This window comes from Vibrio sp. VGrn 2, from assembly GCF_009361695.1.
GTDB classification, from domain to species: Bacteria; Pseudomonadota; Gammaproteobacteria; order Enterobacterales; family Vibrionaceae; genus Vibrio; species Vibrio diabolicus.
This window is the reverse complement of record NZ_RBWD01000022.1, coordinates 1-52,463: the sequence shown is the minus strand read 5'-3', so window position 1 is coordinate 52,463 and position 52,463 is coordinate 1. Positions and strand designations below refer to the sequence as shown.

General features: G+C 45.2%; 48 protein-coding genes and 1 rRNA gene. 12 read left to right on the top strand and 37 right to left on the bottom strand.

Features of this window, described 5'->3' with window-relative positions; all coding sequences use genetic code 11:
* From D8S93_RS22665 to dusA, 8 genes are all read right to left on the bottom strand, one after another.
* Positions 1–63 (bottom strand): 16S ribosomal RNA (locus tag D8S93_RS22665); the annotation flags it as partial.
* Between the two features lie 628 nt (positions 64–691).
* Complete coding sequence (locus D8S93_RS22655) at positions 692–1,471, bottom strand: phosphoadenylyl-sulfate reductase (RefSeq protein WP_006743230.1); 780 nt, start codon at positions 1,469–1,471, stop codon at positions 692–694.
* On the bottom strand, positions 1,464–3,200 hold the full coding sequence (cysI, locus tag D8S93_RS22650; protein ID WP_152815664.1) for an assimilatory sulfite reductase (NADPH) hemoprotein subunit: 1,737 nt from the start codon (positions 3,198–3,200) through the stop codon (positions 1,464–1,466). Before cysI ends, D8S93_RS22655 begins: the two co-directional genes overlap by 8 nt.
* Positions 3,200–5,071, bottom strand: a complete 1,872-nt coding sequence (locus tag D8S93_RS22645) for an assimilatory sulfite reductase (NADPH) flavoprotein subunit (RefSeq protein WP_152815661.1) — start codon at positions 5,069–5,071, stop codon at positions 3,200–3,202. Before D8S93_RS22645 ends, cysI begins: the two co-directional genes overlap by 1 nt.
* 117 nt (positions 5,072–5,188) lie before the next feature.
* Complete coding sequence (locus D8S93_RS22640) at positions 5,189–5,419, bottom strand: hypothetical protein (RefSeq protein ID WP_005455817.1); 231 nt, start codon at positions 5,417–5,419, stop codon at positions 5,189–5,191.
* A gap of 166 nt (positions 5,420–5,585) precedes the next feature.
* Positions 5,586–6,245 (bottom strand): TIGR04219 family outer membrane beta-barrel protein, encoded by a 660-nt coding sequence (locus tag D8S93_RS22635; protein WP_152815658.1) that lies wholly within the window; start codon positions 6,243–6,245, stop codon positions 5,586–5,588.
* Positions 6,246–6,343: 98 nt separating this feature from the next.
* Positions 6,344–6,559 carry an envelope stress response protein PspG gene (gene pspG / locus D8S93_RS22630; protein ID WP_005398086.1) on the bottom strand — a complete coding sequence of 72 codons (216 nt, stop codon included), beginning with the start codon at positions 6,557–6,559 and terminating at the stop codon, positions 6,344–6,346.
* Positions 6,560–6,722: 163 nt separating this feature from the next.
* A complete protein-coding gene (gene dusA, locus D8S93_RS22625) occupies positions 6,723–7,703 on the bottom strand; it encodes a tRNA dihydrouridine(20/20a) synthase DusA (RefSeq protein WP_046874642.1) in 981 nt (326 codons plus the stop codon).
* A gap of 321 nt (positions 7,704–8,024) precedes the next feature.
* Here dusA and zur point away from each other — a divergent pair, with 321 nt between their 5' ends.
* Positions 8,025–8,489 carry a zinc uptake transcriptional repressor Zur gene (gene zur / locus D8S93_RS22620; RefSeq protein WP_005381268.1) on the top strand — a complete coding sequence of 155 codons (465 nt, stop codon included), beginning with the start codon at positions 8,025–8,027 and terminating at the stop codon, positions 8,487–8,489.
* Positions 8,490–8,498: 9 nt separating this feature from the next.
* Positions 8,499–8,960 carry a chemotaxis protein CheX gene (locus D8S93_RS22615; protein WP_152815655.1) on the top strand — a complete coding sequence of 154 codons (462 nt, stop codon included), beginning with the start codon at positions 8,499–8,501 and terminating at the stop codon, positions 8,958–8,960.
* Positions 8,961–9,060: 100 nt separating this feature from the next.
* Here the strand turns inward: D8S93_RS22615 and pgi are convergent, their stop codons facing one another.
* Complete coding sequence (gene pgi / locus D8S93_RS22610) at positions 9,061–10,713, bottom strand: glucose-6-phosphate isomerase (RefSeq protein WP_152815652.1); 1,653 nt, start codon at positions 10,711–10,713, stop codon at positions 9,061–9,063.
* Positions 10,714–11,019: 306 nt separating this feature from the next.
* On the opposite strand from pgi, the gene D8S93_RS22605 reads away from it, so the two are divergent.
* A complete protein-coding gene (locus tag D8S93_RS22605; RefSeq protein WP_085344358.1) occupies positions 11,020–11,439 on the top strand; it encodes a secondary thiamine-phosphate synthase enzyme YjbQ in 420 nt (139 codons plus the stop codon).
* Between the two features lie 38 nt (positions 11,440–11,477).
* Here the strand turns inward: D8S93_RS22605 and alr are convergent, their stop codons facing one another.
* Positions 11,478–12,554, bottom strand: a complete 1,077-nt coding sequence (gene alr, locus D8S93_RS22600) for an alanine racemase (RefSeq protein WP_041853013.1) — start codon at positions 12,552–12,554, stop codon at positions 11,478–11,480.
* A 13-nt stretch (positions 12,555–12,567) separates the two neighbouring features.
* The gene (locus D8S93_RS22595; RefSeq protein WP_005395704.1) at positions 12,568–13,968 is read right to left on the bottom strand and encodes a replicative DNA helicase; all 1,401 of its coding nucleotides are present in this window, start codon (positions 13,966–13,968) and stop codon (positions 12,568–12,570) included.
* A gap of 221 nt (positions 13,969–14,189) precedes the next feature.
* Between D8S93_RS22595 and D8S93_RS22590 the strand changes: the two genes are divergently transcribed.
* A complete protein-coding gene (locus D8S93_RS22590; protein ID WP_006743223.1) occupies positions 14,190–14,954 on the top strand; it encodes a DUF481 domain-containing protein in 765 nt (254 codons plus the stop codon).
* Between the two features lie 79 nt (positions 14,955–15,033).
* Here the strand turns inward: D8S93_RS22590 and rplI are convergent, their stop codons facing one another.
* The 14 genes from rplI to pilM form a co-directional block, all read right to left on the bottom strand.
* Positions 15,034–15,486 carry a 50S ribosomal protein L9 gene (gene rplI / locus D8S93_RS22585; RefSeq protein WP_005381278.1) on the bottom strand — a complete coding sequence of 151 codons (453 nt, stop codon included), beginning with the start codon at positions 15,484–15,486 and terminating at the stop codon, positions 15,034–15,036.
* A gap of 33 nt (positions 15,487–15,519) precedes the next feature.
* A complete protein-coding gene (rpsR, locus tag D8S93_RS22580) occupies positions 15,520–15,747 on the bottom strand; it encodes a 30S ribosomal protein S18 (RefSeq protein ID WP_000090472.1) in 228 nt (75 codons plus the stop codon).
* A 16-nt stretch (positions 15,748–15,763) separates the two neighbouring features.
* Entirely contained in the window at positions 15,764–16,066 is a 303-nt protein-coding gene (gene priB / locus D8S93_RS22575; protein ID WP_005381298.1) for a primosomal replication protein N, read from the bottom strand.
* Between the two features lie 8 nt (positions 16,067–16,074).
* Positions 16,075–16,464: a 30S ribosomal protein S6 gene (gene rpsF / locus D8S93_RS22570; RefSeq protein ID WP_005381299.1), complete on the bottom strand. Its 390-nt coding sequence runs from the start codon at positions 16,462–16,464 to the stop codon at positions 16,075–16,077.
* Positions 16,465–16,706: 242 nt separating this feature from the next.
* The gene (gene rpe, locus D8S93_RS22565; protein ID WP_005395709.1) at positions 16,707–17,378 is read right to left on the bottom strand and encodes a ribulose-phosphate 3-epimerase; all 672 of its coding nucleotides are present in this window, start codon (positions 17,376–17,378) and stop codon (positions 16,707–16,709) included.
* Positions 17,379–17,470: 92 nt separating this feature from the next.
* Positions 17,471–18,310 (bottom strand): Dam family site-specific DNA-(adenine-N6)-methyltransferase, encoded by an 840-nt coding sequence (locus tag D8S93_RS22560; RefSeq protein ID WP_047009939.1) that lies wholly within the window; start codon positions 18,308–18,310, stop codon positions 17,471–17,473.
* 69 nt (positions 18,311–18,379) lie between these two features.
* Entirely contained in the window at positions 18,380–19,894 is a 1,515-nt protein-coding gene (locus D8S93_RS22555) for an AAA family ATPase (RefSeq protein ID WP_152815649.1), read from the bottom strand.
* 52 nt (positions 19,895–19,946) lie between these two features.
* Complete coding sequence (gene aroB, locus D8S93_RS22550) at positions 19,947–21,047, bottom strand: 3-dehydroquinate synthase (RefSeq protein WP_046874636.1); 1,101 nt, start codon at positions 21,045–21,047, stop codon at positions 19,947–19,949.
* 32 nt (positions 21,048–21,079) lie between these two features.
* Positions 21,080–21,598: a shikimate kinase AroK gene (gene aroK, locus D8S93_RS22545; RefSeq protein ID WP_005381319.1), complete on the bottom strand. Its 519-nt coding sequence runs from the start codon at positions 21,596–21,598 to the stop codon at positions 21,080–21,082.
* Positions 21,599–21,785: 187 nt separating this feature from the next.
* Entirely contained in the window at positions 21,786–23,534 is a 1,749-nt protein-coding gene (locus tag D8S93_RS22540; protein WP_193621662.1) for a type IV pilus secretin PilQ, read from the bottom strand.
* A 25-nt stretch (positions 23,535–23,559) separates the two neighbouring features.
* Positions 23,560–24,075, bottom strand: a complete 516-nt coding sequence (locus D8S93_RS22535; RefSeq protein WP_005395715.1) for a pilus assembly protein PilP — start codon at positions 24,073–24,075, stop codon at positions 23,560–23,562.
* Positions 24,065–24,658, bottom strand: coding sequence for a type 4a pilus biogenesis protein PilO (locus D8S93_RS22530; RefSeq protein ID WP_152815643.1), 594 nt, complete (start codon positions 24,656–24,658; stop codon positions 24,065–24,067). The genes D8S93_RS22535 and D8S93_RS22530 overlap by 11 nt, the downstream gene beginning before the upstream one ends.
* Positions 24,651–25,226 (bottom strand): PilN domain-containing protein, encoded by a 576-nt coding sequence (locus tag D8S93_RS22525; protein WP_005395717.1) that lies wholly within the window; start codon positions 25,224–25,226, stop codon positions 24,651–24,653. Before D8S93_RS22525 ends, D8S93_RS22530 begins: the two co-directional genes overlap by 8 nt.
* On the bottom strand, positions 25,210–26,226 hold the full coding sequence (gene pilM / locus D8S93_RS22520) for a type IV pilus biogenesis protein PilM (RefSeq protein WP_152815641.1): 1,017 nt from the start codon (positions 26,224–26,226) through the stop codon (positions 25,210–25,212). The genes D8S93_RS22525 and pilM overlap by 17 nt, the downstream gene beginning before the upstream one ends.
* Positions 26,227–26,369: 143 nt before the next feature.
* Here pilM and D8S93_RS22515 point away from each other — a divergent pair, with 143 nt between their 5' ends.
* Positions 26,370–28,931: a penicillin-binding protein 1A gene (locus tag D8S93_RS22515; RefSeq protein WP_048626702.1), complete on the top strand. Its 2,562-nt coding sequence runs from the start codon at positions 26,370–26,372 to the stop codon at positions 28,929–28,931.
* A gap of 51 nt (positions 28,932–28,982) precedes the next feature.
* On the opposite strand, the gene oxyR is transcribed toward D8S93_RS22515, so the two are convergent.
* On the bottom strand, positions 28,983–29,894 hold the full coding sequence (oxyR, locus tag D8S93_RS22510; protein WP_005395720.1) for a DNA-binding transcriptional regulator OxyR: 912 nt from the start codon (positions 29,892–29,894) through the stop codon (positions 28,983–28,985).
* Positions 29,895–30,064: 170 nt separating this feature from the next.
* Between oxyR and D8S93_RS22500 the strand changes: the two genes are divergently transcribed.
* The 3 genes from D8S93_RS22500 (at position 30,065) to D8S93_RS22485 (ending at position 33,118) form a co-directional block, all read left to right on the top strand.
* Entirely contained in the window at positions 30,065–30,793 is a 729-nt protein-coding gene (locus tag D8S93_RS22500; protein WP_005395721.1) for a redoxin family protein, read from the top strand.
* 192 nt (positions 30,794–30,985) lie between these two features.
* A complete protein-coding gene (locus D8S93_RS22495; RefSeq protein ID WP_152815638.1) occupies positions 30,986–32,458 on the top strand; it encodes a dihydrolipoyl dehydrogenase in 1,473 nt (490 codons plus the stop codon).
* Between the two features lie 390 nt (positions 32,459–32,848).
* Positions 32,849–33,118: a DUF3624 domain-containing protein gene (locus tag D8S93_RS22485; RefSeq protein WP_012841349.1), complete on the top strand. Its 270-nt coding sequence runs from the start codon at positions 32,849–32,851 to the stop codon at positions 33,116–33,118.
* A 206-nt stretch (positions 33,119–33,324) separates the two neighbouring features.
* Here D8S93_RS22485 and argH read toward each other — a convergent pair whose 3' ends face one another.
* The 4 genes from argH to argC all read right to left on the bottom strand — a co-directional run bounded on the left by argH (position 33,325) and on the right by argC (position 38,569).
* On the bottom strand, positions 33,325–35,199 hold the full coding sequence (gene argH, locus D8S93_RS22480) for an argininosuccinate lyase (protein WP_152815635.1): 1,875 nt from the start codon (positions 35,197–35,199) through the stop codon (positions 33,325–33,327).
* Between the two features lie 253 nt (positions 35,200–35,452).
* Entirely contained in the window at positions 35,453–36,667 is a 1,215-nt protein-coding gene (locus tag D8S93_RS22475) for an argininosuccinate synthase (RefSeq protein ID WP_017821738.1), read from the bottom strand.
* Positions 36,668–36,751: 84 nt separating this feature from the next.
* Positions 36,752–37,543: an acetylglutamate kinase gene (gene argB, locus D8S93_RS22470; protein WP_152815633.1), complete on the bottom strand. Its 792-nt coding sequence runs from the start codon at positions 37,541–37,543 to the stop codon at positions 36,752–36,754.
* Positions 37,544–37,564: 21 nt separating this feature from the next.
* The gene (gene argC / locus D8S93_RS22465; protein ID WP_152815630.1) at positions 37,565–38,569 is read right to left on the bottom strand and encodes an N-acetyl-gamma-glutamyl-phosphate reductase; all 1,005 of its coding nucleotides are present in this window, start codon (positions 38,567–38,569) and stop codon (positions 37,565–37,567) included.
* Positions 38,570–38,713: 144 nt separating this feature from the next.
* Between argC and argE the strand changes: the two genes are divergently transcribed.
* From argE to D8S93_RS22450, 3 genes are all read left to right on the top strand, one after another.
* The gene (gene argE / locus D8S93_RS22460) at positions 38,714–39,850 is read left to right on the top strand and encodes an acetylornithine deacetylase (RefSeq protein WP_053807711.1); all 1,137 of its coding nucleotides are present in this window, start codon (positions 38,714–38,716) and stop codon (positions 39,848–39,850) included.
* A 272-nt stretch (positions 39,851–40,122) separates the two neighbouring features.
* Complete coding sequence (gene ppc, locus D8S93_RS22455) at positions 40,123–42,756, top strand: phosphoenolpyruvate carboxylase (protein WP_152815627.1); 2,634 nt, start codon at positions 40,123–40,125, stop codon at positions 42,754–42,756.
* A 426-nt stretch (positions 42,757–43,182) separates the two neighbouring features.
* The gene (locus D8S93_RS22450) at positions 43,183–43,722 is read left to right on the top strand and encodes a PadR family transcriptional regulator (protein WP_005395734.1); all 540 of its coding nucleotides are present in this window, start codon (positions 43,183–43,185) and stop codon (positions 43,720–43,722) included.
* Positions 43,723–43,792: 70 nt separating this feature from the next.
* Here the strand turns inward: D8S93_RS22450 and metF are convergent, their stop codons facing one another.
* The 3 genes from metF to D8S93_RS22435 all read right to left on the bottom strand — a co-directional run bounded on the left by metF (position 43,793) and on the right by D8S93_RS22435 (position 48,541).
* Positions 43,793–44,695, bottom strand: a complete 903-nt coding sequence (gene metF / locus D8S93_RS22445) for a methylenetetrahydrofolate reductase (RefSeq protein ID WP_046874624.1) — start codon at positions 44,693–44,695, stop codon at positions 43,793–43,795.
* A 261-nt stretch (positions 44,696–44,956) separates the two neighbouring features.
* Complete coding sequence (locus D8S93_RS22440) at positions 44,957–47,365, bottom strand: bifunctional aspartate kinase/homoserine dehydrogenase II (protein ID WP_152815624.1); 2,409 nt, start codon at positions 47,363–47,365, stop codon at positions 44,957–44,959.
* A gap of 15 nt (positions 47,366–47,380) precedes the next feature.
* Positions 47,381–48,541 carry an O-succinylhomoserine (thiol)-lyase gene (locus D8S93_RS22435; protein ID WP_134648336.1) on the bottom strand — a complete coding sequence of 387 codons (1,161 nt, stop codon included), beginning with the start codon at positions 48,539–48,541 and terminating at the stop codon, positions 47,381–47,383.
* Between the two features lie 225 nt (positions 48,542–48,766).
* Between D8S93_RS22435 and metJ the strand changes: the two genes are divergently transcribed.
* Complete coding sequence (gene metJ, locus D8S93_RS22430) at positions 48,767–49,087, top strand: met regulon transcriptional regulator MetJ (RefSeq protein ID WP_005381353.1); 321 nt, start codon at positions 48,767–48,769, stop codon at positions 49,085–49,087.
* Between the two features lie 113 nt (positions 49,088–49,200).
* On the opposite strand, the gene D8S93_RS22425 is transcribed toward metJ, so the two are convergent.
* From D8S93_RS22425 to D8S93_RS22410, 4 genes are all read right to left on the bottom strand, one after another.
* On the bottom strand, positions 49,201–50,478 hold the full coding sequence (locus D8S93_RS22425; RefSeq protein ID WP_005395744.1) for a malic enzyme-like NAD(P)-binding protein: 1,278 nt from the start codon (positions 50,476–50,478) through the stop codon (positions 49,201–49,203).
* A gap of 203 nt (positions 50,479–50,681) precedes the next feature.
* Positions 50,682–51,158, bottom strand: coding sequence for a bacterioferritin (bfr, locus tag D8S93_RS22420; protein WP_005395745.1), 477 nt, complete (start codon positions 51,156–51,158; stop codon positions 50,682–50,684).
* Between the two features lie 101 nt (positions 51,159–51,259).
* Positions 51,260–51,448, bottom strand: a complete 189-nt coding sequence (locus D8S93_RS22415) for a (2Fe-2S)-binding protein (protein ID WP_031780493.1) — start codon at positions 51,446–51,448, stop codon at positions 51,260–51,262.
* Positions 51,449–51,779: 331 nt separating this feature from the next.
* Positions 51,780–52,463 (bottom strand): EF-Tu/IF-2/RF-3 family GTPase (locus D8S93_RS22410; protein ID WP_264674663.1); only part of this gene is annotated, 684 nt, incomplete at its 5' end.

The window sequence follows — 52,463 nt, the reverse complement described above, 5'->3', positions numbered from 1 at the left end:
GACTTGCATGTGTTAGGCCTGCCGCCAGCGTTCAATCTGAGCCATGATCAAACTCTTCAATTTAAGATTTTGTTCGGCTCAATGAATACTGAACATTACATAAAGTAATGTTTGAATTGACTGTGCTCTTATTGGTTTTCACTTTAGAAAAGTAAAACAAAACAGCTCAAGGCTGCTTCCCAATTCGAATGGCCACTTCGTTTCATTGAAACCTAATTTGATACCGAAGTATCGAATTGGATTATCATCAACGAGTGCCCACACAGATTGATAGGTCTATATTGTTAAAGAGCAACTCTTCTTTGTGATTGACATCACTTCGGAAGAGGCGGCCATTCTAGCGAGATAATTTATTGTGTCAAACACTTTCTTCAAATTATTTCGTTTTTCTTTTCAGCCTTATCAACTTCGCTTAAACCCTTGTGAGGCCTTGCCCTGTCGACGAGGAGGCATTATAGAGATCGCGCTCACATTGGCAAGTGTTATTTTTCAAAAATTGCAAAAATAATGGTTAAACGATGAGTTTTCGATCAAACCTTTATTTATTCAACTTTACCCCAAACTCTCACACAACTTATCCACAGAGTTGTTCTTTGAGACGTGTTTTTCAAGTACCATAAATAAAGAAAGCTGCTTTATTGCAGCTATCTTTATTAAACTTAACCTAAACTCTATTTAAAGAGCATTATGGCTATATGCCAGACCCATCTTGTTCAGAACCATCATCTTCGTGTAGGCCACATTCTCGCTTTAAGCCAAAGAATCGAGTTTCTTCCTCTGACATTCCCGGCTCCCATTTACGAGTGGTATGTGTATCACCAACTGAAAGGTAACCTTCATCCCACAATGGGTGGTATTTAAGGCCGTGTTGTTCTAAGTAGTAATGAACGTCTTTATTAGTCCAATCAATTACTGGTAGAAATTTAAACACACCGTTCTGAATTGATAGAATCGGTAAACCTGCACGAGATTTACTTTGCTCTCGACGCAGTCCAGAGAACCACGTTCCAACATTAAGCTCTTTTAGCGCTCGACGCATTGGCTCCACTTTATTGAGCTTGTTGTATTTTTCAATTCCCTCTACACCCTGCTCCCATAACTTTCCATATCGAGCCTCTTGCCAATTCGCACTTTCTTTCGCTCGATAAACTTTTAAGTTTAGGTTGAGAGCATCTGTCAGCTCATCAATGAATTGATAGGTTTCAGCAAACAGGTATCCTGTATCGGTTAGAATGACGGGGATATCCGCTTTGACTTGAGTCACTAAATGAAGCATAACCGCGGCTTGAATACCAAAACTAGAAGAAACCGCAAACTCGCCCTCTAGATTTTCTAAAGCCCACTTTACTCTATCTTGTGCCGAAAGCTTTTCGAGCTCGACATTAATTTGAGCAAGACGGAGGATTTGCTCCGTCTTTGTTAATGTCAATAACTCTGTAAGCTCAAGCCTGGATGCTACAGAATCAAGCATGAAAGTCCCTCTTTGATACGAGCACTTCTTGGATAATACCAGCACGAATTGTGAAATCGCCGAAGGCTTCGCCTTCTTCACGCTCTTTCGACCATCGAGCCACCAGCAGATCAATCTCTTCTAAGATTTGCTTATCCGTGATGTTCTCTTTATACATTTTTGGTACTCGAGTACCAGCACGGTTACCACCTAAATGTAGGTTGTAACGACCTGGCGCTTTACCAACTAAACCAATTTCAGCCAACATGGCGCGACCACAACCGTTTGGACATCCAGTTACACGCAAAATGATGTTGTCATTTTCTGGTAGGTTGTGCTTTTCCAAAATCCCCTCCACATCAGTAACAAACTGAGGAAGAAAACGCTCTGCCTCTGCCATTGCTAACGGACACGTTGGAAAGGCAACACACGCCATTGAATTTTTGCGCTGCTCACTGATATTGTCATCCATCAAGCCATGTTCACGAGCGATCTTTTCGATCTTCGCTTTTTCGCTTTTAGGTACCCCCGCAACAATTAAGTTCTGGTTGGCAGTCATACGGAAATCGCCTTTATGGATTTTGGCAATTTCAGCAACACCCGTCTTAAGTGGTTTACCTGGAAAGTCTAATAAGCGACCGTTTTCGATGAAAAGCGCTAAATGATATTTACCATCAATTCCTTCTACCCAACCAATACGGTCACCACGCTCAGTAAACTCGTACGGGCGGCTTGCTTCAAACTGAATGCCTGCTCGCTTTTCGACTTCGGCTTTAAAGACATCAGTACCTACACGGTCAAGTGTGTATTTGGTTTTGGCATTCTTACGGTTTGAGCGATTACCCCAATCACGCTGAGTGGTAACCACCGCCGCTGCAACATCAAGCGTTTTCTCTAATGGGATGAAACCTAAGTCGTCAGCGCGGCGCGGATAAGTTGACGTATCACCATGTGTCATCGCTAGGCCGCCGCCAACTAAAACGTTAAAGCCTACCAACTTGCCGTTATCCGCAATTGCTACGAAGTTAAGATCATTGGCATGAACGTCTACGTCATTTTGCGGTGGGATCACCACCGTCGTTTTAAACTTACGCGGTAAATAGTTTTTACCCAGAATAGGCTCATCTTCTTCAGCGCTCTCTACTTTCTCACCGTCCAGCCAAATCTCAGCGTAAGCACGTGTTTTTGGAAGCAGGTGTTCACTGATCTTCTTCGCCCATTCATAAGCTTCTTGATGAAGTTCTGATTCGACCGGGTTAGTGGTACACAACACGTTACGGTTTACATCACCCGCGGTTGCAATCGAATCAATGCCAATACTGTTGAGCGTTTGATGCATCAACTTAATATTCGGTTTTAATACCCCATGAAACTGGAACGTTTGGCGAGTCGTCAGACGAATACTTCCATATAAAGAGTGCTCCATTGCGAACTTGTCGATCGCTAACCATTGCGTTGGCGTGATGATGCCTCCAGGCATACGAGCACGAAGCATCACATTATGTAATGGTTCCAGTTTTTGCTTTGTGCGTTCATTACGGATATCACGATCGTCTTGTTGATACATACCGTGGAAACGAATTAACTGGAAGTTGTCGGCAGTAAAGCCACCAGTAATACGGTCCTGTAAATCTTGCTCAATGGTGCCACGTAATAAGTTACTTTCTCGCTTCAGGCGCTCGTTATCAGATAGCGGCCCTAACTCTTCACCTAATACAACCTGCTTATTATTGTCCGTAGAAAAAGTCATTAGTACACATCCCTCTGATAACGTTTCGCTTTACGTAGGTCATTAATAAATTGTTCCGCATCGTCACGCGGCATCTTGCCTTCTTGTTCAGCAACGATAACCAGTGCGTCGTGCACATCTTTTGCCATACGAGTGGCATCACCGCAGACATAGATATAAGCGCCTTCTTGGATCCACTGCCACACTTGAGCTGCGTTTTCTAAGATGCGATGTTGTACGTAAACTTTTTCTACTTGGTCACGACTAAAAGCAACATCCAATCGGCTTAGTACTCCTGACTTGAGGTACTTTTGCCATTCAACTTGGTATAAGAAGTCTTGAGTGAAAGTACGATCACCAAAGAACAACCAGTTTTTGCCTTCAGCATCGCGGTTTTCACGTTCCTGAATAAAGCTACGGAATGGTGCGATCCCTGTGCCTGGACCAACCATGATAATTGGAGTGCTATCATCTTCCGGCAGTTTAAAGTTGTTGTTATGCTCAACAAATACTTTAACTTCATCTCCCTCTTCGAGACGCTGTGCTAAGAAGCTCGACGCACCACCATATCGTTTTTCGTCGTTTTGTTCGTACTCAACCAAAGCAACCGTTAGGTGTACTTCTTCATCGACCTCTTCTTGGCTTGATGCAATAGAGTAAAGGCGAGGAGTAAGACGACGAAGCAAACTAATCAACTCATCTGCGGTTAACTTGGTTTTCTTCTCTGCCAATACATCAACAATTTGAGTATTTGCAGAGTACTCGCGAAGTTTATCTTTATCGTCAACCAGCTTTTGTAGCTTCTTGCTACCGGATAACTCGGCAAACTTTGTAATGAGCTGAGGGTTAGATGTTGTGATTTCATATTTACTCACGAGAGCACTATGGATTGACAAGCTTTCGCCATCAACATCAACGGTTTCAACCCCAGACAAACCGACCTTACCAAGAATGGCATTAGCAAGTTCTGAACTATTTTCAAACCACACACCTAGCGCATCACCAGGCTGATACGTTAACCCCGAACCTTCCAAGTCAATTTCTATATGACGAACATCCTTTCCAGAATCACGACCCGTGATTTTTTGACTGGTCAGTAACGTCGCTGTGTATGGGTTTTGTTTATTGTAAGGAGAGTGCGCAGTCGCCGCCTGACCCACAGGAAGTTGAACCACATCCGCTTCAGTGCCAGAAGAAAGCGTATCTTTTACCTTACCTAACGCATTCTTACGCCATTCAGCTGCTGGTGCTTCATAATCCACATCGCAATCAAGACGATCGATAAATGGGGTCGCGCCTAACTTTGATAGGTAAGCGTCGAAGTCTTTACCGGTTTGGCAGAAGAATTCGTAGCTCGAGTCACCCAGAGCAATAACGCCATATTGAAGGTTTGACAGCTTAGGAGCTTTCTTAGATTGCAAAAACTCGTGTAGCTCTATAGCGTTATCTGGTGCTTCGCCTTCGCCGTTCGTCGATGCCACAATAATGACATGTGTTTCTTTGGCTAAGTTTTTACCTTTGTAATCACTTGCATCAAAAAGTTCGACAGCAATTCCTTCTGCTTTTGCTTCCTGTTCTAGAGCTTCAGCAACGCCTTTAGCGTTGCCAGTTTGGGAAGCAAAAATAATACTCAACTTACCTGCTGGCTTCGCTGATACGGCTGCCGTCGCTTGTACAATTGGCGTTACCGCTGTATTTGGTTGATTTTGAGCTAATCCCCAAAAATACCCACTGACCCAAGCAAGTTGCTGTGAAGACAACTCAGAGACAGTTTGTTGGAGTGAGCTAATTTGTTGGTCATTCAGAGGGCTTGCGATTGGAGGAGTTCCTCCTTGCCCATTATTATCTTCAGACACATTCTTGTGAGAATACTCATTCTTTTGAAAAGACATTATCACGACATCCCTATTCATTGCGTGACGATAGAGTACCCACTCTCCTTAATAACAAGAAAGAATAGAAGTGAATGTTTTATAACTTTTTGGAAGTAAGAACGGCTTACTTTTTGCTCATCGATCTTCAATGCGGACTTGTTGAAAGCCTACTGCCATTGCCGATTTTGACGCTGCATCCAAATCTTCATAAAGACATTCTTCACCATGACTGTCCGTCAGAAAAACAAAACCACCGCGCGCATGTCTGAACTCCACAACCCAGCCACCCTCTTGGATTGCAGGTTCAATAATCGCTTCGACAAGCTGGTTTTCACGGAATAGATGTCTTAGTTCGTTTATTGTCATCGCTATCCCTGCTTTAACTTTCACATTGCTCCTAGGTAAGCATGGTCTAAGTCAGCAAAATAGGCAGAAAATTCGATTGGATATAATGAAGTGATATAAAAAAACGCCGCTTATGCCGCTTATAAAGCGACGTTTTAAAAAAATCGAGTATCTAATCTGGCTGCATTTAGAATGCGTATTCTGCACTCACAAAAAAGCCGTTAGCAAAAATAAACTCTTTCCCTAGATCCGACATGAATTTCTCGGACTCCAAATCAATCACGCGGTAACCACCACGAAAAGCCAGTTGAGCTTTTTCGAGCGGTACATGGTATTGAACACCGGCCATGAAATCGGTACTTTTGATACCTTTGTTGTCACCAAAGTTTATCTCACCAATCACATCAAAATTTGTGTCCGGAACTTGAATCTCTGCGTAACCGTACCAAGCCCAAATCAGCTCATCAAACTCTTCTATACGCTTTTTTGAGCCAGCATCAATGTATTTAGTGTCACTTAAATTACTGAATGTAACACCCGCATCAAAATGCAATAAATCATGCTCCAGAACTTGGTAGTACATGGTGAAATCGAGCTTATCGAACCCCATGTAATCCGCATCAACACTTGAGTAACGAAGGCGCGCATTAGGAACGTATTTAACATCATGTTCAATCGCCGCGTAAAATGCGCCTGTTGTGCTGCTATCTCGTCTTACTTCATTTACTTTAGTGTCAGCAGCCCAGATCTCTGCGCCGACTTTCGTCGATACAGAATATTCTGCAAAAACAGGAAAAGATACTGCCAACGATAATGCTGTTAAAGCGATGGTCGCTTTATTTGTCATGTAGTGTGTACTCCGAGATAGCTGATATTCACGTTGAAGACGTGAGAGGAAATATACCATACTCTCACGTCTCTCTATCAACTAAATCATGTCACTCGTTATTTATAGCGGGGCTGGGCAACGTAATTCTTGAAGAACCAAACACCCAATGCAATCACGATTAACCATGGCAATAGTTTGAGTACCGCTCCGACCATTCCTAGTAAAAACATCACAACTAACGCGATACCGGTTGCTGCGAATACGGTCATCATTGTGATACCGGTAACCAATAGGGTCGCCGCAAAGACTAAAATAAAGATTAGCTCCAACATAATCACTTCTCCATTTGTTTTTAATAAACAGAGCAGTTTCCATACCAACTTACCAAGATGACGATAACACAATGATTTTTATTCAAAAATAAAGCCAGAGGCATTTCTGCACTCTGGCTTACTTATTCTTTAGTTGGTAATTTTAGCCAACCACTGGTGAATTTTACACATTCAATTCTTTTGGAATCTTCGCTAACGCGTCTTGCAGCACTTCTAAACCAGAACCCGGCTTGTGCGCATTTTCACTGATATGACGACGCCATTGACGAGCACCTGGCATGCTTTGGAATAAACCTAACATATGACGGGTAATATGACCAAGGTACGCACCTTTCGCTAATTGCGCTTCAATGTATGGGTACATTTCTTCAACAATTTCGCTGCGTTTCTTCACTGGAGCATTAGAGCCAAATAACTCTTGATCTACCGATGCTAGTAGATATGGGCTTTGGTAAGCCTCACGACCAATCATCACACCATCAAGATGCTGAAGATGTGCTTTGGCTTCTTCTAGTGACTTTACACCACCGTTAATAGCAATGGTTAAGTGAGAAAAATCTTGCTTCAATTGGTAAGCTCGTGGGTAATCCAATGGTGGGATCTCACGGTTTTCTTTCGGACTAAGACCACTTAACCAAGCTTTACGCGCGTGGATAGTGAACTGCTCACAGCCCCCCTTTTCTGAGACAATAGAAACAAAATCCGTTAGGAACTCGTAAGAATCTTGATCATCAATACCAATACGAGTCTTGACTGTCACAGGAATATCAACCACATCCTTCATTGCAGCGACACAATCCGCAACCAACTGTGGTTCCGCCATTAGGCAAGCACCAAAGCGACCGTTTTGTACACGATCAGACGGGCAACCCACATTGAGGTTAACCTCATCGTAGCCACGCTCTTGAGCCAGTTTGGCACACTTTGCCAAGTCTTCTGGGTTTGAACCACCCAACTGAAGGGCCAACGGATGCTCTTCTTCGTTGTAAGCCAGGAAATCTCCTTTTCCATGAATGATCGCACCTGTCGTCACCATTTCAGTGTACAGCAGGGTTTCTTTGGTCATTAAGCGATGGAAGTAGCGACAATGACGATCGGTCCAGTCGAGCATTGGTGCTACGGAGAGCCTGCAAGAATGAGTCATGATATAAACACCCGTTTTTATGTTGCCAAGGTCGAGCGCAGCAGTACGCTCAAAAAATAAGTCGGGTATTGTATACCCAAGCACCTCTAGGTGCTAGTTTCAGCGAGAATGATTTGGTTGGCTGGCTAGACAAATGCTTAGGAATACGCAGCAGTAATACGAATTCGTCACTCGTTGATTCATTCTGTGATGACTATTCCGACTTCACACCACCACCGACTTGCTTTAATTCATGATTTTCGTTCTGATAGTGGGTAAAATGAAGCATTTCTAAACGAACTTCGTATAGAAATGATTTATCATAGAGCACGTCCGATAGTTATGGTGAAAGGTTTGAACCCAACAATCATTGAACAAATTGAAAGTATCTGCGCAGAGCGTGGAGTACGATTGACTCCGCAACGCCGACGCGTATTTGAACTCATTTGTTCTAACCGCCGCGCCTCAAGTGCGTATGAGCTATTGGAGCAACTAAAAGAGAGTGAGCCTCAGGCTAAGCCTCCCACTGTTTATCGAGCATTAGATTTTCTCCTAGAGCAAGGCTTCATCCACCGAGTGGAATCGACAAATAGCTTTATTACTTGTTGTTCTTTCAATACTCAGCAGCACTTTTTCCAATTACTAATTTGCGATAAATGTGGTGATGTCGTTGAACTCGAAGATGAGACGCTGATATCCTTGTTAGCCGAAAACGCCGAGAAGCATGGATTCAAACTGACCAACCAAGTTATTGAAACTCATGGTGAATGCCAGGCCTGTTCCTCCGAGACGAAAGAAAAAGTATAGAAGAACGTTATGCGCGCTGAATTTGTAAACCCGTTTTTAGCTTCTTTAATGAACGTGCTAAAAACCATGGCTTCTCTTGAGCTGAAGCCACAAAAACCGCGAATCAAAAAAGATGAGATCGCACGAGGTGACGTTTCTGGTCTGATTGGCATGGTAGGTCCACAAACTCGTGGTTCAATGTCGATTACCTTTGATGAAGCGCTAGCTCTAGAAATCATGCAGAACATGCTTGGTGATCGTCCAAATGGACTCAATGAAGAGGTCACCGATATGGTGGGTGAGATCACCAACATGGTTACTGGTGGTGCGAAACGCATTCTGGCGGAAAGTGGTTTTGATTTTGATATGGCAACACCGGTAGTGGTTTCTGGCCGAGGCCATACGATTCGCCACAAGTGTGAGGGCTCAATCATCATCATGCCTTTCTCCTCCCAATGGGGAAATGCCTTTATCGAAATTTGCTTCGAATAAAAGAGAAAAAATAGGTTGGCACTGGCCAACCTATTTTGTTTTTGCCTCAGGCAATAAAAAAGGTCAGCATTTGCTGACCTTTTCTTTATCTATTCAAACATTAAGCTTTGAACGCTTTAAATGCGTTGATTAGACCGTTTGTTGAGCTGTCATGCGAGCTGATTTGAGACTCGTCTGCAAGCTCAGGTAGAATTTGGTTAGCCAGTTGTTTACCTAGCTCCACGCCCCATTGGTCAAAGCTGAAGATGTTCCAGATAACACCTTGTACGAAAATTTTGTGTTCGTACATTGCGATCAAGTTACCTAGCGTACGAGGCGTGATTTGCTTCACTAGGATAGAGTTTGTTGGACGGTTACCTTCAAACACTTTGAATGGCGCAATCGCTGCCACTTCTTCAGCGTTCTTACCTGCTTTCACCAACTCTTCTTTCACGGTTTCTTCACTCTTACCAAACGCTAGTGCTTCAGTTTGCGCAAAGAAGTTGGACATCAGTTTTTGGTGATGATCGCTAGCTGGGTTGTGGCTGATTGCAGGTGCAATGAAGTCACATGGGATCAGCTTAGTGCCTTGGTGAATTAGCTGGTAGAACGCGTGCTGACCGTTGGTACCTGGTTCCCCCCAAATAATAGGGCCCGTTTGGTAAGTCACGGCATTGCCTTCACGGTCAACGTATTTACCGTTTGATTCCATGTTACCTTGTTGGAAGTACGCCGCGAAACGGTGCATGTACTGATCGTAAGGTAAGATAGCTTCTGATTCCGCACCGTGGAAGTTGTTGTACCAAATACCGATAAGCGCAAGGATCACAGGGATGTTGCTTTCTAGGTCCGTTGATACGAAATGTTTGTCCATCTCGTGAGCACCTTCAAGCAGCTCAACGAAGTTGTCGTAACCTACCGCTAATGCGATTGATAGACCGATTGCAGACCATAGTGAGTAACGGCCACCAACCCAGTCCCAGAATTCGAACATGTTCGCGGTATCGATACCGAACTCAGACACGGCTATCGCGTTCGTTGAAAGCGCAGCAAAATGCTTAGCCACGTGAGCTTGATCACCCGCAGACTCTAGGAACCAATCACGTGCTGTGTGCGCGTTAGTCATGGTTTCTTGCGTTGTGAACGTCTTAGACGCGATCAAGAATAACGTCGTTTCTGGGTTAACTTTCTTCAACGTTTCAACGATGTGAGTACCATCAACGTTAGATACGAAGTGAAGGTTTAGATGATTTTTGTATGGTGCTAGAGCTTCCGTCACCATGTAAGGACCAAGGTCAGAACCACCGATACCGATGTTCACGATATCTGTAATTGCTTTACCTGTGTAACCTTTCCACTCACCGCCGATAACGCGTTCAGTGAATGATTTCATTTTTTCTAGAACCGCGTTCACTGCTGGCATTACGTCTTCGCCGTCTACCATTACTGGTGTATTAGCGCGGTTACGTAGTGCAGTGTGAAGAACAGCGCGACCTTCTGTTTGGTTGATCGCTTCGCCACTGAACATCGCTTCAATTGCAGATTTCAGCTCAGTCTCGTTCGCAAGAGCGAACAGGTGCTTCAGAGTTTCCTCATTGATGAGGTTCTTTGAGTAATCGACTAGGATGTCTGAGCCGAAACGTGCAGAGTATTTGTCGAAACGCGCTGCGTCTTGAGCAAATAACTCTTTAAGATCCATATCTTGTGCAGATTCGAAATACGCAGTTAGCGCTTTCCAAGCTTGTGTTTGCGTTGGATTGATATTTTTCAACATGGTCTTTATCCCGATGTTACAGTAGGTTCCATTCCTTACAGTCTAGCGAAAACTGTGGAATCCCCGATTTAGCAAATAGAATATTAATTAGATGTTTGGGCGAATTGCCACAAAACAAGTCTTTGTAATTTTTTTTCAGGTGCCAATTATGACTGAGAGATTTTACACTCACATTGAGTTAGGTCACGTTCCCTGCCCTGAAAATGAACAATTCATTTACGATGACAAGAATCATATCACTTACTAATGACAGGCTCTAATTGGAATAGGATAGACGCCAATTTATAAATTTCCAAAGGAACACGTATGTGGGCACAAAAAACACTGCAATTAAAAGCGAGAAGCCGCGGTTTTCACCTAATAACTGATGAAATTGAACAACAATTACCACAAATAAACGAGCTTTCAGTAGGTTTATTACACCTATTTATTCAACATACCTCCGCCAGTTTGACCTTAAATGAGAATGCTGATCCAACCGTGCGTATGGATATGGAAGCGCACTTCAATAAGTTTGTGCCAGAGCGTGCTCCTTATTATCAGCACACCTATGAAGGTGATGACGACATGCCAGCACACATTAAAGCATCCCTACTTGGCAGTAGTGTGACGATACCAATCCAAAATGGTCGATTAGCTTTAGGAACATGGCAGGGCATTTACTTGGGTGAGCACCGAGACTATGGTGGCGGCCGCCGCGTTATTGCTACGATTAACGGTGAGTAGATAAAACAAAGGCTAACCTTAGGTTAGCCTTTCGCTGTTTATTTTGAGTACTCCATCTCGACGCGAGGCGTTAGCTTAGTCACGAGTTCATACGCAATGGTACCAATGTGACCCGCCACTTCTTCTACTGGGAGCTCTTTCCCCCAAAGAATCGCTTCGTCGCTGACTTTATCCGTTGCATCTGGTCCCAAATCGACCGTCAGCATATCCATAGAAACTCGACCTGCGATAGGTACTTTACGACCATTTACCCAAACCGGAGTGCCGTTCGGGGCACTTCTTGGGTAACCGTCGCCATACCCTACTGCGATGACACCGACTTTTGTATCTCGCTTACTGGTCCACATACCGCCGTAGCCAACACTTTCGCCCTTCTTAACTTCACGTACCGCAATAAGATGGGATTTAAGTGTCATCACGGGTTGATACCCCAGATCTTGTGCGGTCTTGTCATCAAATGGCGATACACCATACATGATGATGCCCGGACGAACCCAATCCAAATGGCTTTGAGGCCATGCCAACAACCCCGCAGATGCCGCAAGTGAACGCTCCCCCTGACAACCAGAGGTCAACGACTTAAACAGCTCAATCTGTTGGGGAGTGATATGGCTATCCAGCTCATCTGCACAGCCAAAGTGACTCATGTAACGTAACGGCTTGGCAACGTTTGGACACTCTTTCAACCGCGTGACAAACTCATCATATTGCTCAGGGCGAACGCCAAGACGGTGCATCCCACTGTCAATCTTAAGCCACACGACAACCGGAGTTTCAAGGTCGGCTTGCTCCAAAGCGATAAGCTGCTCTTCACAATGCACCACGGTTTGAATGTTGTTCGTCACAAGAACAGGTAAGTCACCTGGAGAGTAAAAACCTTCTAGCAATAGAATCGGCTTTACCACGCCACAAGCGCGCAGTTGCAACGCTTCTTCAATGCGCGCAACACCAAAGGCATCCGCATGGTTGGCATGTTTTGCAACGTGACGTAATCCGTGACCATAGCCATTGGCCTTCACTACAGCCATCACTTTACTTTGGGGCGCTTGCGCTTTCACGCGCTGTAAGTTGTGCTGCAACGCAGACAAATCAATGCACGCCTTGGCCGCTTTCATATAGCTCATGGGGTTACTCATCATCAATATCGAATGCAGGACCCGCGTAGTTGTCAAAGCGCGAGTGTTGACCTTGGAAGGTGAGACGTACAGAGCCGATAGGGCCGTTACGTTGCTTACCAATGATGATTTCTGCCGTACCTTTGTATGGGCTATCTGGGTGATATACCTCGTCACGGTAGATGAACATGATCAAGTCGGCATCCTGCTCGATAGAGCCCGACTCACGCAAGTCCGAGTTTACTGGGCGTTTATCTGAACGTTGCTCTAGGGAACGGTTAAGCTGAGACAGCGCCACGACGGGCACATTCAGCTCTTTTGCCAGCGCTTTCAGAGAGCGCGAAATCTCCGCGATTTCCAGCGTACGGTTATCAGAGAGTGCAGGCACGCGCATAAGCTGAAGGTAGTCGACCATGATCATCGACAGACCGCCATGTTCACGTGCGATACGGCGAGCGCGTGAACGCACTTCGGTCGGAGTTAGACCGGAGCTGTCATCAATGTACATGTTTTTCTTCTGCATCAAGATACCCATAGTAGAAGAAATACGCGCCCAGTCTTCGTCATCCAACTGACCCGTACGGATCTTGGTTTGGTCAACGCGAGACAAAGAGGCTAACATACGCATCATCAACTGCTCGGCTGGCATCTCTAGCGAGAAAATAAGCACAGGCTTCTCTTGTTGCATGGCCGCATTTTCACACAAGTTCATCGCAAAGGTCGTTTTACCCATCGATGGACGCGCCGCGACAATCACCAAATCAGAACCTTGCAAACCTGCGGTTTTCTTATTGAGGTCAGTGAAACCTGTGTCGACACCCGTTACACCATCTTGCGGCGTTTTATATAACAACTCGATACGTTCTAACGTCTTTTCGAGGATGTTATCGACATTCTGTGGCCCTTCGTTTTCACTGGTTCGTGACTCAGCGATGGCGAAAACTTTACTCTCCGCCATATCAATCAGATCTTCCGAACTTCGACCTTGAGGATCGTAACCCGCATCCGCAATCTCATTCGCGACACCGATCAAACCACGGACGATCGCACGTTCGGCAACAATATCAGCGTATGCGTTAATGTTAGCGGCACTTGGCGTGTTTTTCGCCAAATCTGCAAGGTAAGCAAAACCGCCCACATCTTCTAATTGCTCGTGACGCTCCAGGTATTCCGATAAAGTAATAAGATCGAGAGGCTTGCCCGCTTCAAGAATGGTTTTTACACCTTCAAAAATTAGGCGATGCGGACGACTATAGAAATCACTGCTTACAACACGTTCGGCAACGGTGTCCCAACGTTCATTGTCCAGTAAGAGACCACCAATTACTGATTGCTCGGCTTCTAGTGAGTGAGGTGGCACTTTGATTGCGTCGACCTGACTGTCTGAAGGTTTGCGATTTCTGTTTTCCGCCATGACTTTGCTCGATAACTACTATTGACCCACGATTATAACCTTAACCTAACTGAGATGCTTCCCCGAAGCGACAATTACTTGTTAAGAAATCAACATGCGAACCGCACAAGTAATAGCCTGGTTCTTCCGCCCAGCTCTAATAAAAATTAACCTACCATTGACCCAACAAAATATCTGTATCAGTATCATGCCCCTCCTTTTTAATTACGTTCGAGGTTGATGTGTCCCGATACTGGTTACTTAGCTTTAGCCTACTATGCGCTAGTGCATCGTATGCTGACGAATCAGTACAGCCAGAGCAAAATATTGATGTGCCCGACCCATTAAAAACCGAGGTGGAGTTCGGCTATCAAGCTCACACAGGTAACACGGACTCTCGTTCCCTGAATGCTCGTTTGAGTGCTGAATATACGTCAGGTCGACACCGTTCTAATGGTGAATGGAAGTACTACAACTTGTACAAAGACGGTGAAGAAGACAAACGCTCATCCACCTACGCCCTACAGAGTGACTACAAGTTAGGTCCTAAAACGTATTTGTATGGCAGCTTTAAAGGGGTGGATTCTCGTTACAGTGCCTATTTTAAAGACTACACCTTATCAGGTGGTTTGGGTTACCAGTTTTCCTACACTGAAAACTTCATTTTAGAGGTAGAAGTCGGTCCTGGTTTTCGTTATCAAGAACCAAATTTAGATGAGATAGATGATGACGACATTGTCTTTCCCGATATCGTTCGAGAAGGCATTTTTCGAGGGAATATCAATACGACTTGGCACGCACTAGATAATTTGAGTTTCGCGGCTGATATTACGTTGGTAACAGGTAAAAGTAACACTCGGGCCGATAGTGAACTCAGCGTGACCAATGATATTACTGAAGATATTGCACTGAAACTGGCACACTCTCGTCAGTATCACGATAAAGTGCCTGAAGGCTTAAGCAAAGCGGATAGCGTATTTTCCGTTAATTTACTCTTCGCTTTTTAACCCGTTTTTTCTCCCAGTTTTAGAAATAAAAAAAGCACCTCCGAAGAGGTGCTTTTTAGTATTTCGTCTTGATACTGAATTACTCAGCAGCAACAACTTGTAGGTTCACAGTTGCGAAAACTTCAGAGTGAAGTTGAACGCTGATCTCGAACTCACCAGTTGTACGTAGAGCACCTTCAGGAAGGCGAACTTCGCTCTTAGCAACTTCAACGCCTGCAGCTGTGATAGCGTCAGCGATGTCACGAGTACCGATAGAACCGAATAGTTTGCCTTCGTCACCAGCTTTAGAAGCGATAACTACAGCTTCTAGAGCGTTAACTTTCTCTGCGCGAGCTTCTGCAGCAGCTAGTTGCTCAGCAACTTTAGCTTCTAGTTCAGCACGACGAGCTTCAAACATTTCAACGTTAGCTTTAGTTGCCATAACTGCTTTACCTTGTGGGATAAGGAAGTTACGAGCGTAGCCAGATTTAACGTTTGCAGTATCGCCAAGACCACCTAGGTTACCAATTTTATCAAGTAGAATAACTTGCATTGCTTAATCCTCTTTCTTAATAAAATGAACCGATTACTGATGCTTGTCAGTGTACGGTAGTAGAGCTAGGTAGCGTGAACGCTTGATAGCACGTGCTAGTTGACGCTGGTACTTAGCGCTTGTACCAGTGATACGGCTAGGTACGATTTTACCAGCTTCAGTGATGTAGTTTTTAAGAGTTGCTACGTCTTTGTAATCAATCTCTTGTACGCCTTCTGCAGTGAAACGGCAGAATTTACGACGACGGAAGAAACGAGCCATGGGCTATCTCCTGATCTTAAATTTGAGTAATGTTGTCGGCGTGTAACACTAATTTTCCCACGCCATTTCGGCCGGTTTGATAAGTGACAAAACCACTTACCTTAATGTTACTGCCTTGAACTAAATTCTGAGTTAGTGCTTGTGACCCAAGCCCGCTGACGACTACCGGCATACGACAATAAACTTGTCGAGGTAAGTCAGCTTCGATAATAGTAGAGCGATGCTCCAGCCAAAACCGACAGTGTTCAATGCCACCAGGGCTTTTACTACGAATGGGCGGTTTGGCAATGGTGCCGCTCAGCTCCATTCGATTGGCCATAAGAAAACTTACTCAGCAGCTTCTGACTTAGCTTCAGGCTTAGCTTCAGAACGCTCTTCACGACGTGGAGCACGCTCTTCTTTTTGCTTAAGCATGATAGATTGCTCAGTGATCGCTGCTTTAGTACGCATGATCATGTTACGCAGAACTGCATCGTTGAAACGGAAAGCAGTTTCTAGCTCATCAATTACAGCTTGGTCAGCTTCAACGTTCATAAGAACGTAGTGAGCTTTGTGAAGCTTGTTGATTGGGTAAGCCAGTTGACGACGGCCCCAGTCTTCTAGACGGTGGATTTTACCGCCAGCTTCAGTGATTGAACCAGTGTAACGCTCGATCATGCCAGCAACTTGCTCGCTTTGATCTGGGTGCACCATGAATACGATTTCGTAATGACGCATGGGTTGCTCCTTACGGATTATTCAGCTTCCACAAATGGCTCAGTCGTCCAGAGGAAGCAAGGAACTAAAGATAATTGACTGAGTTTAAGGAGCACGAATAGTACAGAAAGGGCGCAAAATAGGCAAGTGATTATTTGCTCAACGCAGGGGATATTTTATTTCATCCAACGCTAGAAATAACAAAGGCTGCCAATAAAGTGACAGCCTTTAAAATCAGGGCATTATCGCGCGTATATAGGGACTTATTTTACTTCAGCCAGTTCCGTGCGCATTTGGTCGATCACTTGTTTGTAATCTGGCTGACCGAAAATCGCCGAGCCTGCAACAAACATGTCTGCGCCCGCTTCTGCGATTTCACGAATGTTGTCAACCTTCACACCGCCATCAATTTCTAAACGGATATCGCGACCAGACTCATCGATCATCTTACGAACGGCACGCAGTTTATCTAGTGTGTGAGGAATGAATGATTGACCACCAAAGCCAGGATTAACCGACATCAGTAGAATCATGTCGACTTTGTCCATGATGAACTCAAGGCTCGCAAGTGGCGTTGCTGGGTTTAGTACCACACCAGCCTGACAGCCGTGCTCTTTAATTAACTGCAGTGTACGGTCTACATGATCGGAAGCTTCCACATGGAATGTAATCATCGACGCACCCGCTTTTGCGAAATCAGGAATAATGCGGTCAACCGGTTTCACCATTAGGTGAACATCGATTGGCGCTGTGATGCCGTAATCGCGTAGTGCTTTACATACAGGTGCACCAAAAGTCAGGTTTGGTACATAGTGGTTATCCATAACGTCGAAATGCACCACATCCGCACCCGCTGCGAGTACTTTCTCGACATCTTCACCGAGACGAGCAAAATCTGCCGATAAAATGGATGGAGCAATAAGAAAATCTTTCATACCTGACCTCAGTAGTAATGAGCAAACAATCTGCGCGCAATTCTACCGAAGCCAGTGGGGAGATCCACTATTTAGATTTAATAGTGTGAGAACTAAGAACTTGGTTTATCCATCTCAGGGGCATGAAAAAGCGCAAGCAGCTCATCGACTTTATTACGACCACTGCCATTGCGGCTAATGGTGCGCTTCACTTTTACTACATTGAGATCCGCACCGTGATACAACCGACGCGTCAGCGTAGTGTCGTGGTTGGAAATCAGAACCGGAATACCACGCTCAGTCGCGGTTCTTTCAGCAATGTCGGCTAATGCAGCCTGATCATCCAACGTGAAACCATTACCTGCGTATGAGGTGAAATTTGCCGTGTTTGAAAGCGGTGCATAAGGAGGGTCGCAATACACCACACTCCCCTTACGTGCTCGACGAAAAGTTTCTGGATAACCTTCACAAACGAACGTGGCTTTCTTGGCTTTTTCGGCAAAAAACTCCAATTCCGCCTCTGGGAAGTAAGGCTTTTTATATGAACCGAACGGAACGTTAAAACCGCCTTTTTTGTTGTAACGGCATAGACCATTAAAACCAAAGCGGTTCATGTACAAAAACGCTAAAGAGCGGTACATCACGTCATCGGTTTTATTAAACTCAGCGCGAATGTGTAAGTAGGCTTCTTTACGGTTGTTCTCGGCAACAAACCAACGCTTCGCTTCAGAGATGTACTCTTCAGGGCGTTCTTTCAGTAGGTTGTACAGATTGATCAGATCTGGATTGATATCTGCCAGTAGGTAATGGTCATAGTCGGTATTCAGAAAAACTGAGCCCGCGCCAACAAAAGGTTCAACTAGCTTTCGAGCCGGCGGTAAATGACGTTGGATGTCTTCAACCAGTCCGTATTTTCCTCCTGCCCATTTAAGAAAGGCTCGTTGCTTTTTCATCTACTGCTCTATCTATCGACCAAAAATTAAGGCTGCGGAATGTAACATATTTTTCAGCGAAGCTCAGGTTTATTTCACGCGATCAATTTCGCGATGAACCTGACGGAGTGATTTTGCCCAAGGACTCACCGACTTAACCGAATCAGGCAAGCTTGCAACGGCATCGCGAGCCATTTGAATTGTCGGATAATCTTGGTATGTGATGATATACCACTCGGTGTCATTGCGAACGGTAGGATAAATTCGTACTTGATTATTCAGCTGATGCTCATCGAGGAAGGCTTGTACATCCTCCATTGACGTCATAGCAGCAAGCTGCAGTGTATAGGCTCTTGGTGATAGTGCTTTTAATTCTTCGCGAGCAAATGAAAACTTAACCACAGGCTGCTTCGCACCGTCTTCTCCTGACTGAGCAGAAGTTTGCGTCATACCTTGATTTGGTTTTACGACTTTAATCAAAGGAGAGTCAGTTTCATCAGCAGTTTCTGCTTTATCAGTACCTACGATATCATCAATCGCTTTTGTGTCTGCTGAATCAGCTTTACCTTCAAGCAATGCATCGACCACATTCGACTCAATCACCACTCTCTGTTGATTGTCATCACTGCCAACGCTCGCCACTTCTTCCGTTACTGCTGGCGGTAATGAATCAGAATCATCAATCGCGCCAGAGCCATCAAGACCACTGCTAGTGTCATCAGTCACAGATTGTAGTGAAGACTGCGCAGCACTGATTCCTGAATCTTCAAAAGTTGGAATAGCCGTTTGCTCTAAACTACCAGCAATTTGCTGCGCTTTATCATCAGGGCTTGGTTGATTATACATCCACCAATAGCCACCAGCAGCAAGCAACAGTAATGCTAATACCACTAACGCAATATTCAGCGGTGAACCGACAATCGAGCGGATAATGATCCTTTTTTCCACTTTCATCTCTCCTAACGCCATGATGTCACCCGGTACTGGGTCAACTTTTTTAAATGTATCTCGAACCCGCTTCTCCGCCTCATCATCAACATAGCGCGCAACAAGTGATTCAAAGAAACGACGGGCTTCCACTTCGGACAACATATCAATATCAAGCTCAACAGGCTTTATCTCTTGTCCGTAACTGAGACGTGACAGCAATCCTTCTAAGCGCCCAGACTGCGTAAATAATAAGACATTGATGGTCCAATTCGGCTTATGATGCGCCTCTAAAACCAGCATCCAAAGCTCAGAAACGAGCGTCTCACTTAATAAATGCGCATCATCAACCACAATCGCGATATCACAAGGCTCATCACCCAATAGTCTTTCGAGGCTATCAAGTAAAGGCTCTTGCTGATTAAACAATGCGTCCGAAACCAGTTGACTCAAAATAAGGATGCGGCGCTGCACATCATCTTGATTAGAATGACAAAGTAACAAACATTGATTCTTGTTACTGGCACCCACTTCAAGGTATCGCTGCGCTAACCAAGATTTTCCATAACCATCATGACCATTAATCGCAATGAAGTTGGAACCAAAATTAGTCAGCAATCCTAACCTATCAAGCAACTCGATTTGAGAATCTAATTCCAGAACGTGAGCAACACTCATCTAATAACCTTAATACACTACAAGAATGACGCCCAAAGGCGCCATTACAAGGTTAAATATCGCGACCGAAGTCTATCGCCTGTTTGAGTACGTCTTGTGTCGTATCAGCAATGACCTCGGCACTACCAATGCCTGTAGGTAGAACTAATCTTAATTGACCAGAGAGGACTTTTTTATCTCGCATCATATGTTTGAGGAAGTCATCGAAGCTCATACTTTCTGGAGTATGAACAGGCAATTTGGCACGACGCAAAATCGCAACAATACGCTCAAATTGCTCTGCTGAAATAAGACCGCGCAGATGCGAAGTTTTGGCCGCCATAACCGTGCCAGCAGAAACCGCTTCACCATGCAGCCAATTGCCGTAGCCAAGCTCAGCTTCAATCGCATGACCAAAGGTGTGACCTAAGTTGAGCAGAGCGCGGATGCCCGATTCTTTCTCATCCTGAGCCACCACTTCCGCTTTTATTTCACAGCAACGTGCAATGGCATAAGTTAGCGCTTCTTCATCCAACGCGTACAAGCGTTCAAGGTTTTCTTCCAACCATACAAAAAAGTCTGCATCGTAAATGATGCCGTACTTAATGACTTCTGCGATACCTGCTGCGAATTCACGCTCAGGCAACGTCGATAAACAGTTGGTATCGATGATCACGGCTTTAGGTTGGTAAAACGCACCTATCATGTTCTTACCCAACGGATGGTTAACCGCGGTTTTTCCACCCACCGAAGAGTCCACTTGAGATAGTAATGTCGTTGGTATTTGAATAAAGTCGACCCCACGCTGGTAACAGGCAGAAGCAAAACCCACAAGGTCGCCAATAACGCCACCACCTAACGCGATGATCACAACATCACGAGCGTAATTCCCCTCGAGGAGGAAATTCATCACTTGGTTAAACACATCCAAGTTTTTGTACTGTTCGCCGTCAGGCAATTCTAACAAGGATGCACTACAACCGAGCTGCTCGAGTTGCTTTAAAATTTTGTCTGCATACAAAGGCGCCACTGTGACATTACTGATCACAACAACTTTTTGTTTTGCATTTTTGTTTGAGAGAACTTGAGAGAGGTACGCCGGGTCCTCAAATAACCCGGCGCCAATAGAGATTGGGTAGCTACGCTCAGCTAGGTTGACCGTAATCCGTTCCATCGGTTTGCTCCAATTAAAAAAAAGATAAAAACTTATCTCTCTTCTAGCATTTTTACGATCTGGTTGGCTACCACTTTTGCACTCTGATCGTCAGTGCGAACAGTGTAATCCGCTACTTCTTCATACAGAGGATTACGTTCTTCAGCTAATTGCTCCAATACTTCGCGAGGGTTGTCCGTTTGAAGTAGAGGACGCTTCTTGTCACGGTTTGTGCGCGCAAGTTGCTTTTCAATCGTCGTTTCTAAGTAAACAACAACACCACGTGCCGAAAGACGATTACGGTTTTCTTTGCTCTTAACAGAGCCACCGCCAGTCGCAAGCACGATGCCTTGCTCTTGTGTTAGGTCTTCAAGTACCGCTTCTTCACGCTTGCGGAAGCCTTCTTCACCTTCTACATCAAAAACCCAAGAGATGTCTGCACCAGTGCGTTCTTCAATCACTGTATCGGAGTCAACAAACTCCATATGCAGTTGCTGTGCTAGATGTCTACCAATTGTACTTTTGCCGGCGCCCATTGGGCCAACAAGGAAAATATTACGTTTCTCAGCCATGTTTAGCAGTAATTTACAACATTGATTCAATAAGATCGCCACAAGAAAACACAGCTAAATCGCTGTTCTACAAGGCTTGTGGCACCAGTTCCTCACAGATAATTCGTGATAAGACCCGAAATTATCCAAGCATGGTGCCACTATTGCAACTTTATTTTTGATTTAATCAGTTTTTCACGAGGTAGAACTACTGAATCACCACCTTAGGGGTGACGAAAATTAACAGCTCACTTTTGCCAACATTTTCATAACTTCGACGGAAAAGCGCACCTAATAGTGGCAGATCGCCTAACAAAGGCACTTTGTCCACCGCGTTAGTAATGCTGTGCTGGAAAATACCACCGAGAACGACGGTTTCACCGTTATTTACTAACACTTGCGTCCCGATACGCTGAGTATCAATCGCAACGGCTTCACCAGTACCTGTTTTCACGACTTGTCCAGGTCTATCTTGCGTAACGCTTAAGTCCAACACAAGACGGTTATCCGGTGTAATTTGTGGCGTCACCTTCAAACTCAATACTGCTTTTTTGAACGTTACCGTCGTAGCACCACTTGATGAGGACTCTAGATAAGGTATCTCGGTACCTTGCTCAATATAGGCAGGCTTCTTATTGGTAGTGATCAAACGTGGGCTTGAGATAATCTCAGCTTTGGACTCTTGTTGCAGCGCAGAAAGCTCGAGGTCTAACAAGGTGTCTGAGCCTAATTTTGCAACCTGAAAAGCAATGCTAGTCGCGTTTGGACTGGTTGCAGCTAAGTTTACGTTTAGGAAGTCATCGATACCTACTCCATCACCGTCACCACCGTCTTCTCCTTCACCACCACCGTTATATAAACCGATCGTGGCAAGGTTGTTTTCGATAGAACCACCAACCGTGTTATTGCCATTAATAGAGGTAAAGCCCCAGCGAATTCCCAACTCGTCCATGTTGCCTTCATTGATGGTCACAATACGCGCTTCAATTTGAACCTGCTTCACCGGGATATCCAAAGATTCAATAATTTCTCGAATCACTTCAATGTTTTCAGGTAGCTCACGAATCAATAACGAGTTAGTCCGCTCATCAATGGTCATACTACCTCGCTCAGACAACATACTGATGTTCCCTTCTCCGTTGATCATCTCTGCAATGTCTGAAGCTTTGGCGAAGTTTACCTTGATGATTTCAGACGAAAGCTCTCCCATCGTTTGTTCTAGCTGCTGCTTTTCGAGTTGCTGTTTTTCGCGCAGATCAAGCTCATCTGTTGGAGCAACCAGAATCACGTTGCCATCAACACGCTTATCTAACCCCTTAACTTGCAAAATAATATCCAGCACTTGCTGCCACGGAACACCATCAAGACGAAGTGTGAGGTTACCTTCTACGGAGTCTGAAACAACCAAGTTGAACTGGTTGTAGTCGGCAATCAGCTGTAACACGTTACGTACAGGAATATCTTGGAAGTTAATCGAAATGAGCTTGCCTTCTTTTTCTAGAATGCTTTTATCCGGAGCTTTCTCATTGGGTTTGATCTTAGCCACTTTGATTTCCAAGAATCGCCCCGTTAAACGGTAATCATGCGTATATTCTTCATTGATGTGCGCAACCAAGCGCGTAGTTGAGGTATCGCGAAACACCTCTACGCTTTCAACCACAGTCGAGAAATCTTTTACGTCTAGGAGATACAGTTGCTCGTCTTTTACCGAAGTATTAAGCAAATCGATACTTAACCCTTCCTGTACGCGTTTGACATCAACAATCGCGGCAGGTGACGCCAGTTCAACGACAATAACGGCGTCTTTATCTTTATTAGTGCGAAAATCGATACTCTTTAAGGCATTAGACGATACTTCTTCTGCTGCCACTAAAGGGGCTAAAAATACAAACAACCATAAGGAGAAGAGCCCAGTTAGTATCCTTGGTGTACGTGTTAATCCTTGTCTCATTTTCATTACTCAATATCAAAAATAAATGGGGCTATCTCAAAGCCAACTTAACTTTACGCTTCTGCCAACACCCTAAGCCGTCGGGCAACGTTTCATTAATTAACAAATAGGAATGGCTGACATGGGTCACTTTGCCATTGTTGCGTCCGAGGTATTGCCCCGGCTTCACTTTATAAACGGTGCCGTTGGGTGCCTGAACGAGACCAGAAACCGTATTACCCATGCCCATAACTCCTTTCAAACGTAATTGGCTTAATGGGAATTTTTCTAATTTGCCAGTGCGCCTTCTTGAAGGCGGTTGCCAGCAATCTTTTCTTGCAACGGGCTGAGTGGCGATCGTGGCTTCTTTTGGTAACTCAAAGGGCGCACGCTGTACTTCAGGTGCGTACGTGACGGCAACATACTTATCTGCAGGCTTAAGTTTCTCGACATCTCGACGCGCCTGACTCTCAACCCCTCGAATAAAATCCGTTAATGACTCATCATTCGCCTGACATCCAAGTAGCAGAGACCCCATCAATACCAGTAGCAAATGCTTACTTGTCATTGTTCGTCTCCTCTGGCTTAAACTGATAGGTATTGGCTCGTACCCTAAAGTGCAGAGTTTCACTTTCTTGGCTGACACGCTGCCAAGTCACATCTTTAAACGTGATGATTCGAGGTAGCGTTGCTATCTCCTGAGAAAAATGTCCGATGTCATGAAAATCTCCCGTTAACTCAATGTTTAAAGGAAGACGATAGAGGAAATGCTCTGATTGCTTTTCACCCCAGTCGATACGAGTAAAGGTCAACTTATTGTCGATACCGAGTTCATTCACCGAAGCGAGCATCGTAGCCAACTCTTTTTGCGCGGGCAGTTGTTGTAGCAATAATTCGTAACGCGTGGTGAGTTCATCCAATTGAGATTGAAGCTGAGGCAATGCAGCTACTTTGTTCGCTTTGATCTTCAGTGCTACCTTGAGCGTCTGCTCCTGCTGGACCAAGTTATTCAATTGCTCTTCTTTTGGCTTAAGGTAAAACCAATAGCCAAAACCTTGAATTAGGAAAATCAGCAGCGCGATAACCACAAGCTGAGGCAACAATGGCCACTCTGCCATTTCATCTATTTCGAGATCCTGCCAATCAACCATGCTGTGCCTCCGCTTTCTTCTCCGGCACTTTGAACATGAAAGACACTTTGAACGTTTGGAACTCTTTTCCAAAACGCGCTTTTCCGTGAACGATGGAGTGCATTTCTACATCATTCAACTTGGCCGAACGCTCCATGTTGTCCAGCATCGTGGCAAGTTTTGGAGTGCTATCAGAGATCCCAGAGATCTCAATTTCCAGATCATTCATTTTGATCTTGTCGACATATACACCTTCAGGAATGACGGCTGGCATCAAGTTCATAAACTCGGTCGTTTTGTTTCGACCGTTTTGTAACCCTTCAACCACTTTTAAACGTTCGAGGATTTTGCTGTGCTCTTGCTCGGCGATTTTCATTGCTTCAATACGCTGGTCGAGCTCAGCAATGTAGTGAGTAAGGTAATCAAGCCGCTCCTGCTGCTGATCTTGTTGGTACTCAAAAAACTTTCCAATACCCCATTGAATACCAATGGCAACCAACATGCCTAACGCGACCAAGCTAATGAAACGACGTCGGTGCTCTTCTCTTTGGTTCTCTCTCCAAGGAAGTAAATTAATGCGATAAAGCACGCGCACCTCCTAGCCAATGAATGCCACGAATCGCGAGTCCTGCGGCTGTAGAGAAATGCTGCCAATCCGCGGCACGACGTTTACGTTTGGACACCTTCATTTCAAATAGCCCTAGCGGGTTTAGCAATTCACACTCTAGTGACAGTTGCTGAGATAACTCTTCCGCGAGCATTGGTGTCGAAGCTCCTTCCCCTGATAACCAGATACCTTTGATATTTTGCGAGCCATTAATTGAGGTGTAGAGCTGCATCTGACGTTTCACCCGTTCCACGATTTGGCGATTAAACAGCTCTGTTTTCTCCTGAGCATCATCGGACATCAAATCATCTTGAACAGGGCTGTTTGCTCCTCGAGTGCCGCAAGCAAACTCTTTGTGAAACAGCTCACCTTGTTCGGTAAACATGGTAAAGGAGCTCGATGAGGTGCCAATATCGAGTAAGCAGTACTTATTTTTGTCAGGAAAGCGATCGGCGGTGAGCTTCCAGATATGACCAAGACTTTGTGAATGCACGTCCACTAAAACGGGTTTTAGTCCGGATTTTTGTAATGCATCCACGCGACTATCGACCACATCTTTTCTTGTCGCAAACACTTGATAGTTATCAGTCCCACGCAACCCATCTTCGGCACGAAGACGGACGAAGTCTAAACTCAGCTCTTCGACAGGGAATGGCGATTGATGAGAAAATGCCTGAATCACAGCAAACTCAACTTCGCTATCTTCAAGGCTTTGTTCTATTTGCAGTTTTTTACTGATCACCGAATTATCAGGCACTGAAATTGCGACCTTTTTAGCACCAAAAGGCAGTTCTTTTCTAATCAGCTTTAGGGTCTTTACAATTTCTTGATGATTTATAGTGTTATTTTCAGCGACAATACCTTCCTTTAGTAATATTTCTTTGTAACCCAACAGAGCGTAATTGTTGCCTGTGGGTTTAAGTACTACGGCTTTGAGGCTGTTATGGCCTATATCGATGCCGGTAACGATTAGCTTATCCATCTCTTACTCTCGCTCCGAAATTTCTTCGTGCAAAGGTTGTTATTAGCACCCAAATAAGAGTTAATATCTCTATGTGCTAAATTTTTGACCTAAGAGTACAAGGGTTTGCCGTTACACAGCCTCAACCAATCAGGGATTCTCCGGTGAAGTTCATAAAGCGTTTATTATTTTTAACATTGATTTGCATAATTCTTGGAGTCACCACAATATTTGGCTTCTATCAGTACGTGAAGCCTGAATTGCCAGATGTTGCAACTCTAAAAGACGTTGAATTACAAACACCTATGCAGGTGTTTAGTCAAGACGGGAAGCTGATCGCACAGTTCGGTGAAAAGCGTCGTATTCCTGTTACTTATGATGAAATTCCTCAAGACTTAATTCATGCGCTAATCGCAACCGAAGATAGCCGTTTTTACGAACACCCAGGTATCGATCCTATCGGCATCACTCGTGCAGCCGTTGTAGTTGCGATCTCAGGTTCCGCTAAGCAGGGCGCAAGTACCATTACGCAACAGTTAGCTCGTAACTTCTTCTTATCTAATGAGAAGAAGATCATGCGTAAGATTAAAGAGATTTTCATTGCTATCCACATTGAGCAGCTTCTGAGTAAGCAAGAAATCATGGAACTTTATGTCAATAAAATCTTCCTTGGTTACCGCTCATATGGTTTTGGTGCGGCCGCTCAAGTTTACTTTGGTAAGAGCCTTGATGAATTGACGTTAAGCGAACTTGCGACACTCGCAGGGATGCCAAAAGCGCCATCAACGATGAACCCAATTTACTCTCTTGAGCGTGCGACAAAACGCCGTAACGTCGTGTTAATGCGAATGCTTGATGAAAAATACATCACGCAAGAACAGTATGACGAAGCACGCAACGAACCTATCGTGGCGCGTTACCACAGTGCTGAAATTGAACTTTCCGCTCCTTATGTGGCGGAACTAGCTCGTGCATGGGCCGTGAAAGAGTACGGTGAAGAAGAAGCCTATACCTCTGGCTTGAATATCTACATGACGGTGGACTCTAAACTGCAAGATGCCGCGAATACATCCGTGGTAAATAATCTGCTGTCATACGATGAACGTCACGGCTACCGCGGTGCGGAGAAAGTGCTTTGGAAAGAAGGTGAAACCGCTTGGAACAGCGAGCAAATAGAAAAGCACCTTAAGAAGCAACCAACTTATGGTGACCTTTACCCTGCCGTCGTGACAAAAGTCGATGATAAAACTGCGCAAGTTTGGGTTAAAAACCATGAAGAGCAGACTATTCCTTGGACTGGAATGCATTGGGCACGTAAATACATCACCGAAAACCGCCAAGGCTCAACGCCAAAATCAGCGCATGATGTTCTAGCGACGGGTCAACAAGTTTGGGTTCGCGAAGTGAGCGAAGCCAATGAAGATGACAACACGACACAAAGCTGGAAACTGAGCCAAGTGCCAACAGCGAACACCGCGTTTGTCGCGATGAACCCGGAAAATGGTGCGATATTATCGTTAGTGGGTGGTTTTAACTTTGTTCATAGTAAGTTTAACCGTGCCACTATGTCAGTGCGTCAGGTTGGCTCAAGTATCAAACCATTTATCTACTCAGCAGCAATTGACAAGGGACTTACCCTAGCCACTCTGATCAACGATGCGCCGATTAACAAATGGGACGCAGGTTCTGGTTCGGCTTGGCGACCTAAAAACTCACCACCAACCTATGGCGGTCCAACTCGCCTTCGCCTCGGCTTAGCTCAGTCAAAGAACGTGATGGCAGTGCGTACTCTGCGTGAAGTAGGCCTTGATGAGACTCGTCAGTACCTTACTCGTTTTGGTTTTGATATTAACCAAGTACCACGTTCAGAGACCATCGCGCTCGGTGCTGGTAGCTTAACACCAATGAAAGTGGCGCAAGGCTACTCTGTATTTGCAAACGGAGGTTATTACGTCGAACCGTTCTACGTAGAACGCGTGGAAGATGCATTCGGTGAAGTGCTGTTTAAAGCGAATCCAAAGAGCGTTTGTCATAAGGATTGCCCACAAATGAGCGATGAGCCAGACAATCGCTATGCCGATGAGTTTGGCGAACAAGACGTCGCGATTGATGGTTTGGCAACAGACAACGCACTGGAAAATGATGAACCTCAATATGCTCCACAAGTTATCTCTGAGCAAAACGCATTCTTGATGCGTGAGATGATGTACAGCAACATTTGGGGTGGTGGTAACTGGCGTGAAGGTACGGGGTGGAACGGTACTGGCTGGCGTGCACAAAAACTGGGGCGTCGTGATATCGGTGGTAAAACGGGTACAACGAATGACTCCAAAGATGCTTGGTACAACGGCTATGGTCCTGGTGTTGTTGCCATTGCTTGGGTTGGTTTTGATGATCACTCACGCGCCCTTGGTCGCACAACGGTTAATAGCAACCTAGGCAAAGGCCAAATTTCTGGTGCTGAATCGGGTGCGAAAACCGCAGAACCCGCTTGGATTGACTTTATGCGCGTTGCACTAGAAGAAACACCTGAGCAAGGTAAAAATATTCCAGACAACATCATTCGTGTTCGTATTGATCGCAACACTGGCATGCTAACGCACAAAGTAGACAGCACATCGATGTTCGAATACTTTGAAAAAGGCACTGAGCCTACCGAATACGCTGGAGACCGTTTGGAAGACAGTATTTATTCTTCCGGCTCTGGCGCAGAAGAGCTGTTCTAAATCACTAAAGCAAAAGGGAGAGCATTCGCTCTCCCTTTTTTATGTCGGCTTTTACGCCGCGGCGTTCAATGAAGGATAAGAAGCCAATACTTCTTTAATCTTCGCCGCCAAAGCTTCAAACCTTGCACGCAGTGGTGAGCCCGGGCGATATACAAGGACTATATTGCGCGAAGGCGTAGGGTTAACGGCTGGTACATAGCACACGCCATCTTTTTGCTTCTCATTGGGGATAGAAAGCTGAGGCAATAACGTAATCCCAGCACCAGCAGCGACCATATTCCGCAGTGTCTCCAAACTGGTTGCCTTAAAGCGTTCATCGTCTTTCGCTCCGGCAGCAAAACAGAAACCTAACGCTTGATCACGCAGACAGTGACCGTCTCCTAGCGCTAAAACGGTTTTACCATTCAACTCCAACATATCAACATGGTCGAGAGAGGCCCACTCATGATCACATGGCACCGCTACGCTTAACGGCTCGTTATACACTTCGATTTCTTTAAAAGGTGCCGTTTCATCAACCGAAGCCAAGACCAAGCAGTCCAATTTACCTTCTTCTAATTGACGCACCAACTGATGTGTTTGAGCTTCGTGCAGGAACAGCTCCAGTTCAGGAAATGCTTCTTTTATCTGCGGCAGAATTTTGGGTAGTAGATACGGACCTACCGTCGGGATGAAACCGATATGCATCGGCCCAGTCATTGCTCCGCTCTGACCACTCGCCATATCTTTAAAAGTTTTCACTTCACTTAAGATACGCTTAGCTTGCTCCACCAACTGCAACCCTGAATCGGTAAACAAAACGCGACGGCTGCTTCGCTCTAAAAGCGTGGTACCGAGTTCATCCTCTAGCTTACGAATTTGTCCACTCAATGTTGGTTGGCTAACAAAACATGCTTCTGCCGCTTTGCGAAAGTGCTTATGTTCCGCAAGTGCAACTAAGTACTCAAAATCTCGAATATTCATAACTCACAATTCGCTTCTTTTAACAATAGCTAATACCTATCAAAACCATAACACCAAACGATTAGAGCTATCAAAGGATTTTTACAATAATGGGCTCAACAGAACGAAACAGAGCAAAGAAAAACGCTAAGCTCTATACGCATAATTTAAAATAGTTAAAGGAAATCATTATGTTTGTATCTAAAGAAGGTCAACAAGTCCCTCAAGTTACTTTTCCAGTTCGTCAAGGTGACTCTTGGATGAATGTAACGACTGATGAGCTATTTAAAGGTAAGACCGTTATCGTATTTAGCTTACCGGGTGCATTTACTCCAACCTGTTCATCAAGCCATCTACCTCGTTACAACGAATTGTTCCCTGTATTTAAAGAGCACGGAGTGGATGAGATTATTTGTGTCTCAGTCAATGATACGTTCGTGATGAATGCATGGAAACAAGACCAAGAAGCAGAAAACATCACCTTCATTCCTGACGGTAATGGTGAGTTCACCGATGGCATGGGCATGTTAGTGGATAAAAACGACATCGGCTTTGGCAAACGCTCATGGCGTTACAGCATGCTAGTAAAAGATGGCGTAGTGGAAAAAATGTTCATTGAGCCAAACGAACCAGGCGACCCATTCAAGGTGTCAGACGCAGATACGATGCTGAACTACATAGCGCCTGACTACAAAACGCAAGAGTCCATCACGGTATTCACCAAGCCAGGCTGCCCTTTCTGTATGAAAGCGAAACAAAACCTGATTGACCACGGTCTTCAATATGAAGAAGTGATTCTGGGTAAAGACGCAACGACAGTTAGTCTACGAGCTATATCTGGTCGCACGACTGTTCCACAAGTCTTTATCGGTGGCAAGCACATCGGCGGTAGCGAAGAGCTAGAAGCGTATCTAGGCTAAGCTGTCCATAGCCTACACCCTCGGTCTCCGGTGCCTTTGGCTCGGAGGCCAACCCTAACTCACTTCTTCTACTAGTCTAGATAAGTAGTCGTCTACCGATAAGGTGACTCCTTATACAGATTCAACGACCCAATTCACTCTCCAAGCTCAATGTAGCTAGCTTGGCTTAAAAACAAAAAGCGAGAGTTCACGATGAAACAAGTTAATGTCGACGTAGCGATTATTGGTGGTGGTACTGCTGGTCTTGGCGCTTATCGAGCAGCAAAAGCTCATACTAATAGCGTAGTAATGATTGAAGGCGGCCCTTACGGAACAACCTGTGCTCGCGTCGGTTGCATGCCCTCTAAGCTGTTGATTGCGGCCGCAGAAAGTGTCCACCAAATCGAAAAAGCGCCTGGATTTGGGATCCATCCGCAAGGTGAAATACGCATTAACGGACAAGAAGTTATGGATCGTGTAAAGCGCGAACGCGATCGTTTTGTTGGCTTTGTGCTTGAAAGTGTCGATGATATTCCCGCTGAAGACAAACTATCGGGCTACGCGAAGTTTGCCGATGACCACACTCTCATCATAGATGATTATACTCAGGTCACCGCAAAACGGATTGTGATCGCGACGGGCTCTCGTCCTGCTTATCCAGCAGCTTGGAATGAGTTGGGTGACCGTCTCGTAATGAATGATGATGTCTTTGATTGGGATGATTTGCCTGAGTCCGTTGCGGTATTTGGCCCTGGAGTGATCGGTCTTGAACTCGGTCAAGCATTGCACCGCCTAGGGGTGAAAGTGAAGCTCTTTGGTCTTGGTGGTCAAGTTGGTCCACTGACAGATCCAGAGGTGATGGCTTACGCAGATAAAACTTTTAAAGAAGAGTTCTATCTTGATGCCGATGTAAAAGTAGAAAGCATGAAGCGCATACCCTCATCGAATGCAGCAGGCGCAGACAAAGTTGAAATCAAATTCATTAACCACGACGGTGAATTAGAAACCTTTATTGTTGATTACGTTTTAGCAGCCACTGGACGACGTCCAAACGTAGATAAGCTGGCGATCGAGAACACCAGTGTGGCATTAGATGAACGCGGTGTACCAACCGCAGATCACTACACATTGCAAACCTCCGTAGAGAGTATTTTTATTGCGGGTGATGCAAGTAACCAAGTTCCATTGCTGCACGAAGCCGCTGACCAAGGCCGCATTGCTGGTGACAATGCTGGTCGTTTCCCGGATATTCGTGCAGGTCTGCGTCGTTCGCCAATTTCAGCTGTATTCTCCGATCCGCAAATAGCTATGGTCGGTGAAACTTTCAAACAACTGGAAACTCGCTTAGGAAGCTGTGGTTGTTTTGTTACTGGCGAAGTCTCGTTTGAGAATCAAGGACGTTCACGTGTCATGCTACGAAACAAAGGGATGTTACATGTCTATGGCGAGCAAGGTACTGGACGATTTTTAGGTGCAGAGATGATGGGGCCGAACGCAGAACACCTCGCGCATCTTTTGGCTTGGGCACACCAAAATAGAATGACGGTTTCTGAGATGCTAGATATGCCCTTCTATCATCCAGTGATCGAAGAGGGTGTCCGCACCGCTCTACGTGATTTAAATGCAAAACTACACTTAGGGCCAGAAATGGTGAAACATTGCCTTGACTGTGGGCCTGGTTGCTAACGATTTCATGCTCAATCGAGCCAATCTTTACATACCAAGCAAAACAGAAAGCCTCGTGATTAACGGGGCTCTCTGTTGACTACTTTGAGGCGATTACATAAGTACTACACTGCCATCATTGCGTAACGACTTACCATGATGATCGCGACTACACCGATCGTAAAAAAACCACCAGCGATACTCAGTGCAAATTTCAATTCTGTCGACATGATTATTTTTCCTATTAAAGACTGACAGCGAACCATACATCAATCACGTGCCACATAAGCTCTACAAAGCTAACTTTCCATTTTTGGTTGTGTTCCTGCGCTCTAAGCTGCGACAAAAAACGCTTTCTCTCTTTGTGTTGGGTATATAATCTGAAGCAACACTGATGCCTTGGAAAACACTATGACTTGTCGCCGCTGCGAGGAACATTGGTTTTGGAAAAAGCTTGGGCGTTGCCAACGATGCTTGGATCAGTTAACGGTGCTTTCGGTACTGTGCTGGATTGTGTGGTGGTTTGCGTTCAAAGATGATCCACAAAGCATCGAGTCGATCGCTTTGATCTTTGCTGGTTTCGCTTTCAATATTTTATTGTTTTTGCACTTATGGATGCGTTTTGTCATCTTGCCTTGGCAACGTCGGCGAGGACGAAAAGAGACGGATAAAAAAGAGTAAAGTGGCAGATAGAAAAAAGCCCCAAAACCAATATCAGTTCTGGGGCTCTCTTAGATTCTTCTAAGAAAAAGCAGTGGTACTTTAATAGACCGAGCTTCCTCTCAAAGGTTCCAAATTTTTTCGATTTTTTTAGCAAATACTGATGTAAGTGAATCAGAAAATAACTATGTCATTGAATGCTAATAAAATCACTCCGAAATTTCAGCTCATGCCACATGCGATTTTTGGATCACTTGCTCCATTAAATTGATCTCTAGCGCCACTTCATCACACGCGTGCTGACGTGGACACTGATCGCAATCTTTCAAGACTTTTTCTGGCAACAGCGACTTCGATGTTGGTAAGAAGCTCTGCTTCATAAAGAACTCTGGCGTTCGAGTGAGGACAAAGACCTTCTTTATCGCCATTTGACGTGCTTTCTCAACCAAGTGATTTACGATTGCACTGCCCTGTCCTTGACCTTGCCAGCCCGCTTCGATACCAAGAGAGCGTATTTCAGCCAACCCTGAGTCATACACATATAGAGAAGCGCAACCTGTCACTTCACCATGATGCTCAGCCACCGCGAAGGAGCCAATATCTCTCACGAGCTCATTACGAGAGCGGGGTAGATTCTCACCGAGGTTCGCCCAATAAGCCACCATGCCCTCTAGTGTTTCAATGTCCGTCAAACGTGCAGGACGCACTTTCACTGCCGAGCTGTCACGCTGGCTCAGACGTTTATCCGCTTGCTCTACCGCATAAGCGACTTGGTGAGGCGAAACGCCACCCAGCGCACAACGTTTTTCCAAACAAGACTCTATCGTCAGAATGTCATACACATCATCTTCAATCACCTCAGAGAAGGTTTTTAGCTCTTGCAGAGACAATTCTTCCAGCGCACAGCCTTTGTCAATTGCCCCTACCACCGCTACGCCCACAATATGGTGCGCCTCACGGAATGGGATGCCTTTCGCCACTAAGTAATCAGCTAACTCAGTCGCATTCGCATACCCTTGCTTCGCAGCTTCAAGCGTACGCTCACCATTTACTTTAATGCCATCAAAACACAGCGCTGCCATTTCCATGCAATCATTCCATGTGTCTAACGCATCAAACAACCCTTCTTTATCTTCTTGCATGTCTTTGTTGTACGCCAATGGTAGGGCTTTCACTGTCATCATCATGCTCGATAATGCGCCATAGACACGCCCTGTCTTACCACGGATCAACTCAAGTGCATCTGGGTTTTTCTTCTGTGGCATCAATGACGAACCAGACGTCACCGTATCCGCTAACTCAATAAAGTTAGACTCCCCTGAGTTGTAGAAGATCATATCTTCTGCAAGACGAGAAAGGTGCAACATAGAAATCGAGGCCACCGACATCAGTTCCATCACATGATCACGATCCGAAACCGAATCGAGTGAATTACGCGTAGCGCGGTGGAAACCAAGGTTATGAGCTAACTGTTCACGATCAATCGGATAAGCCGTGCCAGCTAAAGCACCCGAGCCAAGTGGACAAGTGTCGAGGCGCTGTAAGGCATCATTCAGACGAGAGTAGTCACGCTCGAACATTTCAACATAAGCCAAACACCAGTGAGCAAAGGTGACAGGTTGAGCGCGCTGAAGATGAGTATAGCCAGGCAATACAGTGCCTTGGTGCTGCTTAGCAACATGAACCATTTGCGATTGCAGACGATCTAAAGCAATCAACAGTTGCTGGCCTTGCTGACGACACCAAAGTTTTAGGTCTGTCGCTACTTGGTCATTACGAGAACGCCCAGTGTGGAGTTTTTTACCTAAATCTCCTACTTTACTAATCAGCTGCTGTTCAACCCACGAGTGGATATCTTCTGCATCTGAGCGAAGAATTTGATGAGGATCTTCCATCACTTCTAACTTCAGCTCGTTTAAAGCAAGTTCCAGCTTTTGCTGTTCTTCTGCCGATAGAACATCTACAGAAAGCAGAGCTTTAGACCATGCGATTGAACCTACGATGTCTTGCTCAGCCAATCGGTAGTCAAAACGCAACGAATCGTTAAACTCTTTAAATCTAGTGTCTGCCGCTTGGGTAAATCTTCCGCCCCATAATGCCATTGCGTTTCTCCTGATGACTATTGCTTACTCTAACGTTCTCGAATGAGTAGTAACCAATTTGATGGTCATTTGCTCACTTTTTCTTATGGGTCAACGTTACGGCAATTTCGACAAAAAATAAAGTATAAATTCAATATTTTTACATATATATTCAAACAGAATGCATTTGCATCTTTGTACTCATAGACGTAAGCCAACAAAAAAGACCTGCTATCCAATAGCAGGTCTTTACTCAATCCGAGATGTGGAGAGATTATTTCTTCTGGCTGTTCAACGCACGGATACGGCTTGATAGCGAGTAAAGACGGATGAAACCACCCGCATGGCTTTGGTCGTAAACCTCATCTTCACCAAAAGTCGCGAACTCTTCTGAGTACAAGCTGTTGTCAGAACGTTTTTGCGTTACCGTGGCTTGGCCTTTGTAGAGCTTAACAACCACTTCGCCATTCACGTCTTGCGCTAACTCTTCTGAAGCGGCAAGGATCGACTTACATAGTGGCGTAAACCAACGGCCATCGTACACAAGGTGAGACGCTTTTAGACCTAGCTCCTCACGGAATTCGAATGATGACTTGTCTAGCACAAGCTGCTCTACAGCACGCAGCGCTTCCATCATGATGGTGCCTCCCGGTGTTTCGTAGCAGCCACGAGATTTCATTCCTACAAGACGGTTTTCAACGATATCGATACGACCAACACCGTGCTTCGCACCTTTTTCGTTTAGATACACCAACGCGTTGTATGGTGTCATCGCTTCGCCATCAACTTCGACCACTTCACCTTTTTCTACTTTCAGCGTGACGTATTCCGCTTCGTTTGGTGCTTGCTCTGGGTCTACAGTCCATACCCAGCAATCTTCGTTTGGTGCGTTCCACGTATCTTCTAGGACGCCACCTTCAGTGGAAATATGCCATGCATTTGCATCACGTGAGTAGATCTTAGTAAGAGACGCTGAACAAGGAATGTTACGCTCAGCTAGGTAATCTAAACATTCTTCACGGCTCACTAGGTCCCATTCACGCCAAGGGGCAATCACTTGTAGATCTGGTGCTAGTGCTGCGAATGCGCCTTCGAAACGAACTTGGTCATTACCTTTACCTGTACAGCCGTGACACAATGCGTCCGCGCCCACTTTACGTGCGACTTCAACCTGTGCTTTAGCAATAATTGGACGCGCCATTGATGTACCCAGCAGGTACTTACCTTCATAGTACGCGCCGGTTTTTAGCGTTGGGTAAATGTAGTCTGCGACCATTTCTTCTTTCAAGTCAGCGATGTAACACTCAGAAGCACCTGAAGCTTTTGCTTTCGCTTCAATACCTTCTAGCTCTTCTGCGCCTTGACCAACATCGGCAACGAAAGCAACGACTTCACAATCGTAGTTCTCTTTTAGCCACGGGATAATTACTGAGGTATCTAGACCGCCTGAGTATGCGACTACCACTTTATTTACGTTCACTTTGCTCATCTTTCTTCTCCAAACTTAACTGGCGCTGCGCTCGGCGGTCAGTGCCAACTACTACTTCCTAATATTGAATTCTTTTGCTAATGCTTATTGAGGCAAAAATTGCGTTCCAATACTTTCACCAGCGAATAGCTGTACTAATTTTTCTGGGTAACGCCAGGTCGCGATTTCGATAGGACGACCAAGATCATTGGCCGCCTCCAAAGCAGCTTTAACTTTGACGATCATGCCGTCTGTGATCACTTGCCCTTTGATCAATGCATCGGCTTCTTGCTCAGATAGCGTTTTGATCAAATGCCCTTTGCCATCGAGTACGCCACTCACATCTGACAACAGGACTAATTCAGCATCGAGAGTACCTGCCACCGCGACTGCGGCTTGGTCAGCATTCACATTCATCATCTGGCCATCTGTGGTTAAGCCAATTGAACTGATGATCGGCAGTGCGCCTGTGTTTAGTACCGCTTGTAATAGCGTTGAATCACCCGGTGATGCTTTACCTACCGCGCCCAACTCTGGGTCAAGTTCTTCAACAAGACACAAACCACCATCCGCAAGGCTAAGACCTACTGCATTGAGTCCATCTGCGATGGCTTGGCCTTGAAGTAGCTTATTCGCTGTGCCTGCAAGTGCGCCTGCAATCACCGGAATTTGATCGTAAGGCGTTACGCGTAAACCGTTTTTCTTTACGGTTTCAAGCTGAAGCTTTGCCATCAACTCATCAACTAGGTAGCCACCGCCATGAACGATGGCGATTTGTCGCTGTGCCGATTTTTGGTAAGCCGCAATGGCACCAAACAGTTGGCTTAAGGTTTGAGTGCAAGATAGAGCAGCACCGCCTAGCTTAATGACTAAAGGAGCTTGATTGGTTTGCGTCATCGCATTTCCCTCTTTCAACGACTACAGCAACGCTGTCAGTTCTGGGTAACCATAATGAATATTGAGACATTGCATCGCTTGACTTGATGCACCTTTGAGTAGATTGTCGATGGCTGAAATCACAATGATGTGTTCGCCTTGTACCTTCCAGCCGATATCGCAGAAAGGGGTATTTTCGACATCCTGAATACGTGGAATACCATCGCCTTTTAAACGCACGGCTGGCTTTCCTAGATAAGCTTGTTCAAATGCTTGAGCGACTTGTTGCTCTGTAACGCCTGATGCTAGCTTCATGGTGATCGTGGCAAGAATGCCGCGTTTAAAGTTGCCTAGGTGCGGAGTAAAAATCACATCGCAACCTAAGTGCTGAGCAATTTCTGGTTGGTGACGATGAGTAAATACACCATAAGGTTGCAAGCTCACTTCACAGAAACTGTTCACCATAGAAGCTTTACGCCCAGCTCCGGACACACCGCTGGTCGCGTTAATGACAGGCCATTGATTGGTATCCACTAATGCATTTTCGAGTAGAGGTTTGATGGCTAACTGCGAAGCAGTCGGGTAGCAACCTGCTACAGCAACTAAGGGAGCAGTTTTAATTGATTCCTGGTTCCACTCTGCTAAGCCGTATGCAGCTTTATCTAGCCAGTTATTATGTTGATGCTCGAAGCCATAAAAGGTGTTGTAAAAACCTTCACTTTGGACGCGGAATGCCCCCGATAAATCGAATACCTGACAGCCTGCCTCCAAGAAAGTTGGGGCTAGATCGTGGCTCACCTCATGAGCCGTTGCTAAAAACACCACATCCGATTCTTGAGCGATTTGCAGTGGTTCCGTTAGTGGCGAGACCGGCATATCAATGATGCCTGCTAACTTACCGTGCAGCTGCGCAATATTCTTTCCTGCATCAACACTGTTGGCGGAGACGTATAAACCTGATAGCGTGAGTTGTGGGTGTTTATTAACCATTAACGCTAACTCTGCGCCGGTGTAACCGCTGGCTCCAATAATCGTGGTTTTTAGCATTGTGTGACATCCATATACTTAAAGGCTTAAATGACTATTCATATTTAATTTTTGCTTTATTTTGATTTTTTATTCATTAAATATGATTTAATATGTGTTTTACATTTTTGTGGTCTGTCTGTCAACAGGAGATTTGAAGAATCCATGCAATTACCAACTTTTCTAGAGGTCTATGAAGGACTCATCAGCACCTCTTCTATCAGCTCCACGGATCCGAGCTGGGATCAGGGCAATGCAAAAGTCATCGAAAAACTCGCATCTTGGTTTAAAGATCTGGGTTTTAGCGTTGAAGTGATCGAGGTCGAGCCAGGCAAGCACAATATGATTGCACGTATGGGTGAGGGTGAAGGCGGCCTTTTACTTGCGGGCCATAGTGATACCGTGCCATTCGATCAAGGACGATGGAATTTTGATCCACATAAACTGACTGAAAAAGACAACCGCTTTTACGGTTTAGGCACGGCAGACATGAAAGGCTTTTTTGCCTTTATTTACGAAGCCGTCAAAAAAGTCGACTGGAGCAAGCAGACCAAGCCGCTGTACGTATTAGCCACTTGTGACGAAGAGACCACAATGTTGGGTGCACGACATTTCACCGTAAACGCCCCTTTTAAGCCGGATTACTGCATTATTGGTGAGCCCACCAGCCTCATTCCTATTCGCGGCCACAAAGGTCATGTGGCGAATGCAATTCGGGTCACGGGTAAGTCAGGCCATTCATCCGATCCTGCCTTAGGCGTTAACGCGATTGAGATCATGCATGAAGTGATGTTTGCCATGATGCAACTGCGCGATAAATTGGTGAAAGAATACCACCATCCGGGTTTTGCCATTCCAAGCCCTACCCTAAACCTTGGACACATTCACGGCGGTGACAGCGCTAACCGTATTTGTGGTTGCTGTGAGCTGCACTATGATGTTCGCCCACTACCAGGGATCAGCCTGGATGGCCTAGAAAATATGCTGCGCGGAGCATTAAAAGAAGTCGAAGCAAAGTGGCCTGGACGCTTGGAGATAATTCCGTTACATGAACCAATTCCGGGTTACGAATGCCAACATGACCACCCATTTATCGGTGGTGTTGAAGAGATCTGCCAAACCAGTTCAGAAACCGTTAACTACTGTACTGAGGCGCCCTTCTTACAACAGCTCTGTCCAACCTTAGTTCTTGGCCCGGGTTCAATTGACCAAGCGCACCAACCGGATGAGTTTCTCTCATTTGATTTTATCGATCCCACAATTGATGTGCTTTCAAAGGCAATGGTCAAGTATTGCTGTTAATACACGAATAAACTCAAAAGTCAGTGCAGCTCGATTGAGCTGCATCTTTTTATCTTCACAATTTAGCGCTAGCCTTAACACTTCTTTAACTTGTTATTTTGTAATTAATTTTCACTTCTTATTCTACAGCTGCCGTAAATTTGCTCTAAATCAGGAGACAGCGGAATAATTGCAAACTTAGTCTGCTTTATTTGACTATAACTGGTGCTTTTCGCTAGATTGGAGTCTTAACAAGGACAATGGATGTAGTTTTTTTACGAGGCAGGACGACAATGAACGAGAAATACGCCGCACTCAAAAGTAATGTGCGCATGTTAGGCCACTTATTGGGTAACACCATTCGCGATGCCCATGGCGAAGAAATCTTCGAGAAAGTGGAAACCATTCGTAAATTATCCAAATCAGCTCAAGCAGGAAATCAAGCAGACAGGGACAGCTTGATCGAAGAAATCAAACATTTACCTGATGAGCAACTAACGCCCGTTACCCGTGCGTTTAACCAATTTCTAAATCTCACCAATATTGCTGAGCAATACCACACGATTTCACGCCATTGTGAAGAGCACATTTGTGAACCAGACGCGATTAACTCGCTGTTTTCTAAACTGGTACAAAACGATGTGAGCAAACTGGACACTGCGCAAGCGGTTCGTGATCTGAATATTGAATTGGTATTGACGGCTCACCCAACGGAAATCACGCGTCGCACGATGATCAACAAGTTGGTCAAGATCAACGAGTGCTTATCAAAGTTGGAACTGAGTGATCTTTCTTCTAAAGAGCGCAAGAAAACCGAGCGTCGTTTAGAGCAACTGATCGCGCAAAGCTGGCATTCAGACGTAATTCGACAACAGCGCCCTACTCCGCTGGATGAAGCAAAATGGGGGTTTGCGGTCGTTGAAAACTCACTATGGGAAGCGGTGCCAGACTTCTTACGTGAAATGCACGATCGCTTGAAATCTTACTTGGGTGAAGGTTTACCAATTGATGCTCGCCCAGTGCACTTCTCTTCTTGGATGGGGGGTGACCGCGACGGTAACCCGTTCGTCACTCATAGCGTGACGCGTGAAGTATTGCTTCTGTCTCGTTGGAAAGCTGCAGATCTTTATCTCAATGACATCAACGAGTTGATCAGTGAACTGTCTATGACGGTTTCAAACGATCAAGTTCGTGAACTTGCTGGCGAAGATCAGCACGAACCATATCGTGCGATCCTGAAACAACTTCGCTCACTATTGAACGAAACCAAAGATATTCTCGATGCTAAAATCCATGGTCAAAAACTGGCCGTTAAAGCTCCGTTGCAAAAAGTCGAGCAACTTTGGGAACCTCTGTATGCCTGTTACCAGTCGCTAAATGAATGTGGCATGGGTGTGATCGCAAATGGCTCTCTACTGGATACATTGCGCCGCGTAAAAGCATTTGGTATTCATCTTGTTCGCCTTGATATCCGCCAAGAGAGCACGCGTCATTCAGACGTATTGTCTGAATTAACCCGCTACTTAGGCATTGGTGATTACGAGCAATGGAGCGAGCAAGATAAGATTGCTTTCCTAACCAACGAACTCGCATCTAAGCGTCCTCTTCTGCCTCGTGATTGGGAACCATCAGAACCTGTCAAAGAGGTTTTGGACTCCTGTAAGATTATTGCAGCACAACCGCGTGAAGCATTCGGTGCCTACGTAATTTCTATGGCACGCACTGCATCGGATGTGTTAGCAGTCCACCTACTTCTGCAAGAAGCTGGCTGCCCATATCGTATGGATGTTTGCCCATTATTCGAGACGCTAGAGGACTTGAACAATGCAGAATCAGTCATCAAACAGCTGATGGGTATCGACCTATACCGTGGCTTTATCCAAAACCACCAAATGGTCATGATTGGTTACTCTGACTCAGCGAAAGATGCGGGTGTCATGTCTGCAGGCTGGGCTCAGTACCATGCAATGGAGTCGTTAGTAAAAGTGGCGGAAGAAGAAGGTGTTGAACTGACTCTATTCCACGGTCGTGGCGGTACAGTAGGCCGCGGCGGCGCGCCAGCACACGCAGCACTTCTGTCTCAACCACCAAAAAGCTTGAAAGGTGGTTTGCGCGTAACAGAACAGGGCGAGATGATCCGCTTTAAACTCGGTCTCCCAGACGTCGCCGTAAACAGTTTTAACCTTTACGCGAGCGCGATTCTAGAAGCCAACCTATTGCCACCACCAGAGCCAAAACAAGAATGGCGCGACTTAATGGAAGTGCTATCAGAAGTTAGCTGCGAGTCTTATCGCAACGTAGTTCGCGGCGAGCCTGATTTTGTGCCTTACTTCCGTCAAGCGACACCAGAGCTCGAGCTCGGTAAGTTGCCACTTGGCTCTCGTCCTGCAAAACGTAATCCGAAGGGCGGAGTGGAAAGCTTACGTGCAATCCCGTGGATCTTCTCGTGGAGCCAAAATCGTTTGGTACTTCCAGCATGGTTAGGTGCGGGTGAAGCGATTCAATACTCGATCGATAAAGGCCACCAAGCGTTGCTCGAAGAGATGTGTCGTGAATGGCCGTTCTTCTCGACTCGCCTTGGCATGTTAGAAATGGTGTACTCGAAGTGTAATATCGATATTTCTCGCTATTACGATGAGCGATTGGTGGATGAATCACTCCGTCCACTCGGTGAAAAGCTTCGCGCTCAGCTTCAAGAAGATATCAAAGCAGTACTGAATGTAGAGAACAACGAAAACTTGATGCAGCATGACCCTTGGGGACTCGAATCGATTCGCTTGCGCAACATCTACGTTGAGCCATTGAACATGCTACAAGCCGAGTTGCTATACCGTACACGCCAAACCGAAGAAGCATCTGCAAACCTAGAAGAAGCACTAATGGTGACAATTGCTGGTATTGCAGCTGGCATGCGCAACACAGGCTAATCGCTTCATTTGTAATAAAAAAGCTGAGCAAGTGCTCAGCTTTTTTTTTGACGCTGGATAATTGCGCAACCAAAAGGCAGTTTAATAAACTATAAAAAACCCAAAAATTACCACACAAAAAGAATAAAAAACCACAAGTTAACACTATTGATTATTATGTTAGTTTTTTAGGGTAATTTTGTCCTACTATTCCACTTCATGCTTATTATTTATATACTACTTGCCTGCTGAGAGCTCATAAATCCAATCATACCTGCTCCAGCCATGATGGGACTCCCCATCTCTCTAGGTGATAAACGGCTTTAAGGTGACAGGACCAACATTGTTGGTGCTACTTATACATTAAAAAACTCAAGTGCCAGAAAGAGCACAGCTGAAAGTATAAGTAGCTTGTTTACAAGTTTATTGACCATTTGGATTGAAGACATGTCATTACCACACGTAATCTTAACTGTTCTTAGCACTCGCGACGCAACCGGTTACGATATCACTAAAGAATTCTCTGCTAGCATCGGTTACTTCTGGAAAGCAAGCCACCAACAAGTGTACCGTGAACTCAATAAAATGGCCGAGAAAGAGCTGGTTACTTGCGTATTAGAACCCCAAGAAGGCAAACCAGACCGTAAGGTTTACTCCATCACAGATGCTGGTCGCAGCGCTTTAGGAGAATGGTTTGATCAACCAACTGCACACCCGACTGTTCGTGATGAATTTTCAGCGAAATTGATGGCATGTGCCGTTCAACCATCAACACCTTTCCGTGATCAACTCGCCGAACTAGTTGAAGAGTCTCGCAAACTGGTTTCTCACTACAAAGAAATTGAAGCGGCTTACTACGCAACACCGTCAACTTTAGATAAACAAGCTCGCCTAGAACGTCTAACGCTTCGTCGTAACCTACTGTTACGTGAAACGTGGATCACGTGGGCTGAAGAAGTCCTAACAGAACTTGAAGTGATTGGTTAATTTCCTTTTACTTTGATACAACGAAAAAGGCTTGCCACTTGGCAAGCCTTTTGTCTTTTTGAAACCCGATTTATGCACCTACTGCAGCGCGAGGACGAACGCCTAGCGTATGACATAAAGCGTAAGTCATCTCTGCACGGTTTAGGGTGTAGAAGTGGAAATCCTTAACGCCTTCACGACTAAGTACGCGCACCATATCAATAGCTTGGCTTGCTCCCACAAGCTGACGAGTCACCGGATCATCATCCAAGCCTTCGAACTGTTTACTCATCCAGCCTGGTACTTTCACATTGTTCTGCGCAGCAAAGCGAGAGGCTTGCTTAAAGTTCGACACTGGCAAAATACCAGGGACAATTTCCACATCAATTCCTGCCGCCACACAGCGATCGCGGAAACGAAGGTAAGACTCGACGTCAAAAAAGAACTGAGTAATTGCACGGTTTGCGCCTGCATCAACCTTACGTTTTAGGTTCAATAAGTCAGACTGCGCACTTTTAGCTTCAGGGTGAACCTCAGGAAACGCGGCTACTGAGATATCAAAATCGTGACGTGATTTTAGCAGCTCAACCAGATCCGAGGCATACATGTCAGGCGCACCGCCACCAGGAGGAATATCACCACGCAAAGCAACGATATTTTCAATACCATTATTCCAGTAATCATCGGCAATATTAATTAACTCTTCGCGAGTCGCATCAATACAAGTGAGGTGAGGAGCAGCAACCAATCCGGTTGTTGCTTTGATTTCTTTAATGATGGAGTGCGTTCTGTCACGCTCGCCAGAGTTAGCGCCGTAAGTCACAGAAACAAATTTAGGTTGGAGCGTTTTAAGACGGTGCACTGAATTCCAGAGTGTCTCTTCCATCTTCGCGCTGCTTGGTGGAAAAAACTCAAATGATACATTGATGTTGTCTGACAACTCAGCAATATTCTGGTTCAAGGCGTCAATATGGCCTGCGTGCGTGTATCCCATCTTACTCTCCCTGTGGCGCTCCGCCACGAAAACAAATTCCTTAAATCGACGTTTAGACGTCTATATGTCTACAGAATGTATTGAATACGATTTAATGTCAACCTTGTAATTATGAATTTTTCTCAAGTTAATAATGAGGATAGTTCAAGTTATTACTTGAACATTATTTCACCACTTATCACAAGCCGATACTTCAGTATGGCACTGAAGGAAAAATAAAAAACCCTGGTCGGGTTCCAGGGCTTTAGGTATCTCGCAACTTTAGAATAAACCGGCTAATCGGTTGAGGTCGGATTGAATCGCGCCAGCTGTCACTTCTCTTCCTGCGCCAGGCCCTCGAATAACGAGTGGGTTATCTTTGTACCACTTACTTTCAATGGCAAAAATGTTGTCGCACGGCAGTAGGTTGGCGAGCGCATGTTCACGAGATAACGCTTCTACTCCCACCGTCGCTTTACCATTTTTTTCTAAACGAGCAACGTAGCGAAGCACTTGATCGTTTCTCTGTGCTTTTGTCAGACGCTCTTGCAGTATTTCACTCAACAGTCCTCCGTTATCGAAGAAGTCATCGATGCTAAGTTCTGTTAATTCTTCTGGTACCAGAGATTCAACCTTAACGCTGCCCGGCTCAATATCGAGACCAGACTCTCGAGCTAAGATAACCAGCTTACGCATCACATCTGAACCATCTAAATCAGAACGAGGATCAGGCTCTGTTAAACCTTGCTGCCAAGCGAGGTCGACTAAATCATTAAATGGTACTGAGCCGTCAAATTGTTGGAATAACCATGATAACGTCCCTGAGAAAATACCCGATAGAGCAACGATCTCATCCCCACTTTCACGTAGATCTCGCACGGTATGGTTTATTGGTAACCCCGCACCAACCGTCGCGTTGTACAGCCAATAACGACCAATTTTAGCGAATGCATCTTGAACCTGATGGTAATACTGGCTATCTGCCGAACCCGCCACTTTGTTAGCGGAAATCAAATGAATGCCCTGCTGCGCAATTTCTACATAGCGCTGAGCTAAGTCTTTACTCGCTGTCACATCAAGCACTACGGCTTCATCGTAATTTTTTAGCGCTCCTAAGTGAGCCAACCAAGATCCATCGTTTGCTAGGCTTTCATCATCAAATCGTTCAGCAACACTTGCTGCATCAATACCTTGCTCATCGAACCAGTAGGTTTGACTATCCACGACCGCGACAAGGTCAAAGCTCATGCCATGACGTTTTTCGAGCTCACCTTTTTGAGTTGCAAATAAATTTAACCAACTAGAACCAATGTTGCCCTTGCCACATAAAGCCACCGCCACGCGCTTTTGCGCTTGGAACAACTGGCTATGAATCGTTTGAACCAACACTTCGGTATCAGTACGACGCAAAACGGCGACTAAACTCAGCCCCGACTCAGTTTCAGAAATAAATTCAACCGGAGAGTGTTTTAACTTCTGATAAAAACCAAAACAATGGTTGGCGTTTTTCGTAACGCCAGCGCCTACCGCCGCCAAGAGAGAGTAGCCTTCTTTGAGCTTAATCTCCGCTTCAACCGCAAGCTCTTGTAAGTGTTTCAGTGCGCCACCGGCAATTTCTGCGGTATACGCCAAGCGCAACGTGTGTTGAGCGGGCTGAGCCTCAAATGCCAATGGCTCCAATTGCGCTCGCTGCAACGCTTGTAATACATCATTCTGTGTTTTTTCGAAGTCGTGCCCATGCATGAAAGACAGCTGCACCAATAAAACATCATCCAGCGAGGTAATAATTTTAGCGCCACGGCCAGACGCTAAGACACGCTCAATACGAGTAGAGCCCGACTCCGGCAGATAGCTACACTTGAGGTTGAGATCCATAGTACTTTGCGCCACAGGCTGAAGTGTACGACTGTGTAGGACTGGGGCGGCTAAACGAGCGAGTTCGCTGGCTTCATCCAATCGAAGTAACGGTAACAGACACGCGTCTGCCACCAAACGCGGATCGGCACTATAGACACCGGCAACGTCACTCCAAATGGTGACCGTGCTCACTTCAGCCAGAGCACCAATGACAGTTGCAGAATAGTCAGAGCCATTACGACCAAGTAAAATGGTTTCGCCCGCCTCGTTCTGAGCCATAAAGCCAGTAATTACCACACGTTTATGATTGTGTTGCGCGAGAACTTCTTTTATCAAAGGATATGAACGAGCGCGATCAACTTCAGGTTGAGTCCCGGCTTCCGCACGTAAAAACGCTCGTGCATCTTGTGCGATAGCGGGGATAGAACGTTGAGATAATAACGCGGCCAATAGGCGAGCAGACCAAACTTCTCCGTGTCCTAGTACCGCGGCTTTTTGCGCGCCAGTGAGTGGTGCTGTCAGCTCAGATAAGGTACTGAACTCATCATGCAGTAACGCTAATAGCTCTTCTTGTACTTCATTTTCCAACAAATTTTCTATTAGCTCCGTTTGGAACTGCCTTAGGCTTTGAAGTGCTTCATGCGCGATTCGGCCATCTTTGTCTAACCCTTCCAGGAACTCAATCAAGCGGTTAGTGGTTTTTCCTGCCGCCGAGACGACCACAAGATCATTTTCCGTCGAATACTCCTTAAGAATATCCACAACGCGTAAATAGCATTCTGGGTTTGCTAAGCTACTGCCACCAAACTTATGCAGCTGACGTTGTAAAGTCATTATTATCGTCTCCTATTATTGGGCAGCTTTAGCGAATGCTTGCTCTAAATCCGTGATGAGATCTTGTGCATCTTCCAAGCCGACAGACAAACGCAATAGTTGATGTGACACCCCCGCTTCTGCCAGTGCTTCCTCTCCCATAGCGCGATGCGTCATGGATGCCGGATGACAAATCAAGCTTTCAACTCCACCTAATGACTCAGCCAATGAAAACAGTTGGAGCTCTTTAACGAACACTTTTAACTGCTCAAACGAACCGGCAAACTCAAAGCTCAGCATAGAGCCAAAGCCCGTTTGCTGCTTTTTAGCAATGTCATGACCTGGGTGCTCCGGCAGGCTTGGATGATAAATGGTTTTAACTAACGCTTGCTTTTGGAGATAAGCCAGTACCTGCTGTGAACTCTCTTCATGCACTCGCATCCGAGCACCAAGTGTACGAATGCCTCGCAACGTCATATAACTATCGAAAGGTGTGCCAGTCGCACCAATGCAATTTCCCCACCATGCAAGCTCTTCTGCATGCGCTTCTGTTTTGGTGATGATCACGCCACCAATCACGTCTGAATGACCGTTGATGTACTTCGTTGTGGAGTGGATAACAAAATCCGCACCTAGCTCTAAAGGTTTTTGGTACACGGGTGTCAAAAAGGTATTGTCCACCGCAACTAACGCGCCGACTTGTTTCGCTTTTTCACAGGTAGCTGCAATATCCACTACGCGAACCAGAGGGTTTGACGGAGTTTCTAGCAAAATGAGTTTTGGTTTTTGTGCTAATGCGGCATCCAAAGCTTGCTCGTCTGATTGATCGACAAACTGAACCTTAAAATCGCCTTTGTTGGCTCGGGTATTAAAAAGACGATAGGTGCCGCCATAACAATCGTGAGGAGCAATAATGAGATCATCAGGGCCAAGAAAAGCGGATACCCATAAATTTAATGCCGACGTACCGCAGTTCGTGACAACCGCTCCTTTTCCAGACTCGAGTTCAGATAACGCACTTTCCAACAGTCCGCGGTTTGGATTTCCAGATCGCGTGTAATCATACTTAGGTACTTCACCAAAAGCAGGAAAACCATAGTTAGTGGAAAGATAAATAGGTGGAACGACAGCGTGATATTGGCTGTCTGATTCAATACCAGTGCGTACTGCAATGGTCGCAGGTTTGCGAGAGCTCATGGGTGTATCCTTTCACGGGTAATGACTTCTAAATAGGAATGCGCTATATCTAATGAGTAAAATAAAGTGATCAACACGCTTCCTTTGCTGTTCTGTTCACTTTACTCGTCAAAAAATGAGACGTCAACACTTCTAGACGTCTATATGTCTTTGCTTATGGCGGTAAATGCAGCTAAAATCAGCACCTAAATTATTTTTAACCGATTACATAAATGAAGGTGTGCAATGGCTGACTGGAATGGCGAATACATTAGCCCATATGCAGAGCACGGCAAAAAAAGCGAACAAGTAAAAAAAATTACCGTCTCTATCCCGCTAAAAGTTTTAAAAGTGCTAACTGATGAGCGTACTCGCCGTCAGATCAATAACTTACGCCATGCAACCAATAGTGAATTACTATGCGAAGCATTTTTGCACGCGTACACAGGTCAGCCACTTCCAACAGATGAAGACCTTCGTAAAGACCGTCCAGATGATATTCCAACAGAAGTAAAAGCACTGATGACGGAAATGGGCATCGAATTTGAGTCGTTTGACGAAGAGTAAAAAAGCGAGGCTGGAGGCTTGAGATAGCAATTCTTATCTCAAGCCAACAGAATGACATAAAAAATGGGACGCGATTGCGTCCCATTTTTTGTACATCACATCTAATAGATATATTACTCTGCCATGTAGGTTTCAGGCATCTCGATACGAGCAACACCTGAATCAACTGCCGCCTGAGCCACAGCTTTTGCAACACGTGGTAGTAAACGTGAGTCCATTGGTTTTGGAATGATGTAGTCTGCACCAAACTCAAGCTTATCGACGCCTGCGGCCTTCAATACAGTTTCAGGTACAGGCTCTTTTGCTAGCTCACGAATCGCCTCAACGGCTGCAAGTTTCATTTCATCATTGATTTCACTTGCGCGCACATCAAGAGCACCACGGAAGATGAATGGGAAACACAATACGTTGTTTACTTGGTTCGGGTAATCACTACGGCCAGTACCCATGATCAAATCATCACGAACAGCGTGGGCAAGTTCCGGCTTAATTTCAGGATCTGGATTCGAACATGCAAATACGATTGGCTTATCTGCCATCAGCTTCAACGCTTCCGCTGGCAATAGGTTTGGACCAGATACACCTAGGAACAGATCCGCGCCTTCAATCACGTCCTCTAATGTGCGTTTGTCCGTGTTGTTTGCGAATAGCTGCTTGTATTCATTAAGATCATCACGACGAGTGTGGATCACACCTTTACGATCCAGCATGTAAATTTTTTCGCGCATTGCACCACATTTAATCAGCAGCTCCATACACGCAACAGCTGCAGCGCCAGCGCCAAGACAAACGATCGTTGAGTCTTCAAGCTTCTTACCTTGAAGTTCGATCGCGTTCAGCATGCCTGCTGCCGTTACAATCGCAGTACCGTGCTGATCATCGTGGAATACTGGTACATCACAACGCTCAATTAGACGCTTTTCAATCTCAAAGCAATCTGGTGCTTTAATATCTTCAAGGTTGATACCACCAAAGGTGTCTGCAATGCTTGCAACAGTATCAACAAATTCATCGATCGTGCGGTGCTTAACTTCAATATCAATAGAATCAAGACCTGCAAAACGTTTAAACAGTAACGCTTTACCTTCCATTACTGGCTTAGATGCAAGTGGACCTAGGTTACCTAGACCCAGGATAGCGGTACCGTTAGAAATAACAGCAACCATGTTGCCTTTCGCTGTGTACTTGTACACGTTATCAGGGTTTTGTGCGATTTCACGCACTGGTTCTGCAACACCTGGGCTGTAAGCAAGGGCAAGATCACCCGCCGTTTCCGCAGGCTTTGTCAATTCGACAGCAATCTTCCCTGGAGTTGGATAAGCATGGTAATCCAATGCTTTTTGGCGATGTTCTTCTTCTGGAGTGGCTGCTTGGCGATTGTCTTCAGACATGGACGTTTCTCTTTTTTATTTTTAGGTAAGGGGGCATAAATTCTATCGGATAGAAATCAAACTTCATAGGCAAGATTGCGAGCAATATCCTTAAAAAGCCGATAATAAAAGAGATTAGACCAGATAGCGGGGATAAGCACCTGATTTTCGAGTCAGGTGCTCTTTTCTTCTTACAATTGAAGTGCGCAAAATCCTGGACGTTATTACTCTTCGTCTACGTATTGCGCTTGGAGGTAGTTCTCAATGCCAGACATTTCAATCAAGCCAAGTTGCGTCTCTAGCCAGTCAACATGCTCTTCTTCATCTTCAAGAATATCTTGAAACAGATCGCGAGACACATAGTCTCGAATGTCTTCAGCATAGGCAATCGCATCTTTTAAATCTGGAATGGCGGCCATCTCAAGCTTTAAGTCACACTCGAGCATTTCTTTAGTGTCTTCACCTATCATCAACTTGCCTAAATCTTGTAGATTAGGTAAGCCCTCAAGAAACAAAATACGCTCAATCAGATGATCGGCATGTTTCATCTCATCGATAGATTCGTGATATTCCTTATCTGCTAGGTGCTTTAACCCCCAGTCCTTATACATTCGAGCATGAAGAAAATACTGATTAATAGCGATGAGCTCATTTCCGAGCACTTTATTGAGATGTTGGATGATGATTGGATCGCCTTTCATGACAAAAACCTCCTCTTTAGCTTCATTTAAATGTAGAAGCAAATGAGAAGGTGTCAAAACGCTAGGCAAATAATTACTTAATTACCGCATGCTCACAGTAATTAGCTAGCTTGTTTGAATACCGTGTAACTGGTTTCCGCTAAAATATCCTTGGCCTGTCTGATGCACTTACCACATTGGCTACCCAATGCTGTGCATTTTTTGATTCCTTTAATATCCGTTACGCCTTCATCTATCGCCAACTTCCTAATTTTCTTGTCGGAGACCCCATGGCAAAGACAAACGTACATACTCAAAAACCTATTAAATTAACCTGTGGCAATCAATATAAACAAGAATAGTTCTTGTTACCAGTCGCATTGATGGGTCTGTTCAGAATATTTTGTTATATAGATTTGGTGACAGTAGGCCAAGATCAGAGAGTTAGGTGTTACGACCAAAGGTGTTGAAAAATAGAGCCGATAATATTCTGTTTTTAAATTAAAAAATTAACGTATTTCCTACGAACACTTATAACCAAATATAATTTAGATATAAAAAAGGGAAGCCTAAGCTTCCCTTTCTCGATGCGCTTTCTTCATAAAGAAGAAGAGTGCAAGATTTCGTTTAATTCGTTATGAATTAGTCGAAGATCTTAGCAACAACACCAGCACCTACTGTACGGCCACCTTCACGGATCGCGAAACGTAGACCTTCGTCCATTGCGATTGGTGCGATTAGCTCAACAGTCATCTGTACGTTGTCACCTGGCATTACCATTTCTACGCCTTCTGGTAGCTGGATGTCACCAGTTACGTCAGTTGTACGGAAGTAGAACTGTGGACGGTAGCCTTTGAAGAATGGAGTGTGACGACCACCTTCATCTTTAGACAGTACGTATACTTCTGATTCGAACTTAGTGTGTGGAGTGATTGAACCAGGCTTCGCTAGTACTTGACCACGTTCAACTTCGTCACGCTTAGTACCACGTAGAAGTGCACCAACGTTCTCACCTGCACGGCCTTCGTCTAGAAGCTTACGGAACATCTCTACACCAGTACATGTTGTAGTAGTTGTTTCCTTGATACCTACGATAGCAACTTCGTCACCTACAGTTAGGATACCACGCTCGATACGACCAGTTACTACTGTACCACGACCTTGGATTGAGAATACGTCTTCGATAGGCATTAGGAATGGCTGATCTACCGCACGCTCTGGCTCAGGGATGTAAGTATCTAGCGCTTCAGCTAGTTCAACGATTTTCGCTTCCCACTGCTCTTCGCCGTTTAGTGCGCCTAGTGCAGAACCTTGGATAACTGGTAG

What these genes read in the sequence shown, in the direction of transcription:
- alr (WP_041853013.1), bottom strand. Translation starts at nt 12,554, where the DNA reads ATGAAAGCGGCCAAGGCGTGCATTGATTTGTCTGCGTTGCAGCACAAC.
- D8S93_RS22640 (WP_005455817.1), bottom strand. Translation starts at nt 5,419, where the DNA reads ATGACAATAAACGAACTAAGACATCTATTCCGTGAAAACCAGCTTGTC.
- ppc (WP_152815627.1), top strand. Translation starts at nt 40,123, where the DNA reads ATGAACGAGAAATACGCCGCACTCAAAAGTAATGTGCGCATGTTAGGC.
- argH (WP_152815635.1), bottom strand. Translation starts at nt 35,199, where the DNA reads ATGGCATTATGGGGCGGAAGATTTACCCAAGCGGCAGACACTAGATTT.
- oxyR (WP_005395720.1), bottom strand. Translation starts at nt 29,894, where the DNA reads ATGAATATTCGAGATTTTGAGTACTTAGTTGCACTTGCGGAACATAAG.
- argE (WP_053807711.1), top strand. Translation starts at nt 38,714, where the DNA reads ATGCAATTACCAACTTTTCTAGAGGTCTATGAAGGACTCATCAGCACC.
- pspG (WP_005398086.1), bottom strand. Translation starts at nt 6,559, where the DNA reads ATGTTGGAGCTAATCTTTATTTTAGTCTTTGCGGCGACCCTATTGGTT.
- D8S93_RS22450 (WP_005395734.1), top strand. Translation starts at nt 43,183, where the DNA reads ATGTCATTACCACACGTAATCTTAACTGTTCTTAGCACTCGCGACGCA.
- metF (WP_046874624.1), bottom strand. Translation starts at nt 44,695, where the DNA reads ATGGGATACACGCACGCAGGCCATATTGACGCCTTGAACCAGAATATT.
- aroK (WP_005381319.1), bottom strand. Translation starts at nt 21,598, where the DNA reads ATGGCTGAGAAACGTAATATTTTCCTTGTTGGCCCAATGGGCGCCGGC.
- argB (WP_152815633.1), bottom strand. Translation starts at nt 37,543, where the DNA reads ATGACGCAAACCAATCAAGCTCCTTTAGTCATTAAGCTAGGCGGTGCT.
- D8S93_RS22530 (WP_152815643.1), bottom strand. Translation starts at nt 24,658, where the DNA reads ATGGTTGATTGGCAGGATCTCGAAATAGATGAAATGGCAGAGTGGCCA.
- argC (WP_152815630.1), bottom strand. Translation starts at nt 38,569, where the DNA reads ATGCTAAAAACCACGATTATTGGAGCCAGCGGTTACACCGGCGCAGAG.
- D8S93_RS22435 (WP_134648336.1), bottom strand. Translation starts at nt 48,541, where the DNA reads ATGAGCTCTCGCAAACCTGCGACCATTGCAGTACGCACTGGTATTGAA.
- pgi (WP_152815652.1), bottom strand. Translation starts at nt 10,713, where the DNA reads ATGTTGAAAAATATCAATCCAACGCAAACACAAGCTTGGAAAGCGCTA.
- D8S93_RS22555 (WP_152815649.1), bottom strand. Translation starts at nt 19,894, where the DNA reads ATGAGTGTTGCTCACGTTCTGGAATTAGATTCTCAAATCGAGTTGCTT.
- D8S93_RS22415 (WP_031780493.1), bottom strand. Translation starts at nt 51,448, where the DNA reads ATGTACGTTTGTCTTTGCCATGGGGTCTCCGACAAGAAAATTAGGAAG.
- D8S93_RS22475 (WP_017821738.1), bottom strand. Translation starts at nt 36,667, where the DNA reads ATGAGCAAAGTGAACGTAAATAAAGTGGTAGTCGCATACTCAGGCGGT.
- rplI (WP_005381278.1), bottom strand. Translation starts at nt 15,486, where the DNA reads ATGCAAGTTATTCTACTTGATAAAATTGGTAACCTAGGTGGTCTTGGC.
- cysI (WP_152815664.1), bottom strand. Translation starts at nt 3,200, where the DNA reads ATGACTTTTTCTACGGACAATAATAAGCAGGTTGTATTAGGTGAAGAG.
- aroB (WP_046874636.1), bottom strand. Translation starts at nt 21,047, where the DNA reads ATGGAACGGATTACGGTCAACCTAGCTGAGCGTAGCTACCCAATCTCT.
- D8S93_RS22485 (WP_012841349.1), top strand. Translation starts at nt 32,849, where the DNA reads ATGACTTGTCGCCGCTGCGAGGAACATTGGTTTTGGAAAAAGCTTGGG.
- D8S93_RS22645 (WP_152815661.1), bottom strand. Translation starts at nt 5,071, where the DNA reads ATGTCTTTTCAAAAGAATGAGTATTCTCACAAGAATGTGTCTGAAGAT.
- D8S93_RS22595 (WP_005395704.1), bottom strand. Translation starts at nt 13,968, where the DNA reads ATGGCGGAAAACAGAAATCGCAAACCTTCAGACAGTCAGGTCGACGCA.
- D8S93_RS22495 (WP_152815638.1), top strand. Translation starts at nt 30,986, where the DNA reads ATGAAACAAGTTAATGTCGACGTAGCGATTATTGGTGGTGGTACTGCT.
- D8S93_RS22535 (WP_005395715.1), bottom strand. Translation starts at nt 24,075, where the DNA reads ATGACAAGTAAGCATTTGCTACTGGTATTGATGGGGTCTCTGCTACTT.
- rpsF (WP_005381299.1), bottom strand. Translation starts at nt 16,464, where the DNA reads ATGCGTCATTACGAAATCGTATTCATGGTGCACCCAGATCAAAGCGAG.
- D8S93_RS22635 (WP_152815658.1), bottom strand. Translation starts at nt 6,245, where the DNA reads ATGACAAATAAAGCGACCATCGCTTTAACAGCATTATCGTTGGCAGTA.
- metJ (WP_005381353.1), top strand. Translation starts at nt 48,767, where the DNA reads ATGGCTGACTGGAATGGCGAATACATTAGCCCATATGCAGAGCACGGC.
- D8S93_RS22615 (WP_152815655.1), top strand. Translation starts at nt 8,499, where the DNA reads ATGCGCGCTGAATTTGTAAACCCGTTTTTAGCTTCTTTAATGAACGTG.
- priB (WP_005381298.1), bottom strand. Translation starts at nt 16,066, where the DNA reads ATGGCCAATCGAATGGAGCTGAGCGGCACCATTGCCAAACCGCCCATT.
- rpe (WP_005395709.1), bottom strand. Translation starts at nt 17,378, where the DNA reads ATGAAAGATTTTCTTATTGCTCCATCCATTTTATCGGCAGATTTTGCT.
- D8S93_RS22540 (WP_193621662.1), bottom strand. Translation starts at nt 23,534, where the DNA reads ATGAAAATGAGACAAGGATTAACACGTACACCAAGGATACTAACTGGG.
- D8S93_RS22560 (WP_047009939.1), bottom strand. Translation starts at nt 18,310, where the DNA reads ATGAAAAAGCAACGAGCCTTTCTTAAATGGGCAGGAGGAAAATACGGA.
- zur (WP_005381268.1), top strand. Translation starts at nt 8,025, where the DNA reads ATGGTGAAAGGTTTGAACCCAACAATCATTGAACAAATTGAAAGTATC.
- D8S93_RS22655 (WP_006743230.1), bottom strand. Translation starts at nt 1,471, where the DNA reads ATGCTTGATTCTGTAGCATCCAGGCTTGAGCTTACAGAGTTATTGACA.
- rpsR (WP_000090472.1), bottom strand. Translation starts at nt 15,747, where the DNA reads ATGGCTCGTTTCTTCCGTCGTCGTAAATTCTGCCGTTTCACTGCAGAA.
- D8S93_RS22605 (WP_085344358.1), top strand. Translation starts at nt 11,020, where the DNA reads ATGTGGGCACAAAAAACACTGCAATTAAAAGCGAGAAGCCGCGGTTTT.
- D8S93_RS22440 (WP_152815624.1), bottom strand. Translation starts at nt 47,365, where the DNA reads ATGACTTTACAACGTCAGCTGCATAAGTTTGGTGGCAGTAGCTTAGCA.
- D8S93_RS22425 (WP_005395744.1), bottom strand. Translation starts at nt 50,478, where the DNA reads ATGTCTGAAGACAATCGCCAAGCAGCCACTCCAGAAGAAGAACATCGC.
- dusA (WP_046874642.1), bottom strand. Translation starts at nt 7,703, where the DNA reads ATGACTCATTCTTGCAGGCTCTCCGTAGCACCAATGCTCGACTGGACC.
- bfr (WP_005395745.1), bottom strand. Translation starts at nt 51,158, where the DNA reads ATGAAAGGCGATCCAATCATCATCCAACATCTCAATAAAGTGCTCGGA.
- pilM (WP_152815641.1), bottom strand. Translation starts at nt 26,226, where the DNA reads ATGGATAAGCTAATCGTTACCGGCATCGATATAGGCCATAACAGCCTC.
- D8S93_RS22500 (WP_005395721.1), top strand. Translation starts at nt 30,065, where the DNA reads ATGTTTGTATCTAAAGAAGGTCAACAAGTCCCTCAAGTTACTTTTCCA.